The 57,671-nt window shown below is 61.2% G+C and carries 48 protein-coding genes and 1 pseudogene (1 of these 49 running past the window's edge); 29 read left to right on the forward strand and 20 right to left on the reverse strand.

The window, feature by feature from the left end:
- The first annotated feature begins 175 nt into the window (after window positions 1–175).
- Both rhtA and ACA071_RS21550 read left to right on the forward strand, forming a co-directional pair.
- Window positions 176–1,063, forward strand: coding sequence for a threonine/homoserine exporter RhtA (gene rhtA / locus ACA071_RS21545; RefSeq protein ID WP_497641010.1), 888 nt, complete (start codon window positions 176–178; stop codon window positions 1,061–1,063).
- Window positions 1,064–1,234: 171 nt separating this feature from the next.
- Entirely contained in the window at window positions 1,235–1,516 is a 282-nt protein-coding gene (locus ACA071_RS21550) for a hypothetical protein (protein ID WP_497641011.1), read from the forward strand.
- On the opposite strand, the gene ACA071_RS21555 is transcribed toward ACA071_RS21550, so the two are convergent.
- Entirely contained in the window at window positions 1,503–2,081 is a 579-nt protein-coding gene (locus ACA071_RS21555) for a TetR/AcrR family transcriptional regulator (protein WP_497641012.1), read from the reverse strand. The genes ACA071_RS21550 and ACA071_RS21555 overlap by 14 nt on opposite strands.
- Before the next feature lie 92 nt (window positions 2,082–2,173).
- Here ACA071_RS21555 and ACA071_RS21560 point away from each other — a divergent pair, with 92 nt between their 5' ends.
- Together ACA071_RS21560 and ACA071_RS21565 are read left to right on the forward strand one after the other, a co-directional pair.
- Window positions 2,174–2,902: an SDR family oxidoreductase gene (locus tag ACA071_RS21560; RefSeq protein ID WP_497641013.1), complete on the forward strand. Its 729-nt coding sequence runs from the start codon at window positions 2,174–2,176 to the stop codon at window positions 2,900–2,902.
- Between the two features lie 36 nt (window positions 2,903–2,938).
- On the forward strand, window positions 2,939–3,529 hold the full coding sequence (locus ACA071_RS21565) for a 2-hydroxychromene-2-carboxylate isomerase (protein WP_497641014.1): 591 nt from the start codon (window positions 2,939–2,941) through the stop codon (window positions 3,527–3,529).
- Between the two features lie 53 nt (window positions 3,530–3,582).
- Here ACA071_RS21565 and ACA071_RS21570 read toward each other — a convergent pair whose 3' ends face one another.
- From ACA071_RS21570 to ACA071_RS21585, 4 genes are all read right to left on the reverse strand, one after another.
- The gene (locus ACA071_RS21570; RefSeq protein WP_497641015.1) at window positions 3,583–5,391 is read right to left on the reverse strand and encodes an aminopeptidase P family protein; all 1,809 of its coding nucleotides are present in this window, start codon (window positions 5,389–5,391) and stop codon (window positions 3,583–3,585) included.
- Window positions 5,392–5,459: 68 nt separating this feature from the next.
- The gene (locus tag ACA071_RS21575) at window positions 5,460–6,617 is read right to left on the reverse strand and encodes a cysteine desulfurase family protein (protein WP_497641016.1); all 1,158 of its coding nucleotides are present in this window, start codon (window positions 6,615–6,617) and stop codon (window positions 5,460–5,462) included.
- A 163-nt stretch (window positions 6,618–6,780) separates the two neighbouring features.
- Window positions 6,781–7,395 (reverse strand): LysE family translocator, encoded by a 615-nt coding sequence (locus tag ACA071_RS21580; RefSeq protein ID WP_497641017.1) that lies wholly within the window; start codon window positions 7,393–7,395, stop codon window positions 6,781–6,783.
- A gap of 101 nt (window positions 7,396–7,496) precedes the next feature.
- A complete protein-coding gene (locus tag ACA071_RS21585) occupies window positions 7,497–7,766 on the reverse strand; it encodes a hypothetical protein (RefSeq protein WP_497641018.1) in 270 nt (89 codons plus the stop codon).
- A gap of 389 nt (window positions 7,767–8,155) precedes the next feature.
- Here ACA071_RS21585 and msuE point away from each other — a divergent pair, with 389 nt between their 5' ends.
- The 4 genes from msuE (at window position 8,156) to ACA071_RS21605 (ending at window position 12,328) form a co-directional block, all read left to right on the forward strand.
- Entirely contained in the window at window positions 8,156–8,719 is a 564-nt protein-coding gene (msuE, locus tag ACA071_RS21590) for an FMN reductase (protein ID WP_123510419.1), read from the forward strand.
- A 10-nt stretch (window positions 8,720–8,729) separates the two neighbouring features.
- On the forward strand, window positions 8,730–9,875 hold the full coding sequence (gene ssuD, locus ACA071_RS21595) for an FMNH2-dependent alkanesulfonate monooxygenase (protein WP_497641019.1): 1,146 nt from the start codon (window positions 8,730–8,732) through the stop codon (window positions 9,873–9,875).
- A 139-nt stretch (window positions 9,876–10,014) separates the two neighbouring features.
- Window positions 10,015–11,202 carry an acyl-CoA dehydrogenase family protein gene (locus ACA071_RS21600; protein ID WP_497641020.1) on the forward strand — a complete coding sequence of 396 codons (1,188 nt, stop codon included), beginning with the start codon at window positions 10,015–10,017 and terminating at the stop codon, window positions 11,200–11,202.
- 22 nt (window positions 11,203–11,224) lie between these two features.
- Complete coding sequence (locus tag ACA071_RS21605) at window positions 11,225–12,328, forward strand: sigma-54 interaction domain-containing protein (protein ID WP_123409524.1); 1,104 nt, start codon at window positions 11,225–11,227, stop codon at window positions 12,326–12,328.
- Here the strand turns inward: ACA071_RS21605 and ACA071_RS21610 are convergent, their stop codons facing one another.
- On the reverse strand, window positions 12,329–12,694 hold the full coding sequence (locus ACA071_RS21610; RefSeq protein ID WP_497641021.1) for an antibiotic biosynthesis monooxygenase: 366 nt from the start codon (window positions 12,692–12,694) through the stop codon (window positions 12,329–12,331).
- A gap of 95 nt (window positions 12,695–12,789) precedes the next feature.
- Between ACA071_RS21610 and soxR the strand changes: the two genes are divergently transcribed.
- Entirely contained in the window at window positions 12,790–13,239 is a 450-nt protein-coding gene (soxR, locus tag ACA071_RS21615) for a redox-sensitive transcriptional activator SoxR (RefSeq protein WP_497641022.1), read from the forward strand.
- Window positions 13,240–13,273: 34 nt separating this feature from the next.
- Here soxR and ACA071_RS21620 read toward each other — a convergent pair.
- Both ACA071_RS21620 and ACA071_RS21625 read right to left on the reverse strand, forming a co-directional pair.
- Window positions 13,274–13,828: pseudogene (locus ACA071_RS21620) on the reverse strand (MetQ/NlpA family ABC transporter substrate-binding protein); the annotation flags it as partial.
- Between the two features lie 6 nt (window positions 13,829–13,834).
- Window positions 13,835–13,960 carry a hypothetical protein gene (locus ACA071_RS21625; RefSeq protein ID WP_497645418.1) on the reverse strand — a complete coding sequence of 42 codons (126 nt, stop codon included), beginning with the start codon at window positions 13,958–13,960 and terminating at the stop codon, window positions 13,835–13,837.
- Window positions 13,961–14,290: 330 nt separating this feature from the next.
- Here ACA071_RS21625 and ACA071_RS21630 point away from each other — a divergent pair, with 330 nt between their 5' ends.
- The 4 genes from ACA071_RS21630 (at window position 14,291) to ACA071_RS21645 (ending at window position 18,147) form a co-directional block, all read left to right on the forward strand.
- Complete coding sequence (locus tag ACA071_RS21630) at window positions 14,291–14,749, forward strand: VOC family protein (RefSeq protein ID WP_497641023.1); 459 nt, start codon at window positions 14,291–14,293, stop codon at window positions 14,747–14,749.
- A 139-nt stretch (window positions 14,750–14,888) separates the two neighbouring features.
- The gene (locus ACA071_RS21635; protein ID WP_497641024.1) at window positions 14,889–15,764 is read left to right on the forward strand and encodes an alpha/beta fold hydrolase; all 876 of its coding nucleotides are present in this window, start codon (window positions 14,889–14,891) and stop codon (window positions 15,762–15,764) included.
- Window positions 15,765–15,861: 97 nt separating this feature from the next.
- Window positions 15,862–17,175 carry a C4-dicarboxylate transporter DctA gene (gene dctA, locus ACA071_RS21640; protein WP_497641025.1) on the forward strand — a complete coding sequence of 438 codons (1,314 nt, stop codon included), beginning with the start codon at window positions 15,862–15,864 and terminating at the stop codon, window positions 17,173–17,175.
- Window positions 17,176–17,196: 21 nt separating this feature from the next.
- Window positions 17,197–18,147, forward strand: coding sequence for a LysR substrate-binding domain-containing protein (locus tag ACA071_RS21645; RefSeq protein ID WP_497641026.1), 951 nt, complete (start codon window positions 17,197–17,199; stop codon window positions 18,145–18,147).
- 91 nt (window positions 18,148–18,238) lie between these two features.
- Here ACA071_RS21645 and leuD read toward each other — a convergent pair whose 3' ends face one another.
- Window positions 18,239–18,853 (reverse strand): 3-isopropylmalate dehydratase small subunit, encoded by a 615-nt coding sequence (gene leuD, locus ACA071_RS21650; protein ID WP_497641027.1) that lies wholly within the window; start codon window positions 18,851–18,853, stop codon window positions 18,239–18,241.
- Window positions 18,850–20,271, reverse strand: a complete 1,422-nt coding sequence (gene leuC, locus ACA071_RS21655) for a 3-isopropylmalate dehydratase large subunit (RefSeq protein ID WP_497641028.1) — start codon at window positions 20,269–20,271, stop codon at window positions 18,850–18,852. The genes leuD and leuC overlap by 4 nt, the downstream gene beginning before the upstream one ends.
- 323 nt (window positions 20,272–20,594) lie before the next feature.
- Between leuC and ACA071_RS21660 the strand changes: the two genes are divergently transcribed.
- From ACA071_RS21660 to ACA071_RS21695, 8 genes are read left to right on the forward strand one after another with little or no spacing between them, the layout of a single operon-like run.
- Entirely contained in the window at window positions 20,595–21,791 is a 1,197-nt protein-coding gene (locus ACA071_RS21660) for a PepSY-associated TM helix domain-containing protein (protein ID WP_497641029.1), read from the forward strand.
- Window positions 21,788–22,330, forward strand: a complete 543-nt coding sequence (locus tag ACA071_RS21665; RefSeq protein WP_497641030.1) for a PA2404 family protein — start codon at window positions 21,788–21,790, stop codon at window positions 22,328–22,330. The genes ACA071_RS21660 and ACA071_RS21665 overlap by 4 nt, the downstream gene beginning before the upstream one ends.
- Window positions 22,327–22,656, forward strand: a complete 330-nt coding sequence (locus tag ACA071_RS21670; RefSeq protein ID WP_169373794.1) for a hypothetical protein — start codon at window positions 22,327–22,329, stop codon at window positions 22,654–22,656. Before ACA071_RS21665 ends, ACA071_RS21670 begins: the two co-directional genes overlap by 4 nt.
- A 2-nt stretch (window positions 22,657–22,658) precedes the next feature.
- A complete protein-coding gene (locus ACA071_RS21675) occupies window positions 22,659–23,231 on the forward strand; it encodes a DUF6162 family protein (protein ID WP_497641031.1) in 573 nt (190 codons plus the stop codon).
- Window positions 23,232–23,266: 35 nt separating this feature from the next.
- Entirely contained in the window at window positions 23,267–24,193 is a 927-nt protein-coding gene (locus ACA071_RS21680) for a metal ABC transporter substrate-binding protein (RefSeq protein ID WP_497641032.1), read from the forward strand.
- Window positions 24,190–24,933: a metal ABC transporter ATP-binding protein gene (locus tag ACA071_RS21685; protein ID WP_497641033.1), complete on the forward strand. Its 744-nt coding sequence runs from the start codon at window positions 24,190–24,192 to the stop codon at window positions 24,931–24,933. Before ACA071_RS21680 ends, ACA071_RS21685 begins: the two co-directional genes overlap by 4 nt.
- Window positions 24,933–25,832, forward strand: coding sequence for a metal ABC transporter permease (locus tag ACA071_RS21690; RefSeq protein ID WP_133838194.1), 900 nt, complete (start codon window positions 24,933–24,935; stop codon window positions 25,830–25,832). Before ACA071_RS21685 ends, ACA071_RS21690 begins: the two co-directional genes overlap by 1 nt.
- Entirely contained in the window at window positions 25,833–26,813 is a 981-nt protein-coding gene (locus ACA071_RS21695; RefSeq protein ID WP_497641034.1) for a metal ABC transporter substrate-binding protein, read from the forward strand.
- A gap of 160 nt (window positions 26,814–26,973) precedes the next feature.
- Here ACA071_RS21695 and ACA071_RS21700 read toward each other — a convergent pair whose 3' ends face one another.
- The 5 genes from ACA071_RS21700 to ACA071_RS21720 all read right to left on the reverse strand — a co-directional run bounded on the left by ACA071_RS21700 (window position 26,974) and on the right by ACA071_RS21720 (window position 31,526).
- Window positions 26,974–27,201, reverse strand: a complete 228-nt coding sequence (locus tag ACA071_RS21700) for an MbtH family protein (protein ID WP_497641035.1) — start codon at window positions 27,199–27,201, stop codon at window positions 26,974–26,976.
- A gap of 82 nt (window positions 27,202–27,283) precedes the next feature.
- Complete coding sequence (locus ACA071_RS21705; protein WP_497641036.1) at window positions 27,284–28,696, reverse strand: aspartate aminotransferase family protein; 1,413 nt, start codon at window positions 28,694–28,696, stop codon at window positions 27,284–27,286.
- A gap of 143 nt (window positions 28,697–28,839) precedes the next feature.
- The gene (locus ACA071_RS21710) at window positions 28,840–29,325 is read right to left on the reverse strand and encodes a GNAT family N-acetyltransferase (RefSeq protein ID WP_497641037.1); all 486 of its coding nucleotides are present in this window, start codon (window positions 29,323–29,325) and stop codon (window positions 28,840–28,842) included.
- Window positions 29,326–29,523: 198 nt separating this feature from the next.
- Window positions 29,524–30,849 carry an ATP-binding protein gene (locus ACA071_RS21715; RefSeq protein WP_497641038.1) on the reverse strand — a complete coding sequence of 442 codons (1,326 nt, stop codon included), beginning with the start codon at window positions 30,847–30,849 and terminating at the stop codon, window positions 29,524–29,526.
- Complete coding sequence (locus ACA071_RS21720) at window positions 30,846–31,526, reverse strand: response regulator (protein ID WP_497641039.1); 681 nt, start codon at window positions 31,524–31,526, stop codon at window positions 30,846–30,848. The genes ACA071_RS21715 and ACA071_RS21720 overlap by 4 nt, the downstream gene beginning before the upstream one ends.
- A gap of 153 nt (window positions 31,527–31,679) precedes the next feature.
- Between ACA071_RS21720 and dsbD the strand changes: the two genes are divergently transcribed.
- Genes dsbD through dsbG form a run of 3 tightly spaced genes read left to right on the forward strand, consistent with a single transcriptional unit; the run spans window position 31,680 to window position 35,028 of the window.
- Window positions 31,680–33,416 carry a protein-disulfide reductase DsbD gene (gene dsbD / locus ACA071_RS21725; protein ID WP_497641040.1) on the forward strand — a complete coding sequence of 579 codons (1,737 nt, stop codon included), beginning with the start codon at window positions 31,680–31,682 and terminating at the stop codon, window positions 33,414–33,416.
- Window positions 33,416–34,282: a TlpA family protein disulfide reductase gene (locus tag ACA071_RS21730; protein WP_497641041.1), complete on the forward strand. Its 867-nt coding sequence runs from the start codon at window positions 33,416–33,418 to the stop codon at window positions 34,280–34,282. The genes dsbD and ACA071_RS21730 overlap by 1 nt, the downstream gene beginning before the upstream one ends.
- Window positions 34,258–35,028 carry a thiol:disulfide interchange protein DsbG gene (dsbG, locus tag ACA071_RS21735; protein ID WP_497641042.1) on the forward strand — a complete coding sequence of 257 codons (771 nt, stop codon included), beginning with the start codon at window positions 34,258–34,260 and terminating at the stop codon, window positions 35,026–35,028. Before ACA071_RS21730 ends, dsbG begins: the two co-directional genes overlap by 25 nt.
- A gap of 119 nt (window positions 35,029–35,147) precedes the next feature.
- On the opposite strand, the gene ACA071_RS21740 is transcribed toward dsbG, so the two are convergent.
- Window positions 35,148–35,960 carry an alpha/beta fold hydrolase gene (locus ACA071_RS21740; protein WP_497641043.1) on the reverse strand — a complete coding sequence of 271 codons (813 nt, stop codon included), beginning with the start codon at window positions 35,958–35,960 and terminating at the stop codon, window positions 35,148–35,150.
- Between the two features lie 166 nt (window positions 35,961–36,126).
- A complete protein-coding gene (locus ACA071_RS21745; RefSeq protein ID WP_497641044.1) occupies window positions 36,127–49,110 on the reverse strand; it encodes a non-ribosomal peptide synthetase in 12,984 nt (4,327 codons plus the stop codon).
- Window positions 49,111–49,480: 370 nt separating this feature from the next.
- Between ACA071_RS21745 and ACA071_RS21750 the strand changes: the two genes are divergently transcribed.
- Complete coding sequence (locus tag ACA071_RS21750; protein WP_133838209.1) at window positions 49,481–50,029, forward strand: RNA polymerase factor sigma-70; 549 nt, start codon at window positions 49,481–49,483, stop codon at window positions 50,027–50,029.
- Between the two features lie 101 nt (window positions 50,030–50,130).
- Here ACA071_RS21750 and ACA071_RS21755 read toward each other — a convergent pair whose 3' ends face one another.
- From ACA071_RS21755 to ACA071_RS21765, 3 genes are all read right to left on the reverse strand, one after another.
- The gene (locus tag ACA071_RS21755; protein WP_497641045.1) at window positions 50,131–51,144 is read right to left on the reverse strand and encodes a GNAT family N-acetyltransferase; all 1,014 of its coding nucleotides are present in this window, start codon (window positions 51,142–51,144) and stop codon (window positions 50,131–50,133) included.
- A gap of 100 nt (window positions 51,145–51,244) precedes the next feature.
- Complete coding sequence (locus tag ACA071_RS21760; protein WP_497641046.1) at window positions 51,245–52,039, reverse strand: substrate-binding periplasmic protein; 795 nt, start codon at window positions 52,037–52,039, stop codon at window positions 51,245–51,247.
- A gap of 92 nt (window positions 52,040–52,131) precedes the next feature.
- Complete coding sequence (locus ACA071_RS21765; protein WP_497641047.1) at window positions 52,132–52,758, reverse strand: TetR/AcrR family transcriptional regulator; 627 nt, start codon at window positions 52,756–52,758, stop codon at window positions 52,132–52,134.
- A gap of 190 nt (window positions 52,759–52,948) precedes the next feature.
- Here ACA071_RS21765 and ACA071_RS21770 point away from each other — a divergent pair, with 190 nt between their 5' ends.
- The 4 genes from ACA071_RS21770 to atuD all read left to right on the forward strand — a co-directional run.
- The gene (locus ACA071_RS21770; protein ID WP_497641048.1) at window positions 52,949–54,739 is read left to right on the forward strand and encodes an acyclic terpene utilization AtuA family protein; all 1,791 of its coding nucleotides are present in this window, start codon (window positions 52,949–52,951) and stop codon (window positions 54,737–54,739) included.
- Window positions 54,740–54,751: 12 nt separating this feature from the next.
- Window positions 54,752–55,621 (forward strand): SDR family oxidoreductase, encoded by an 870-nt coding sequence (locus ACA071_RS21775; protein ID WP_497641049.1) that lies wholly within the window; start codon window positions 54,752–54,754, stop codon window positions 55,619–55,621.
- A 3-nt stretch (window positions 55,622–55,624) separates the two neighbouring features.
- Window positions 55,625–57,241 carry a geranyl-CoA carboxylase subunit beta gene (atuC, locus tag ACA071_RS21780; RefSeq protein WP_497641050.1) on the forward strand — a complete coding sequence of 539 codons (1,617 nt, stop codon included), beginning with the start codon at window positions 55,625–55,627 and terminating at the stop codon, window positions 57,239–57,241.
- A gap of 153 nt (window positions 57,242–57,394) precedes the next feature.
- On the forward strand, window positions 57,395–57,671 hold the 5' end (the start) of the coding sequence (atuD, locus tag ACA071_RS21785) for a citronellyl-CoA dehydrogenase (protein ID WP_497641051.1). 881 nt of this gene lie beyond the right edge of the window; only the first 277 of its 1,158 coding nucleotides appear in the window; it begins with the start codon at window positions 57,395–57,397; its stop codon lies beyond the right edge, outside the window.

The raw sequence follows: 57,671 nt of genomic DNA on the forward strand, positions 1-57,671 counted from the left end.
GCCGGAAGTGGGGCGAATTATAGACTTCCAGAATCTGCCGTCAAGCCCTGATTTAGCTTTTCTATCAAGAGGCGGAAAATCCCTGCTATATATAGACGCGACCGCGACGAATGCGCAGTATATTGCCCAACACGTAAACAATACTTTTGCTTCCTACCTCGGACGATGCCTCGCAATGAATGACCAACCCCGCAGCCTTGCCTCGACCCTCTTCTCGGTTGGCCTGCTATTGATAGCCATGGCATCGATCCAGTCCGGCGCCTCCTTGGCCAAAAGTATGTTCCCCATTGTTGGCGCCCAAGGGACCACCACTCTGAGACTGATCTTTGCCAGCGTGATCATGTTGCTGATCCTGCGTCCCTGGCGAGCCAGGCTCACCGCAAAATCCCTGCGCACCGTCATCATTTACGGGATGGCGCTGGGCGGCATGAACTTCCTCTTCTATATGTCGTTGCGCACCGTCCCGCTCGGCATTGCCGTAGCCCTGGAATTCACCGGCCCGCTAGCCGTCGCTATCTATGCCTCACGGCGCGCCATCGACTTTCTGTGGATCGCGCTCGCCGCGGTGGGCTTGCTGCTATTGATACCTACGGGAGCTACATCGGCCGGGATCGATCTGGTGGGCGCTGGCTATGCACTCGGCGCTGGCGTCTGCTGGGCGTTGTACATCCTGTTTGGCCAAAAGGCCGGCGCCGACAATGGCGTAACGACCGCCGCCCTGGGCGTCATGATTGCCGCACTCTTCGTCGCACCTATCGGTATCGTTCACGCAGGCGCAGCCCTGCTGACCCCATCACTGATCCCCGTGGCTCTGGGCGTTGCCATTCTTTCCACCGCCCTGCCCTATACCCTGGAAATGGTCGCACTGACCCGAATGCCAGCACGCACCTTCGGCACGCTGATGAGCATCGAACCTGCGATCGGCGCGCTCTCAGGCCTGCTGTTCCTTCACGAGTACCTTTCCTTGTCACAGTGGATGGCCATCCTGTGCATCATTCTGGCTTCCGTCGGCGCAACCATGACCATGGGGAGTGCTGCCAAGCCTGCGGTCGCGGCAGATTGATAGCGGATTTGACGAAGCTCTGGTATTTGCCGCTCAATTAGGCCATGTTTAGGCCCGCAAACTAGTGCCACACATGGACTCTTTCAGATAGGGATATCGGAGCGCGTCAAGCGAAAGTAAAAGCGAACGCAGCCAGACCCGGGCGTAAGATCCGGGCGCTTAAGGACAGTAATGAAACGAATTTTGATACTGATCGCCGTACTTGCAGTTGCGGGCTGCGCGGCGACCACGAAAACCCAAGTCAAACACGGCAAGAAAGGACTGCATATCAACTGTTCGGGGCTCTCGTCCTCCTGGGACAAGTGCTACACCAGCGCCGCCAACTCGTGCGCGCCCAAGGGTTACAAGGTGATCGCCAAATCCGGGGACGCCGTGGAAGAGCCCGGTGACTATCCATTCGGCCTCAACCCCGCCGGCTACACCAGTCGCAGCATGATCGTCATTTGCAAGTAGCTTGATGCCGTCCGGCGATCTGGCGGCCAATCTCATCGTGACTGGACTGCAGCACGGTTCGCTGGATATCCGCAGTGGCCAACATACGCGCCACGACCAGCGCACCGATGCATTGCGACAGAATCGCCCACGCCAGGCTGTCGCTGTCCAGAATCCGCGCCCAACTCTCCTGAAGCCGACAAATCCAGAGTTCTGCCTGCTGGCGTACCACCAGGTCTGAGCGGGCAATCTCCGCCCCCAACGCCGGCAAAGCACACCCCGACTCAGGCTGCTCGACATGGGCCATGCTCAGGTAGTGCTTGAGACAGCGTTCAAGCCTGGCGCGATCCGGCTCGCCATGCCCGCCCAGCCGGGCCAGGCTTTGGCATAGTTCTCGCTCGACGATCGCAGCGAACAGCTCATCCTTCGACGAAAAGTGACTGTAGAACGCCCCGCCGCTCAAGCCGATCGCCTTCATCAAACCATCGACACCGACTGTGGCAAAACCAGACGTCTTGGCCGACACCGCGCTGCTTTCCAGCAGCTTCTCTTTTGTTTCCAGCTTGTGATTGGGCGAGTAACGCATTGTCGTGTCCTCAGGATTGATCGCCTTGACGCTGGCCGGATCGTAGCATAACGTTCGTTCAGTTAACGATCGTTTATCAAAGGGATCTACCCATGAATAACAAGAAAGTCGTACTGGTTGTGGGTGCCGGGGATGCTACCGGAGGCGCCATCGCCAAGCGTTTTGCCCAGGAAGGCTTCATTGCCTGCGTTACCCGTCGCAGCGCCGACAAACTCCAGCCGTTGGTGGATGCGATCAAGGCCAGCGGCGGCGAAGCTCACGGGTTTGCCTGTGACGCGCGCAAGGAAGAGGATGTGATTGCGCTGGTCGAGCAAATCGAAACCGAGATCGGCCCCATCGAAGCATTAATCTTCAACATCGGCGCCAACGTGCCGTGCAGCATTCTCGAAGAAACCGCTCGAAAGTATTTCAAGATTTGGGAAATGGCCTGCTTCTCGGGATTCCTCAATGCCCGGGAAGTGGCCAAACGCATGGCGAAACGCCAACAGGGGACGATCCTGTTTACCGGTGCCACCGCTGGCATGCGCGGCGCCGCAGGGTTTGCAGCGTTTGCCGGCGCCAAGCACGGCATACGCGCCCTGGCCCAAAGCATGGCCCGAGAACTCGGGCCAATGAATATCCATGTCGCCCACGTCGTAGTCGATGGCGCCATCGACACCGATTTCATCCGCGACAATTTCCCGGAAAAGTACGCGACCAAGGATCAAGACGGCATCCTCAACCCTGAGCACATCGCCGAGAACTACTGGTATTTGCACAGCCAGCCTCGGGACGCCTGGACGTTCGAGCTCGACCTGCGCCCCTGGAGCGAACGCTGGTAAGCCCTCCCCCACAACAATAAGCAGAGTGCATCGACCATGAGCAAAACCGTGGAGTTTTATTTCGACCTAGGTAGTCCCGCCACCTACCTGGCCTACACCCAACTGCCGAAGATCTGTGCACGGACCGGCAGCCAGTTGATCTATATTCCCCTGCTGCTGGGTGGCGTTTTCAAAGCCACCGGCAATGCCTCACCGGCGACCATTCCGGCCAAGGGTCGCTATATGTTTCAGGATCTGGACCGCTACGCCAAACGCTACGGCGTGCCGCTGAAGTTCAACCCGCATTTCCCGATCAATACGCTGATGTTGATGCGCGCCGTCATGGGCATGCAACTGCGTCATCCGCAGCGTTTCCAGGCATTTATAGATTGTCTGTTCACTGCGCTGTGGGTCGAAGGTCACAGCCTCAATGACCCGGCGACCGTGGCGGCCGTGCTGACGCAGAATGGTTTTGACCCGAACGAGGTGCTGGCCCTGACCGCCGACGAGGAAGTCAAAGCCGCCCTCAAGGACAACACCGAGAAGGCGGTGCAGCGCGGCGTGTTCGGTGCGCCGAGCATGTTTATCGATAATCAGCTGTTCTTCGGCCAGGACCGGTTGGACTTCGTCGTTGAAGCACTGAGTTAAGTCCTGCCAACGACATGAGCCAGGCGCCCGATAGAGCGCCTGGCTCAATCCGTTCAGATAGACGCAGTCCGAGTGTTCAACCATTCAAGCGCAGCACCGTCGAGCAACGGGCTCAAGCGCTGACGTACTTCAGCGTGATAGCCGTTGAACCACTGTTTCTCGTCCTCAGTCAGCAGCGACGGCTCCAGGCAGCGGGTGTCGATCGGGCACAGGGTCAAGGTTTCAAACTTCAGGAATTCACCGAATTCGCTTTTGCCCGCCTCGCGGTTCAACACCAGGTTTTCGATCCGCACACCCCAGCGACCCGGACGATAAGTCCCTGGCTCGATGGAGGTGATCATCCCCGGCTGCATCGCGGTTTGTGGTGCCGCCGCGGCTTGATAGGCAATTACTTGCGGGCCTTCGTGAACGTTGAGGAAGTAGCCGACGCCGTGACCGGTGCCGTGACCATAATCGACGCTCTCCGCCCAGATCGGCGCGCGGGCGATGGCGTCCAGCAACGGCGACAAGATCCCTTTTGGGAACTGCGCCCGGGACAAAGCGATCACGCCCTTGAGCACCCGCGTGCAATCGCGCTTCTGCTCATCGGTTGGCGTACCGACCGGCACCATCCGGGTAATGTCGGTGGTGCCGCCCAAGTACTGGCCGCCGGAGTCGATCAACAATAGACCGTCACCTTCGATCACCGCGTGTTCTTCTTCAGTGGCGTGGTAATGCGGCATCGCGCCGTTGGCGTTGAATGCGGCAATGGTGTTGAAACTCAGCGACACATAATCCGGACGCCGCATGCGCGCTGCAGTCAGGTGTTCGTCGATGGTCAGTTCGGTGATGCGCTCACGGCCCCACGCCGACTCCAGCCAGGCGAAGAATTCGCACAGCGCCGCGCCGTCCTGTTCCATGGCCTGGCGGATGTGTTCAGCGTCGGCCAGGCTTTTTTGCGATTTGGCCAGGGTGGTCGGATTCAGGCCTTCCAACAGTTTCACGCCGCTGTTCAGGTTTTCCAGCAATCCGGCGGTGACGCGGGCCGGATCGACTTGCAGGCTCGCCCCGCTCGGCACAGCGCGCAAGGCGTCGGCCACTTCGCTGTAATCGCGCAGGGTCACGCCGTCCTGTTCGAGGATGGCGCGCAGTTCGGCGCTGACTTTGCTCAGAGCCACAAACAAAGTCGCCTGTTGCTGGCTGATCAAGGCGAAGGACACAAACACCGGGTTGAACGACACGTCGCCGCCGCGCAGGTTGAACAGCCAGGCGATGTCATCAAGGGTGGCAATGAAATGCCAGTCGGCACCGCGCGCTGCAAGCGTTTCGCGCAACTTGGCGAGTTTTTCGCCGCGGCTCACAGTCGCTTGCGGTGGTAAGTGTTGATAGATCGGCTCGTTCGGCAGGCTTGGGCGATCGCTCCAGACTTCGCTGAGCAGATCGATATCAGTGCGCAGACGAGCGCCGCGCTCTTCGAGTTTGCCGCCCAACGTACGTGCCGACGCCACGGCCATCACCGCACCATCAACTGCAACCACACCACCTTCAGGGGTTTGCTCGGCCAGCCAGTCCAGCGGGCTCGGTTGACCCGGTTGCAGCTTGACCAACTCGATGCCGCTGCCCTTGAGTTCCTTGCTCGCTTGCTCCCAGTAGCGGCTGTCGGCCCAGACCCCGGCGAAATCCGGCGTAACAATCAGGGTGCCCACCGAACCGTGGAAGCCCGACAGCCATTGCCGTCCTTGCCAGTAACCCGGCAGGTATTCCGACAGGTGTGGGTCGGCCGACGGCACCAGCAGGGCGTGAATGCCCTCCCGGCTCATCAGTTCACGGGTTTGCGCCAGGCGCTGGGATACCAATCCATTGGTCAAAGGCTGCGTACTCATCATGTCTCCTGCTAACCACTTCATCATTATTGTTGAGTGCCGATCTGAGTCGGCGCTGCTTTAACGGCTTATTGCCAGAACGCCGGCGCGCTGGCGGAGGCTGCTTTAATCAGTTCGACCGCTTGGTCGATATCCTGCTCGGTGGTGAACCGTCCCAGGCTCAAGCGGATGGTGCGACCCGCCGAACGGGCGTCGTGCCCCAAGGCTAGCAGCACATGGGAGGGAGCATTGCTGGCGGAGTTGCAGGCCGAGGTCGCGGAAAACGCGATCGAATGGCCCAACGCCGTTGCATTGAACTCGCCTTCGCCGAAGGTCAGGCTCAGGGTGTGAGGGATGCGTCGCGTTGCGCTGCCATTGAGGCGCACGCCCGGAATACTCAATAGTTGTTCGAGCAAGCGCTCGCGCAGATGAACGATGGTGGCTTTCTCGTCTTCGAACAAGGTCGCCGCCAACGCAAACGCTTCGCCCATGGCCACGATCTGGTGAGTGGCCAGGGTGCCGGAACGCAACCCGCCCTCGTGACCGCCGCCGTGGATCTGCGCCTGCAAGCGCTGTTGCGCCCGCGGGCCGACGTATAGCGCGCCGATGCCTTTGGGGCCGTAGATCTTGTGCGCGGAAAATGACATCAGGTCCACCGGCCATTCGGCCAGATCGATCACGACTTTACCCGCCCCCTGGGCCGCGTCGACGTGAAACAACGCGTCACGATTACGCACCACCTGGCCGATGGCCGGGATGTCGTTGACCGTGCCCAATTCGTTATTGACCAGCATCAGCGACACCAGAAAGGTGTCGTCGCGCAGGGCTTCGCTGACCGCTTGCGGGGTAATCAGACCTTCGGCATCCGGCACCAGATAAGTGACCGCCACACCGGCGTCCTGCAATTGTTTCGCGGTGTCGAGAATTGCCTTGTGTTCAATCTGGCTGGTGATGATGTGGCCGCCGGACACACCTCGGGCCTGGGCGACGCCCTTCAAGGCCAGGTTGTTGGATTCGGTGGCGCCGGAGGTCCAGACGATCTGATCCGCCTGGGCACCCACCAGTTCGGCGACTTGCTGGCGTGCCTGCTCGACCGATTGCCGGGCCTGTTGGCCAAACGCATGGGAACTGGACGCCGGGTTGCCGAAATTGCCGTTGAAACCCAGACACTCGACCATGACCTTGATGACCCGCTCATCCACCGGCGTGGTGGCGGCGTAATCGAAATACAACGGACGTTTATTCATAAAAAGGCTCGCAGAGCGTGTTCCGGGATCAGGTATGCGGGATGAGGACACCAGCAATACCTGATCGGATGCTGTTAAAGAAATACGACTTCATTTCAAAGTGCGTAGGAACGCTCCTGAAGTCGAGCTTAACAGGCATCGGGCAACCGGTTGAAGCAATGCGTCAGCTAAAGCTTTCGATCAACAACGGATACAGCGAAGCCACCAGCAGCAAGGCCATGCCCCAGTTGAAGATCCGCAACCAGCGGCGATCTTTCAACACATTGCGCAACAAAGTACCGCAACCCGCCCAGACGCCGACGCTCGGCAGATTGATCAAGGCAAAAACCGCAGCAATCACAATCACATTGGTGAAATAGCCCTGCATCGGCGTGTAGGTGCTGATGGCGCCAATGGCCATGATCCAGGCCTTGGGATTGACCCACTGAAACGCCGCAGCACTGAGGTAACTGATCGGTTTGCTCTCACCCTTTTCGCTCTCGGAGACAGGCCCGGAGTGGGCAATTTTCCATGCCAGATACAGCAAATAGGCCGCTCCGACATAACGCAAAACGGTGTAGAGCAACGGATAGGTTTTAAACACCGCGCCCAGGCCAAAACCCACCGCGACCACCAATACGAAGAAGCCGCAGGTGATGCCGAGCATATGGGGGATGGTGCGGTTAAAGCCGAAATTCACACCCGATGCCAGCAACATGGTGTTGTTCGGGCCGGGGGTGATGGAGGTCACGAGGGCAAACAGGGCAAAGCCCAGCAGCAGATCGAGCGAGAGCGTCATCGGTGGCAGTCCGTCAGGGTCAGTCAGGTATTGACCCTATCGCACACCTGCCGGGAAACCCACGGACAGTTGCGTAAAAGTTCGAGCAGTACAGTCGCTGTTTAGCTTGGACGACCGTGAAGGTGTACGGCACGTTCGGCGTTCATTTCGCCCTGGCTATCGAAGCCAAAAGACTTTTGCGGCTGGCCGAGCAGTGCAGCTTTTTTCGAGTGGTACTCATCGAAGGACAACCCTTGGCGGTTCAACGCTTCCAGCGCCAGTTCCTTGCTTTCTTCAGCGGTGTAGGGCCGCAGTTCCGGGGAAACATGGCTGGCACATCCGGCGAGAACGGAAACGGCGAGCAGCAGGGAAACAGTGAGTAAGCGGTTCATGGGGAGCGTCCTGACAAGGTTGTGTTTGGCGATAGGTGAAGGCTACGCCCGACCCGGGTCTGGCAGAAATCAACGCTCTCGATAGTGGCTATCAGGATCAAAACATCGCCAGCCGCATATTCGTTAAAGATCTATAAATATCTTTTAATGATCTTTTACGGAATAACAGCGAGGCTTTATAACAACAACATCGCTCAACCCGCTGTTGCCCACGCAACTGTTTGCCTGGCAACAGTCATTCAACAAACAGCCCTGCCAATCGCACAGTTCGCCCCGACCACGGCGCTGCAAGCCCCGGAAATCGGGCCTCCGAAGGATTGGTACAGGTCTTGCTCAAGCCCAGTGACTCTTCACTGCTCCCTGAGCAACTGTTTAAAAAGGAACTGATCATGTCGCGTCCACTGAAAGTCGTTGCCCTCTCCGGCGGTACCTGGCGTCCGTCCCGTACCTTGGTGCTGACCCAAGCGCTGTTGGCCGAACTCGGTGAACAGTTGCCGATCGAGAGCAAGCTGATCGAACTGGGCGACATCGCCCGACCATTGGGCGCTGCCCTCGCCCGTCAGGAATTGAGTGCCGAGATCGAGGCCGAGCTGCAAGCCATCGAAAGCGCCGACCTGCTGATCGTCGCCGCGCCGGTTTATCGCGGTTCCTACCCTGGCCTGCTCAAGCACCTGTTCGACCTGATCGACCTCAATGCGCTGATCAACACCCCGGTGCTGCTGGCCGCCACCGGTGGCAGCGAGCGTCATGCGCTGGTGCTCGATCATCAGCTGCGACCGCTGTTCAGTTTCTTCCAGGCCCTGACCCTGCCGATTGGTGTCTACGCCACCGAAGCCGATTTCTCGAATTATCAAATAACCAGTGAGCCCTTGAAGGCCCGCATTCGTCTTGCTGCAGAACGCGCCGCGCCGTTGTTTGGCGTGCACCCCAAAAATCTGCTGAAAATCGCTTAAGGATCTCTTCATGGATGTTTTCTGGTTTCTGCCCACCCATGGCGATGGCCATTACCTGGGCACCACCCAGGGCGCCCGCCCGGTGACGCTTAACTATTTGAAACAAGTGGCTCAGGCCGCCGACAGTCTTGGCTACCACGGTGTGTTGATTCCTACCGGGCGCTCCTGCGAAGACTCGTGGGTGATTGCCTCGGCATTGGTGCCGCTGACCGAGCGCCTGAAATATCTGGTGGCGATTCGTCCGGGGATCATCTCGCCAACCGTTTCGGCGCGCATGGCCGCCACGCTGGATCGACTGTCTAACGGCCGCTTGTTGATCAACGTAGTAACCGGCGGCGACCCGGATGAAAACCGGGGCGACGGGATCTTCCTCGATCACAGCGAACGCTACGAAGTCACCGACGAATTCCTGCAAATCTGGCGTCGGGTGCTGCAAGGTGAATCGGTAGATTTCGAAGGTAAACACCTACAGGTGCAGAACGCCAAGGCGTTGTATCCGCCGGTGCAGAAACCGTATCCGCCGTTGTACTTCGGTGGCTCATCGGAAGCGGCCCATGAACTCGCCGCCGAGCAAGTGGACGTGTACCTGACCTGGGGCGAGCCACCGGATGCCGTGGCGGAAAAACTCGCCGATGTGCGTGAACGTGCCGCGCGTAACGGGCGCACGGTGAAGTTCGGGATTCGCCTGCATGTGATCGTTCGCGAGACGGCCGAAGAAGCGTGGAAAGCGGCGGACAAATTGATCGAGCACATCAGCGACGAAACCATCGCCGCCGCGCAGAAGTCGTTTTCGCGGTTTGATTCCGAAGGTCAGCGGCGCATGGCCGCGCTGCATGACGGGCGTCGCGACAACCTGGAAATCGCCCCTAACCTCTGGGCCGGTGTCGGCTTGGTGCGCGGCGGTGCCGGGACTGCGCTGGTGGGTGATCCGCAGCAAGTCGCGGCGCGGATCAAGGAGTATGCGGACCTGGGGATCGAGAGCTTTATCTTCTCCGGCTATCCGCACCTTGAAGAGGCATATCGCTTTGCCGAGCTGGTGTTCCCGTTGTTGCCAGAGCCTTACGCGAGTCTGGCCGGACGTGGCGTGACCAACCTCACCGGGCCGTTTGGCGAAATGATCGCCAATGATGTGCTGCCCACCAAAGCCACGGCCTGACCGCCACGCCTGATCGTTCCCACGCTCTGCGTGGGAATGCAGCCCGTGACGCTCCGCGTCACTGGACGCGGAGCGTCCCCAGAGGCATTCCCACGCAGAGCGTGGGAACGATCGGTCACCAGAAAAAAGGAACCCCCGCGTGCCGGCCAAACCACAAAGCGCCCTGCTATCCCCCTTGCACACCGCTCGCCAACTGGCGGCCGAGTTCGCCCTGACTGCCGTCGAGCGCGACGAACGCGGCGGTACGCCCAAGGCCGAACGTGACGCTTTGCGTCACAGCGGTCTGCTCGCCTTAAGCATTCCCACCCAGTACGGCGGCCTCGGCGCCAGCTGGAGTGAAACCCTGACTATCGTGCGCGAGTTCGCCAAGGTCGACAGTTCGATTGCCCATGTTTTCGGCTTCCACCACTTGATGCTCGCCACCGTGCGCCTGTTCGCCAAACCTGAACAATGGCAGCCGTGGTTCGAACAAACCGCGCGCAAGAACTGGTTCTGGGGCAATGCCCTGAATCCGCTGGACACCCGCTCCGTGGTGAAGAACCTCGGCGGCTGGCGCGAGTTTTCCGGCAAGAAAAGCTTCTGCTCCGGCGCCAGCGATTCACAAATGCTGATCGCCTCGGCGGTCGACGAAAGCGCCGGTGGCAAGCTGTTGATCGCCGCGATTCCCAGCGGTCGCAGCGGCATCACCCTGCACAACGACTGGAACAACATGGGCCAGCGCCAGACCGACAGCGGCAGCGCCACGTTTGAACGGGTGCGCGTCGAAGAGTCGGAATTGCTGCTCGATCCCGGTCCGTTGAGCACACCGTTCGCCTGCCTGCGGCCATTGATCGCTCAGTTGACCTTCACTCACATGTTCCTCGGCATTGCCGAAGGTGCGTTTGAAGAAGCGCGGCAATACACCCTCACCGAAACCCGGCCCTGGCATAAATCCAGTGCCCAGGATGTGCGCGAAGACCCGTATGTACTCAGCCACTACGGCGAGTTCTGGGTCGCCCTCGAAGGTGTCCGATTGTTGGTGGAACGCGCCGCCGACCTGCTCGACAAGGCCTGGGCCAAGGGCCCGAATCTCAGCGCCGAAGAGCGCGGACATCTGGCGACGGCGATTGCCACGGCCAAGGTCGCCGCCACACGCAATGGCCTGGAACTCTGTAGCCGCTTGTTCGAAGTCACCGGCGCGCGCTCGACCCACGCCTCGCTGCGACTGGACCGCCACTGGCGCAACCTGCGCACGCAAACCCTGCACGACCCGGTGGATTACAAACTCCATGAACTGGGTGATTGGGCGTTGAACCAGTCCCTGCCGATTCCGACTTTCTATTCCTGACCTTCTCTTCATGGAGCCTGCCATGCAACTGCTGACCCTACCGCCTTCACCCGCCCTGGCCACGTCGATCCGTGCCACCGCGCAAGTGTTCGAAGACCCGAAATCCCAGGCCTTGCTCGCGCATTTGCAACAGGTCGCGCCGAGTGAAGCCAGCGTGCTGATCATCGGTGAAACCGGCACCGGCAAAGAGCTGGTGGCGCGGCATATCCACAACCTCAGCGCCCGGCGCAACCGGCCGTTCGTGGCGGTGAACTGCGGCGCGTTTTCCGAATCCCTGGTGGAAGCCGAGTTGTTCGGCCATGAGAAAGGCGCTTTTACCGGGGCGTTGAGCGCCAAGGCCGGATGGTTCGAAGAGGCGGATGGCGGCACCTTGTTCCTCGACGAAATCGGCGATTTGCCGATGGCGATCCAGGTCAAGTTGCTGCGGGTGTTGCAGGAGCGTGAAGTGGTGCGCCTCGGCTCGCGCAAGAGCATTCCCATCGACGTGCGGGTACTGGCAGCGACCAATGTGCAACTGGAGAAAGCCATCAACGCCGGGCATTTCCGTGAGGATCTGTATTACCGCCTCGACGTGGTCAGCCTGGAATTGAGCCCGCTGCGCGATCGTCCCGGCGACATCCTGCCGCTGACTCGACACTTCGTCGAAGCCTACAGCCAGCGCCTCGGTTACGGCACCATTACCATCAGCAAAGAAGCCGAGCTGAAACTGCGCAGCTACAGCTGGCCGGGCAATATCCGCGAGCTGGAAAACGTCATTCACCACACCCTGCTGATCTGCCGTAACGGCGTGATCGAACGGGATGACCTGCGTCTGTCGAACATGCGCATCGAGCGTCAGGACGATCACCACGGCACGGTCGACGATTCGCCGGAAGCCTTGCTCGACCGCGCCTTTCAAAAGCTCTTTGAGGAACAGGCCGGGGCGCTGCACGAAAAAGTCGAAGATGCCTTACTGCGCGCGGCGTATCGCTTCAGTCATTACAACCAGGTGCACACCGCTGCTTTGCTGGGGTTGAGCCGCAACGTGACCCGCACGCGGCTGATCAAGATCGGCGAACTGGCGGTGAACAAGCGCCGGCCCACGGAAAACGTCCAGGGCGAGCGCTTGATGCAGTTGTCGATCTAACTAGCTCACTAGGTTGCAATGCAGCGCATCGTCGTGACTGCGCTCCAGGCTGTGCAGCACCTGAAATGAACCGAAGGTCACGGTTTTCGCCTGATGGGCGCGGATCAGATGCCAGAAATCCTGTTCGCCACTTTCAAAGCGCTGGAACGCGGCTTCCCCGGCCTCGCGGGATTGCCATTGCAGGTAATTGAGCACCCGTCGGCCATCGTCGCTGGCCTGGATGCTGGCACTCAGGAACCCGCTGAAATCCTGGGCCAGGCGCTCGGTCTGTGCGGACAGCGCCGACACCAGTGCCGGTTGTTGATGAGGTTCGATCTCGAATTCGATCAATTGGGTGAAACTGCGGTTTTTCTCTGACGTTTGCATGAATAGTCCCCACTCACCTGAAAACCGGACCTTGCGATCCGAAGGCCTGCAGGGTAAAACCTCTAGTTAACTAGAGGTCAAGGGGCATTTTGCAAATGGTCACCTCGGAAAATCTGCACAAGGAACTCACTGTCGGCCAAGTGGCTGCCCGCAGCGGCGTGGCCGTGACCGCCCTGCACTTCTATGAAACCAAGGGTTTGATCAAAAGCCATCGCAATCAGGGCAACCAGCGGCGTTATCCGCGTGAAGTATTGCGGCGAGTGGCGTTGATCAAGGTCGCGCAGCGGCTGGGAGTTCCGTTGGCGGAGATCGCCGCGGCGCTGCAATCCTTGCCGGACAACCGCGCGCCGACGGCGGCGGACTGGCAGGTGTTGTCGGCGCAGTGGAGTCGGTATCTGGATCAGCGGATTCATCAGCTGACCTTGCTGCGGGACCGGCTCAATGGCTGCATCGGCTGTGGGTGTTTGTCGATGGAGGCGTGTCCGTTGCGTAACTTTGGCGATGTGCTGGGGGAGCAAGGGACGGGAGCGCAGCTCCTCGAGTAATGATCGTTCCCACGCTCCGCGAGGGAACGATCATTTAGAAACCGGGCGCTATCTGCCCTTTATAGCGGGTCAAGATGAACTGCCTAACTTCATCGGAATTCAACGCCTTGGCCAGTTTCTGAATCCGCGGGTCATTGATGTTGTCCGGGCGGGCGACGAGGAATTCGATGTACAGGCTCTTGCCCTTCTCGACGATCAACGCGCTGTTGGTGTCGATCCCCGCTTCCAGCGCATAGTTGGCAAACACAAACGCCAAATCCACCTGGCTTACCGACCGCGCCAGTAATGCCCCTTCCAGCTCACGAATCTTCAGGTGTTTCGGGTTGTCGATAATGTCCCGTTGCGTGGCCAAGGTGTTGCTCGGGTCCTTGAGTTTGATCAGCCCTGCCTCATGCAGCAGCAGCAACGCACGGCCGGTGTTCACCGGGTCATTGGGGATCGACACGCTGGCGCCATCCTTCAATTCGCTGATGTTTTTGATCCTGGTCGAATACGCGCCGAACGGCTCGATGTGCACGCCGACCACCGGCACCAAATCGGTCTGGCGGGTCTTGTTGAAATCATCGAGGAACGGTCGGTACTGGTAATAGTAGTTTTAGCGTCGGCTGTAACGCGCCACCAGGCGGTCGCCGGTCATTTGCAGGGCTTGCACCAGGATCAGCGTGTCGAGACAGGCCTGGGCGATGTCGGCCCAATAGGTGTTTTTAAACCACTCGGCCATGGTCAGGACCAGTCGTGGCGTGGCGGTTTAACGCCGTTGAGCAGCCAGTTGCCGGATAAATGGCAGATCCAGGCATACAAGACTCTCGACAACACGGTTTTGAGAGGGTCATTACAGCTTCTGTGCCGACCGCATCGGCCAATGCTTACGGGGGTTTCGCGGGTTTCGTGGTGATAAACCCGAGCAATCTGCTGCTTCGCTGTTGATGGCTGAACAGTGGCGCTGCTGCTCGTCGGGCACCCGGTTGCCGAAATGGCGCTGACCTATAGTTATTCGACCGGAAATCGGCGAAGGAACACCTTCAACTCACAACAAAAAGGGAGAACCGTCATGAGCGTCAAACCCATTCCAGAGGGTTATCACAGCATCACCCCCTACCTCGGCATCCAGAAAGCCGCCGAAGCCATCGAGTTCTACAAAAAAGCCTTTGGCGCCATCGAAGTGATGCGCCTGAGCATGCCCGACGGCGGCATCGGCCACGCCGAACTGCGTATCGGCGACTGCCCGATCATGCTCGGCACGCCGTGCGATCAAGGGCCGTTGAGCAATCCGGACACATCACCGTCCGTGGGGTTGCACTTGTATGTGACCGATGTCGACAAGTCCTATAAACAGGCGATTGACGCCGGTGGCACGGTGGTGTCCGAGGTCAAGGATCAGTTTTATGGCGACCGCTCGGGGACCTTGAAGGATCCCTATGGGCATTTGTGGTTTTTGGCGACGCGCAAGGAGGATTTGACTCAGGAACAGATTGAGCAGCGGGCGAAGGAGATGTTTAGCCAGGCTTGAACACCCCGATCGTTCCCACGCTCCGCGTGGGAACGATCGTGGCTCAACACACTTCATGAACAACCGCCCCACGCTTTGCGCCTTGCCGTAACCGCCGAACAATTTCAGGATGCAGGCAACTACAACAAGGAGTCATCCCATGTTCGCCGGATTCCTGAAAGACCAGCGCCACGTCAACGGCGTGGACATTGCCTACCGCATCGGCGGCAACGGGCCGGGCCTGCTGCTGTTGCACGGTCACCCGCAGACCCACGTCATATGGCACAAGATCGCCGAGCAACTGACCGAGCATTTCACCGTGGTCGCCGCCGACCTGCGCGGCTATGGCGACAGCGGCAAACCGCCGGCCAACGATCACCACACCAATTACTCCAAACGGGAAATGGCCAAGGACGGCGTCGAGCTGATGAAGTCCCTGGGCTTCGAGCAGTTCTCGGTGCTGGCCCACGACCGTGGCGCCCGGGTCGCCCATCGCCTGGCGCTGGATCATCCCGATGCCGTGCAACGCATGGTGCTGCTCGACATCGCCCCGACCTTGTCGATGTACGCGCAAACCAACGAAGCGTTCGCCCGTGCTTATTGGCACTGGTTCTTCCTGATCCGCCCGGCGCCGCTGCCGGAAACCCTGATCGAGGCCGATCCAGAGTCGTACCTGCGTAGTGTGATGGGCAGCCGCAGCGCCGGGCTCAAGCCGTTCACACCTGAAGCGTTCGGCGAATACCTGCGTTGCCTGAAACTACCCGGCACCGCCCGGGGCATCTGCGAGGACTACCGCGCCAGCGCCAGCATCGACCTGGACCACGACCGCGCCGATCTCGACGCCGGCCGCCATCTGAATTTGCCCCTGCTGGTGTTATGGGGCGCCGAAGGCACGGTCGGCCGTTGCTTCGAGCCACTCAAGGAATGGCAACTCGTGGCCACCGACGTGCGCGGTAAAGCGCTACCCGCCGGCCATTACATCGCCGAAGAAGCCCCCGAGCTGTTGCTCGCCGAAGTTCTGGGTTTCCTGCGCTGACACCCGCGCTCTACTGACCTGAATCCACCTCCCACCGCGGGCCGTCGCTGGCCCGCGCGGGATCGTCATGCCCAAAAACCGTCTCGAGATAATAAAAATGACAATCAGAAAACTGCTGGGAACCCTCTATGTGCAGGTGCTTATCGCCATCGCGATGGGCATTGCGATCGGGCATTACTGGCCGCAAGTCGGAATCGATCTCAAGCCGTTGGGCGACGGTTTCATCAAGCTGATCAAGATGATCATCGGCCCGATCATCTTCTGCACCGTGGTCTCCGGGATCACCAGCATGCACGACGTGAAACAGGTGGGCCGGGTCGGCGGCAAGGCGCTGCTGTATTTCGAAGTGGTGTCCAGCATCGCGCTGTTGATCGGCTTGCTCGCTGCCCATGCGTTGCATCCGGGCGCCGGTTTCAACATTGACGTGAAGACTCTGGATTCGTCAGCCATCGCCGGTTTCGTCGGCCAGGCCCAACACGGCGAAGGCGTGACCGGGTTTCTGTTGCATGTGATTCCGACGACGTTTTTTGAAGCGTTTTCCCAAGGCGAAATCCTGCCGGTGCTGTTTGTGTCGGTGCTGTTCGGGATTGCGCTGGTGATGGTCGGAGAGAAAGGTCGGCCGCTGGTGGGCATCATCAACCAGGCCAGCGAGGTGTTTTTCCGCATCGTCGGGATCATCAGCCGCGTCGCGCCGATCGGTGCCTTTGGTGCGATCGCGTTCACCATCGGCAAGTACGGCCTCGGCTCGTTGTTGCCGCTGCTGAAACTGATCGGCACCTTCTATCTGACCGCGTTTATCTTCGTTGCCTGTGTGCTGGGCAGCATCGCCCGCTACGCCGGATTCAGCATTTTCAAACTGCTGGCGTACATCAAGGCTGAGCTGTTGATCGTGCTCGGCACCAGTTCTTCGGAATCGGCGCTGCCGCAGTTGATCCAGAAACTGGAAAGCCTTGGCGCGTCGAAAGGCGTGGTCGGCATCGTGGTACCGACCGGTTACACGTTTAACCTTGACGGTACCAACATCTATATGACCCTGGCGGTGTTGTTCCTGGCCCAGGCGACCAACATCGACCTGACGCTGGAGCAACAACTGACCTTGCTGGCGGTGGCGATGCTCACCTCAAAAGGTGCCGGCGCCGTGGTCGGCGCCGGTTTCGTTGCATTGGCGGCGAGCCTGGCGGTGGTGCCGACTGTGCCGGTGGCGGCGATGGTGTTGATCCTCGGTGTCGACCGGTTCATGGCGGAATGCCGGTCCCTGACCAACATCATCGGCAACGCCGTGGCAGCCTTGGTGGTGGCCGCGTGGGAAGGCGAACTGGACCGCAGCAAAATGGCGCCGATTGCCCTCAAGCGCGGGCGACATGCCCGGGCGGCTGCGGCCAAGATTGCCGCTGAACTCTCCACCAAATAAGTCCCTGCAAACAGCGATGCTATGCTGGCGGCTCATGCCGCCACTGCTCGTTCTGTCATGACCCTCAAGAAAGACACCGTGCCCCTACCCGAAGATTTGCGTGTATTGCTCACCGTCATCCGCAAAAGCGGTTTCGCCGCAGCGGCCGATGAGTTGGGCCTGTCCCCTGCTTATGTCAGCAAGCGTATCCAGATTCTCGAAACCACCCTCGGCACGCGCCTGCTGCATCGCACCAGCCGCCGCATCGCGTTGACCGAGGACGGTGAACGGGTGCAACGCTGGGCCCTGCGCATTCTCGATGACTTCCAGCAACTGCACGACGAACTCTCCGACGCCCACGACAGCCCTCGCGGGCGTTTGCACTTGTGCAGCAGCTTCGGCTTCGGTCGTAATCATGTGGCGCCGGCCGTGTCGCTGTTGGCCGAGCGTTACCCGGAACTGGAAATTCGCCTGGACCTGTTTGATCGGGTAGTGGACATCGTCAGCGAAGGCTTCGACCTGGAGATCCGCGTCGGCGATGACATTCCCGGCCAGCACATCGGTCGGCGCCTGGTGAGTAATCGGCGGGTGTTATGCGCGGCCCCCACTTATCTGCAACGCCACGGCACGCCGCAGACGCTGGCGGATCTGGAGCAGCATCATTGCCTGGTGATCAAGGAGCGCGACAACGCGTTCGGCATCTGGAACCTGGAACGCGACGGGGTTCAGGAGAGTGTGCGGGTCAGCGGGCCGTTGTCGTCCAACAACGGCGAGATTGTCTTGCAGTGGGCACTGGACGGGCGCGGGGTGTTGCTGCGTTCATTGTGGGATGTGAAACCGTTGCTGGAGCAAGGGCGGTTGGTGCAGGTGCTGGCGGATTACACCCAGAGTGCGAATGTGTGGGCGGTGTATCCGACGCGGTTGGCGTATTCCGGGAAGTTGCGCGCGTGTGTGGAGTTTTTGCAGGAGCATTTCAAGGGCTTGTCGGTTTAGCAGATCAAGGTCAAAAGATCGCAGGCTTCGCCAGCTCCTGCGGGTGTACACAAAACCCGGTAGGAGCTGGCGAAGCCGGCGATCTTTTCCCTCAGGACAACCAGGGATTCGCAGCCAGATGCTCACGCTCAAAGGCTTTGATCTGTTCACTGCGCTGCAAGGTGCTGCCAATGGCATCAAGCCCCAGCAATAACGCGGTCTTGCGCAGGGTGTCGATCTCGAACGGAATAATCTGCCCGTCCTGCAACCGAATCTGCTGAGCCTCCAGATCGACGCTGATTTCTGCACTGTCCGGTTGGCTGACAACTTGCCCCAGCCGCTGCAACACTGCTTCTTCCAGCGTAATCAGCAACACCCCATTGCGTTGGCAGTTGTCATAAAAGATCCCGGCAAAGCTTGAGCCGATCAACGCCCGAATCCCCATCTGCTTCAAACCCCACACCGCATGTTCCCGGCTCGATCCGCAACCGAAATTCGGCCCGACCACCATAAAACTCGCGCCCTGCCAGGCTGGTTGATTGAGCACGAACTCAGGATTGAGCGAACCGTCCGGCAAAAACCGCACATCAAAAAACAACCCACGATCCAGCCCCGCGCGGTCGATGCCCTTGAGGAATTGCTTGGGCATGATCACGTCGGTGTCGATATTGGCCGCCAGCATCGGCGCAGCCTTGCCGCTGACTTGGGTAAAAGGTTGCTGGCTCATGCTCGGTCTCCAAAGTGGCGGATGTCGGTCAGGCGACCGGTGATCGCTGCCGCGGCGACCATCGCAGGGCTCATCAGGTGGGTGCGGGCACCGGCGCCCTGGCGGCCTTCGAAATTGCGGTTGGTGCTGGAGGCGCAGCGGTCGCCCGGGGCCAGCACGTCATCGTTCATCGCCAGGCACATCGAGCAGCCGGACTGGCGCCATTCGAACCCCGCCTCGATAAAGATCGCCGCCAGGCCTTCGGCTTCGGCCTGATCGCGTACTTCGGTGGACCCCGGCACGATCATCGCGCGCACATGGCTGGCGACGCGTTTGCCGCGCACCACGCTGGCGGCATCGCGCAAGTCTTCGATTCGCGCGTTGGTGCAGGAACCGATAAAGGCATGGCTGATGACGATCTCGCTCAACGGCATGCCCGCCTCCAGGCCCATGTAGTTCAGGGCGCGGCGCATGTCCTGGCGCAGGATCAGGTCGCTGACGTCCTGCGGATCCGGGACCCGCGCGCCAATCGGTGAAGCCTGGTCCGGGCTGGTGCCCCAGGTGACCATCGGTTCCAAAGCACCGGCGTCCAAATAAACTTCACGGTCGAACTGAGCGTCTGCATCGCTGTGCAAGCTGCGCCACTTCTCTACCGCGCGGTCCCACAATTCGCCTTTCGGTGCGCGAGGTTTGTCCTTGAGGTAAGCGAAGACTTTCTCGTCCGGCGCCATAAATGCGCCTCGGGCGCCCGCCTCCACCGCCATGTTGCAAATGGTCATGCGCGCTTCGACGCTCAAGGCATCGATGGTCGAGCCACGAAATTCGATGGCGTAGCCAGTGGCGCCCGATGCGCCGATCTGGCCGATCAGCGCCATGATCACGTCCTTGGACGTCAGCCCTGGCGTCAGCTCCCCGTCCACGATCACACGCATACTTTTCAGGCGTTTGTAGACCAGGGTCTGGGACGCCAGCAGGTGTTCGATCTCTGAGGTGCCAATGCCGAAACCGAAGGCCCCGAGGGCGCCATAGGTGGTGGTATGGCTGTCGCCGGCAGCAATGACCATGCCCGGCAGGATGAAGCCTTGCTCCGGGGCGATCACGTGTTCGATGCCCTGGCGTTTGTCGAGGATGTCCAGTAATTCGATGCCGAAGTCCCGGCAGTTTTCCGCCAGGTACGACACCTGCCGCGCCCCGCCGGCATCCGGCATGGCGGCAATGCGCACCGGGGCGGTGGGGTTGACGTGATCGACCACGGCCAACGCGGTTTCGGGGCGCCAGACGTCGCGTTGAGCTTCGCGAAGACCGCTGAAGGCCTGGGGGCTGGTGTATTCGTTGATGACCTGGCGATCGATGTACAACAGGACATGGCCCTGGTCATCGAGGCGACACACCGTGTGGGAATCGATGTGTTTGTCGTAAAGGGTTCTTGCTGGGGTCATGGAAGTGCTCGCTCGGGGGACGGTACGCCGCAGGCGTCTGGGTTCCATCTTAAGGAGCGGCGGTTGGGCATCAATGGGCTGACAGTGATGGCTTGGAACATGGATCGTGTTGGATCGGGGCGCAAAATCAAAAGATCGCTCCATTCGCAGACAGCAATACGAAACATTTACTTTCATATCCTCTTTCGGGATTTTCGCTGCTCATCCGTCTTATCTAGATGCAGTCAGGCCGCGTAGGCAAAAGCCACGGCCCGGCCCTTCAGGGGTCACCGTGCTACGAAGCCCGTGGCAGAGGCCCTCTCATCGAAACAAGACCTTTAATCATGTCGAAGAAATCCCGTTCCAAACTCTGGTTTCTGGTCCATAGCTGGCTGGCGCTGCCGATCTGGTTTTTCGTGCTGATCGTCTGCGTGACCGGCACTCTGGCCGTCGTCAGTCAGGAAATCGTCTGGCTGGCCAACCCGCAAATGCGCGCCAGCCAACCCTCGGACGACGCGCCGTTGCTCAGCTACGACCAGATCCTCGCGGCCATCAAGAAAGCCGAACCCCAGACCCTGGTCCAGAGCATCAACCGCCCCGACGAATCGCACTTCGCTCTCGACGTAGACGTCGCCTATCCCGACGGGCGTTCGGTGACGGTCTACGTCAACCCGTATACCGGGGTAATCCAGGGCGTGGCGCCGGACTTCAATTTCAAGGCTTTCACCCGCGCCTTGCATGGCTGGTGGCTGGTGCCGTTCACCAATGGCTTCAGCTGGGGCTGGTATCTGGTGTCGTTCCTCGGCTTGCCGCTGTTGGTTTCCCTGATTACCGGGCTGGTGGTCTACAAGAAATTCTGGAAAGGCTTCCTCAAGCCGACCCTGCGCATTCGCCATGGCGCGCGGATTTTCTGGGGCGACTTTCACCGTCTCAGCGGGATCTGGTCGATCTGGTTCATCGCGGTCATTTCCATCACCGGCGTCTGGTTCCTGATTGAAGCCCTGCTCTCCGACAACCAGATTTCCATCTCCAGCGCCCCGATCATTCCGGCCATGGCCCGTGAAGCCGTGCCGTTGTCGCCGGACGGTACGCCGCCGCCACGGATCGACCTGGATCGCGCGATTGAAATCGCCATGCAAAAGATTCCGGGGCTGGAAGCGAGTTTTGTCAGCCTGCCGGGCAATGGCTACAGCCACCTGGACATCGGTGGGCGCGGTTGGTATCCGCTGATGTACCAGACGGCGACCATCAACCCGTACAACGGTGAAATCGCCGCCTCGCGACTGCTGTCGGACCGTAACGCCCTGGAGTTCGTCACCGAATCCATGCGTCCGCTGCACACCGGGGATTTCGGCGGTTTGTGGATCAAGTTGATCTGGTTCTTCTTCGGCCTGGTGCTGAGCATGATGGTGCTCAGCGGTCTGCTGATCTGGACCAAGCGCACCGCCCTCGCCACCGCCAATGCGCTCAAGCGCAGCAACAAGAAGCAGCGCAGCACCACGGTGCAACTGAACCGTGAAACATCGGAGGCCAGCCAGTGAACAAGATAACCATCGCCCCGCCACCCTCGCGCCTGAGCGTGCTGTGGCACAAATGGCGCTTCCACTTGAACATCCTGTTGCTGCTGATCCCGTTGGGTTTCATGCCCAAATACTTCAGTGATGCGGCATTGTTTCGCGGTGACGTCGGCCTCGGCGAACGGGATATCGGCGAAATCCAGGTCGGCCCCTGGAGCCTGCGCCTGGCCGAGTTGCGCAATGAAGCACCGCGCCCGGATGGCCCGGCCGGCTACCTCAAAGGCTTCAATGCCGCCCTGTGCAACACCTGTGTCGAGCAGGTCAAGGCCACCTACCTGCGCATCGGCAAACCCCGCAGCCTGCGGGCCGCCGGGGTGATTTTCTTCGGCACGCCATACCGCATGGGCGCTTCGCTGCCGGTGCCGGAAAAAACCAAAGCCGACGCCGAGCTGTGGATCACCATGGAAGGCTGGGACGGCAGCATGCATCAGGCATCCATTCCCCTGAGCCAGGCCTCCCCCGCCACGCTCGCCTGGCTGAACAAACAAGGAGGCAAACCATGATCAACGCATTTCGCCCGCTCAGCGCCGCGTTACTGGTGCTCTGCGCCGGTTTCAGCGCCAGTGCCCTGGCCCACAACCCGATGTGCGAGTGCAAGGCCATCGATGCCGAGCAAATCAAATGCACCGGCGGTTTCTCTGACGGCAGCGGCGCGCCGGGGGTGACCCTGGACGTGATCGGCTACGACGAAACGATTCTGGTACCGGGCAAGCTCGGCACCGACTCGACCCTGACCTTCAAGAAACCCGGCGCGGAGTTCTACGTACTGTTCGACGCCGGTCCCGGCCACGTGGTCGAGATCGACCAAGCCGACATCGAGGCACCGTGAACATGAGCACGCCCACCACGCAAATCGTCCGTCCGGCCGGTGCCGGTCATGAAACTCTCTATGTGTTGCTGTTGTGCCTGATGATCCTCGCGGTCGCCGGCTCGGTGGTCGCCTGGCGCCATGAGTCCCAGGAAGTGAGCAACATCAGCAGCCATCAACTGGATGCCCGCCGTGACCTGAGCGCTTCTGAACAGGGCATCTACGCCGATCTTCGGGTGACCCTGGACGAGATTCACTTGCTGCGCCAGGAGCAAACAGCGCTGCCTACCCCTGAAGTATTGGCCAACGAAGGCTTTGCGCCGTTTGCCCAGGACGCCAGTTCGGTCAGTCGCGGTAGCCATGCCTGGCAGTTGCTCGAAGCCAAGGCTTACTTCGGCCAGAGCCAGACACCCACGGTCGCGGGCTCGTTTCTGCTGCGCTTGACCGCTGACGACGATGCGCCGGACGTCTGGCTCAACCGCGGGCAAGCGCTCGCCGCCCCGACCGATCTCGCCGACGCCGCGCTCGAAAGCACCGGCTGGCAGCAGATCGTCGCGCAATTCGATGCCGGCGTGACCCGCCAGCACCGGCACTGAACCCTCGCCTTCACCCGAGAGAAGACCGCTTTCCCATGCCTATTTCATCTCAACGTTCAATTTTGCGCCTGCTGCTGGTCGGTCTGTGCGCCTTGCTGCTGACGCCACTGGCCAGCGCCGATCAGGCCAAGCGCCTGCGCATCGGCATCACCCTGCACCCTTATTACAGCTACGTGGCCAATATCGTCGGCGACAAGGCCGAAGTGGTGCCGCTGATTCCGGCCGGTTTCAACCCCCACGCCTACGAACCCCGCGCCGAAGACATCAAGCGCATCAGCGGGCTCGACGTGATCGTGCTCAACGGCGTCGGCCATGACGACTTCGCCGATCGCATGATCGCCGCCAGCGAAACCCCGAACATCCCGGTGATCGAAGCCAACGAAAATGTGCCGCTGCTGGCCGCTACCGGTACCGCCGCGCGTGGTGCCGGCAAGGTCGTCAACCCACATACCTTCCTGTCGATCAGCGCCTCGATTGCCCAGGTCAACAACATCGCCCGGGAACTGGGCAAGCTCGACCCGGACAACGCCAAAACGTATACCCAGAACGCCCGCGCCTATGGCAAACGTCTGCGGCAGATGCGCGCGGACGCCCTGGCCAAATTGACCCAGGCGCCGAACGCTGAACTGCGGGTGGCCACGGTCCACGCGGCCTACGACTACCTACTGCGTGAGTTTGGCCTGGAAGTGACGGCGGTGGTCGAACCGGCCCACGGCATCGAGCCGAGTCCGAGCCAGTTGAAAAAGACCATCGATCAACTGCGCGAACTCGACGTGAAGGTGATCTTCTCCGAGATGGATTTCCCCTCCACTTACGTCGACACCATCCAGCGTGAATCCGGGGTGAAGCTGTATCCCCTGTCGCACATTTCCTATGGCGAATACACCGCCGACAAATACGAAAAAGAAATGACCGGCAACCTCAACACGGTGGTGCGGGCGATTCAGGAGTCCGGCGCATGACCGCCCAAGAAAACCTGGCGGTACAAAGCGCCGGCCCGACCCTGGATTTCACCGATGTCAGCCTGACCCTCGGCCGCACGACGATCCTCGACAACGTGACCTTCCAGGTCCAGCCCGGCAGCGTGCATGCGCTGGTCGGCCCCAACGGTGGCGGCAAGAGTTCTCTGATCAAGACGTTGCTCGGGCAGATGCCGCATCAGGGTCGCCTGAGCCTCAAATGGCCCGGCGAGCCCGGCACCATCGGCTACGTGCCGCAGGCGCTGGAGTTCGACCGGGGCTTGCCGATGACCGTCGACGATTTCATGGCCGCCATGTGTCAGCGGCGCCCGGCGTTTCTCGGCTTGAGCAAACATTACGCGGCGGCGATTGGTGAAGCGCTGGAAAGGGTCGGCATGCAGGACAAACGCAAGCGTCGCATGGGCGCGTTGTCCGGCGGGGAACGCCAGCGGGTGTTGCTGGCTCAGGGGCTGATCCCGGCACCGCAATTGCTGGTGCTCGACGAACCAATGTCGGCCCTCGATGAAGCCGGCATTCAGGTGTTCGAACGCCTGCTGGGCGACTGGCGCCAAAGCGGCATTACCGTGCTGTGGATCGAGCATGACCTGGAAGCGGTCAAGCGTTTGGCGGATCGGGTCACCGGGCTCAATCGTCGGGTGCTATTCGACGCCACGCCGCAGCAGGCATTGACGCCGGAGCGCTTGCTGACCCTGTTTTCTACCCATCCACGGAGCGCTGCCTGATGAGTTATGAAGCCTTTCGTTTGATGGTCCAGGGCTGGGCCTCTGCGGGTTATTTGCCGGAAGCGCTGGCCTATGGATTTGTCGTCAATGCGCTGCTCGCCGGGTTGTTGATCGGCCCGGTACTGGGCGGTTTGGGCACGCTGGTGGTGGTCAAACGCTTCGCGTTTTTCTCCGAAGCGGTAGGTCACGCGGCGTTGACCGGCGTGGCCATCGGCATCCTGCTTGGCGAACCCTACACCGGGCCGTATGGCAGCCTGTTTGGCTACTGCTTGTTGTTCGGCATCTTGCTCAATTACCTGCGCAACCGCACCGGCCTGGCGCCGGATACGCTGATCGGGGTGTTCCTCTCCGTGTCGTTGGCGCTGGGTGCCAGCCTGCTGTTGATTCTGGCGGGCAAGATCAACGTACATATTCTGGAAAACGTGCTGTTCGGTTCGGTGCTGACGGTTAACGGCAACGACTTGCTGGTGTTGGCCATCGTCGGTTCACTGGTGATGGCCCTGGCCTTGCCGCTGTACAACCGCATCATGCTCGCCAGTTTCAACCCGCAACTGGCAGCGGTGCGCGGGGTGGCGGTGAAGACCCTGGATTACCTGTTCGTGATTCTGGTGACCCTGATTACCGTCGCGGCGGTGAAGGTTATCGGCGCGATCCTGGTCGGCGCCTTGCTGGTGATTCCGGCGGCGGCGGCGCGGTTGCTCAGTCAATCACTGAAGGGGTTCTTCTGGTGCTCGGTGGCGATCGCGACGGTCAGCACCCTGTGCGGCATCCTTGCGCCGATTGTCTTCGACCTGCCGATCCCGTCCGGTGCCGCGATCATTCTGGTGGCCGGTATCGCCTTCGCCCTGTCCGCCATCGCGCGCGGTGTCGTTCCAAGTCTGAAAGGGAATCTCGGATAAATGTCTTTTACCCTGCGTCAATTGACCCTGGCCATGGCCCTGTGCGGGGCGGCCTCCTGCAACGCGTTTGCTGGCGATAGCTTCGAACCGATGCGCCTGGTGGCCAATCACGGTGTCGGTAATACGGCCCTCTTTTCCTCGTCGTCCGCGCATAAAACCCTGGTCCTGGCGTCGCTGCCGGTGACCTACGGCCTCGGTACCCTGCTGCTGGACGGCACCGATGTCGTCATTGAGCGTGCGGCGCCAGCCAACCTGCCCGGCACTCGGCAAGCCGCCTACTTCACCGGCCGTGGCGCGGCGGAACTGAGTAAGCTGGCGACCGACGCCGACGCGGTCATTGGCTTGCGCTCACTGTGGCCGGACGATCCGCTGTACCCGAATGCTCGTCGTAGCAATATCCGCATCATCGAAATCGACGCCGCTCGCCCGGTGGACGGCGCCCTGCCCGGCATCGCCGTGCAGCCAGGCAACAAGGTCGATGGCTTGAACAGTCAGCCGTGGTTTTCCAGCAACAACATGGGGCGTATGGCGGACGTGATGGCAGCGGATCTGGTGCGCCTGGCGCCTGAGGCCAAGCCGAAAATCGACGCGAACCTGGCAGCGCTCAAACAGCGTTTACTCAAGTTCAGCGCCGACAGTGAAGCGCGCCTGGCCAGTGCCGACAACCTCACCGTGATGAGCCTGAGCGATCACTTCGGCTACCTGATCGGCGGGCTCAACCTGGAACTGGTCGGGCTCGATGCCCGACCGGATGCCGAGTGGACGCCTGAAGCGCTCAAGCAACTGGGCGCGACGCTCAAGGACAATGATGTGGCGGTGGTGTTGCATCATCGCCCGCCGTCGGAGGCGTTGAAAGCGGTGATCAGCGAGGCCGGGAGTCGGTTGGTTGTATTAAGCACGGACGCGGCGGACCCGGTGGCGGAGTTGGAGGGGAATGTGGATTTGGTGATCAAGGGGTTGAGCGACGGGCCTTCGGCCTAAGATCGTTCCCACGCTCTGCGTGGGAGCTCCGCGTCCCAAAGCGGACGCAGAGCGTCCATTGAGGCATTCCCACGCAGAGCGTGGGAACGATCAAAACAACACAAACTCCAGATATGAAAAAGCCCGCTGACCTTCTCGGTTCAGCGGGCTTCTCGGCGACTCAGCGAGCCACTGCCGCCTGCTCTTCCATCTTCTGGCGCAAGCTCAGCGGACGCATGTCAGTCCAGGTTTCTTCGATGTAAGCCAGGCACTCTTTCTTCAGGCCGCTCTTGCCCACGGTACGCCAGCCTTGTGGCACGGCTTTGTAGTCGGGCCAGATCGAGTATTGCTCTTCGTGGTTGACCACGACCTGAAAGAGGATGTCCTCGCGGTCGAATACTGACGTCATGGTGTGTCTCCATCGCTGTAGGGGTGGGCTGCACGGCGTGTGCAGCCGGTATGTAGAAGGAACGTTCGAGTCGCTGGAAAATTTAGAGCGCGGCGGTGGCCGCCGCCAACGCCCGGCCGAAAATCTCCGCGACCCGGTCGATTTCCGTGGCGGTGATCACCAGCGGCGGCAGGAAGCGCACCACCGCACCATGACGACCGCCCAGTTCGAGGATCAAGCCGCGCTTGAGGCATTCACGCTGCACCAGCGGTGCCAGGCGACCGAACGCCGGTGGATGGCCTTGCACGTCCGGGGTGCCGCTCGGGTCAACCAGTTCGACGCCGAGCATCAAGCCGCGACCGCGAATATCGCCCAACTGCGGGAAGTCCCGTTGCAGGATGCGCAGGTGTTCGCTCAGGCGTTCGCCCATGGCGGCGGCGTGGGCACAAACATTGTTTTCTTTCAGGTAACGCATCACCGCAGAGCCAGCGGCCATGGCCATCTGATTGCCACGGAAGGTCCCGGCATGGGCGCCTGGCAGCCAGGTGTCGAGCCAGTCGCGATAGACCACCACCGCCAACGGCAGACTGCCGCCGATGGCCTTGGACAGTACAACCACGTCCGGAATGATGCCGGCGTGTTCAAAGGCGAACATCTTGCCGGTGCGGGCAAAACCGCTCTGGATTTCATCGACGATCAGCGCCACGCCGGCCTGCTCGGTGATGCGCCGCAAGCCGCGTAACCAGTCAAGATCCGCCGGAATCACGCCGCCCTCGCCCTGCACCACTTCGACGATCACCGCCGCCGGCAATTGCACGCCGGCCTCCGGGTCGTTGAGCAGATTTTCCAGGTAATTAAGGTTGACCTGCACCCCTTGCGTGCCGCCGAGCCCGAACGGGCAGCGGTAATCGTAGGGGTACGGCATGAACTGCACGCCGCTGCTGAGCAACGCGCCCAAGGGTTTTTTCGGCCCCAGGCTACCCATCAGGCTCAACGCGCCCTGGCTCATACCGTGGTAACCGCCCTGGAACGACAACACGGTGCTGCGCCCGGTGGCGGTGCGCACCAGTTTCAGTGCGGCTTCCACCGCATCAGTGCCGGTGGGGCCACAGAACTGAATTTTCGCTTCTGCGACCAGGGCCGGTGGCAGCAGGCCGAACAAGTCCTGGACAAACTGATCCTTGACCGGGGTAGTCAGGTCGAGGGTGTGCAGCGGCAGCTCATCGGTCAGCACTTGCTGGATCGCTTCGATCACCACCGGATGGTTATGCCCCAGCGCCAGCGTGCCTGCCCCGGCCAGGCAATCGATAAAACTGCGACCCTCGACGTCTTCGACGTAAATGCCCTTGGCACGCTTGAGCGCCAGGGGAATGCGTCGCGGGTAGCTGCGGGCATTCGATTCCTGCTGGCTCTGACGGGCCAGCAATGGCGATTCATTGAACTGGTAAAGCGTCTCGGCAGACGTCGGAGCGACCCGGGCCGGCTGATCTTCGATAAGGCTGGTAGCGACTGACATCTCTCGACCCCTCAATACGCTGTTGATAGTGACCAAAACTGCACACCGGGCAGGTGCGCGTTCCGGTCACGGGGCGCACTTGCAGGTTTTCCTGTTCTGGAAACGCATCAGGGGCTTGGGGATTTAGACCCGCGAGCAGCTTTCTATGAAGGTGGCGTCAGTGCCTTGTGCATCGGAATGGCTTGAAGGCCCGCCACGTTGAAGGTTTCAGCGCAGGTGCGATAACCCAGATGTCGATAAAAGGCTTCGCTGGTGCGGGTGCTATTGAGTCGAACCTGGTGCAAGTCCTGATCGCGCAACCAGGCTTCCAGGTCACGGACTAAGGCTTGCCCGGCACCGCGGCGAAACCATTCCGGTTGCACGTAGCAGAAGGTGATTTTGCCACTGCTCGCGGCCATGGCGACGCCGATCGGTTTGTCCTGAAGCAGGGCAATAGTCAGGTACAACCGTTGGTCGGTCAGCCATGCGTGGATATGTTCGGCGGTTTTGTTGTGGGTCCAGGCGGCGACGATTTTCGCGTTGTTGCGGTGGTCGAGTGCGCAACCGACCCGGATCGAACGCTCGATGATCCGGCTGATAATGCCGGCGTCGGAGGGGGTTGCCTTGCAGGTGATAAGCGGTGCATCCATAGCGCTGTTACCTCAATCCATTGAGTCAAAGCTGCGGAGGACGATAGCGCCAGCGCGGGCAGGAATGCCAATGGAGAGACGTTACATTTGGTGTACGACGCAAATCCAATGTAGGAGCTGCCGAAGGCTGCGAGCTTTTGATCTTCATGCTTAGAAGCAAGATCAAAAGCTCGCAGCCTTCGGCAGCTCCTACAGGGATTAGGCCGGTTGCAGCGGCATCGTCAACTCAACCCGCAACCCGTCCGGTCGACTGTCGAAATGCAACGTACAGGCACAACGCTGAACGATCGCCTGAACAATCGCCAACCCCAGCCCGCAACCGGTGCTCTGGCCGTTACGCCAGAAACGTTGGGTCAGGTGTTGCAGGTCATCTTCGGCAATCCCCGGCCCGTGGTCGCGAACCACGAAGCGCACGCGGTTGCCGGTGGTTTCCAGGCTCAACTCCACGGCCCCGTCGCTCGGGGTGTGGCGCAAGGCGTTGTCCAGCAGGTTACGCAGCGCAGCAATCGACAACACCGCGGGCATTTGCACCGGAGCGGCGGAACACTTGATCGGCGGCTGAAACTTGATGCGTTGGCGATCACCGCTGGCGGCATCCTGAATCGCCAGTTTCGCCACTTGCTCGGCGCTGCACTGCACGCCGTCATCGAACGACAGGCTGCCCTCGACCCGCGCCAGCAGCAGCAATTGTTCAAGGGTACGGTGCAGGCGATCGGCGCCCTCTTCGGCCCGGGCCAGGGATTGATCCCGGGCCGCGCCTTCGGTCATGCGCGCCACTTGCAGATGGGTCTTGATCGCGGTCAGCGGGCTGCGCAATTCATGGGCAGCATCGCCGGTCAGGCGGCGCTCGCGCTCGATGGTCCGGCCAATGCGCTGGAACAGTTGATTCTGGGTGTCCAGCAACGGTTGCAACTCGCTGGGCAGCGGCTGGATCTGCAACGGTTCAAGGGAATCGGCACTGCGCCGCATCAAGGCATCGCGCATGCGATTGAGCGGCGCCAGCCCCTGGCCGATCCCGAGCCAGAGCAGGCACAGGCAACCGAGCAGCGCCACACCCACCGGCACCGAGGCGGCCAACAGGATCGACATGTTCAGAGCTTCGCGCTCGATCTGCCGATCCGCCGTGGTGATCCGCAGATCACCACGCGCCAGGGTGAAACTGCGCCACGGCGCGCCGTCGATCATCTGGTCGTGAAAGCCCATTTTCTCGGCTTCCAGGGTTTGTTGCGGGTCGGTGTGACTGCGCGCAAGGATTTCGCCGCGCAACGAACTGACCTGACACGCCATGCCACCGGGAACATTCAATTGTTCCGCGCTGAAATGGGTGCCCTCACCCTTGGTCGGCAACGCCGGCAATTGCTCCATCAGGCCGGCAACCATTCGTGCCGATGCCACCAGCCGCTGATCGAGGGAAAACATCATCTGGTTACGCAGGTCGCTGAGCATCCAGGCTGCCGCCAGCGCCCAGATCAGCGCAAACGCGGCGCCGAGGGTCAGGCTCAGGCGCAAACGCAGGCTCATCACTTCGATTGATCTCCGCCGTCCGCCGGCCCGAGGCGATAGCCCAGGCCGCGCACCGTTTCGACGATGCCATTGCCGAGTTTGCGCCGCAGGTGATGGATATGAACGTTGAGCGCGTTGCTTTCCAGCTCATCGTTGAAACCGTAGACGCTGTCCTTCAACTGCTCGGTGGACAGCACCCGGCCACGGTTGTGCAGCAAAGCCTGCAACAGCGATTGCTCACGGCGCGACAGATCCACCGGCTGGCCGGCGAGCATGGTTTCGCGACTGCTCGGGTCATACGTCAAGGCGCCATGTTCGATCAAGTTGACGCTGCGCCCGGCCACGCGCCGCAACAAGGTGTGCAGGCGTGCGGCGAGTTCACGCAGGTCGAAGGGTTTGAGCAGGTAATCGTCAGCGCCGGCCTGCAGGCCATCGACCCGGTCGGTAACCGAATCCCGTGCGGTGAGGATCAGCACCGGAATTTCCAGACCATTATTGCGCAGCTGTTGAAGCAGCTTGAGGCCATCTTCGTCCGGCAGGCCGAGGTCGAGCACCATGACGTCGAACTCGGCGACCTTGAGCATCGCCCGGGCGGATGATGCCGTGGCGACGTGCTCCACGGTCAGCCCTTGGGCGGTGAGGCCAGCGACGATGCCGCTGGCGATCAACTCGTCGTCTTCACAAACCAGTACGTGCATGAAAAGCCCCGTAGAAAAAAGCTGATTAGGCCGATGGCCGATTAAGCGGACATTATGCCCCGATCGCCGGCGCCACAAGGCCATGACGGTTAATCATCGGTTAATCGCCGCCGACCATTGTGCACTTCACTTGCACAGGGATAAGGCTTACCCATGCGTCGACTGTTTTTATTCTTTGTTCTCTTGATTTCGGGTATGGCCCAGGCAGGAACGAATCCGTTCGAAAGCAAACCCGACTTTCTCCCGGTAGAAAAAGCCTTCATCTTCACGTCCGAACGCCTCGAATCCGGCGAAACCCAGCTCTATTGGCAAATTGCCGACGGTTATTACCTGTATCAGAAGCGTCTTAAATTCGACGGTCTGACCCCGGAGCAGCACCCCGCGCTGCCTGAGGGCGAGTCGCACAGCGATGAGTTCTTCGGTGAACAGCAGGTCTATCGCCAAGGCCTGGAACTGAAGATCCCGGCCGGTGCCACGGGTCAGATCAAGGTGGGTTTCCAGGGCTGTGCCGATGCTGGCTTGTGTTATCCACCGAAAACCCAGGTCGTAGACCTGGGGAACGCTACGACGGCGTCGGCTGCAAATGAAGCACCGGACCAGGCCCTGGCCAGCAACCTGCAACAGCGGGCGCTGGGCTGGAGTTTGCTGGTGTTCTTCGGTCTTGGGCTATTGCTGGCGTTCACCCCTTGTACGTTGCCGATGTTGCCTATTCTCGCCGGTTTGATCGTCGGTAGCGGCGCCACACCCAAGCGCGGTTTTGCCCTGGCCACCAGCTATGTGATCTGCATGGCGCTGGTGTATGCAGCGATGGGCGTTCTGGCGTCGCTGCTGGGCGCCAACCTGCAAGCGCTGCTGCAAAATCCCTGGTTGCTGGGCAGTTTCGCGGCGGTGTTCGTGTTGCTGGCATTGCCGATGTTCGGCTTCTTCGAGCTGCAATTGCCGGTGGCGGTGCGTGATCGGCTGGAAAACGTCTCGCGCAATCAACGCGGCGGCAGCCTGATCGGTGCCGGTGTGCTGGGGGCCTTGTCCGGTCTGTTGGTCGGCCCGTGCATGACTGCGCCGCTGGCCGGCGCCCTGCTCTACATCGCCCAGAGCGGCAATGCGCTGCACGGTGGGCTGATTCTTTTCGCCATGGGCATCGGCATCGGTGTGCCGCTGCTGTTGCTGGTGACCGTCGGCAACCGTTTCCTGCCCAAGCCCGGCGACTGGATGAACCTGCTCAAAGGCGTGTTCGGTTTCCTGTTCCTGGCCACCGCGTTGCTGATGCTGCGCCCGGTGCTGGATCAGTCCTTGTGGGTCGGCCTCTGTGGCGCCCTGCTGTTGATCGCCGCCTACAGCGCCTGGAAACAGTCGGAAGGTTTTGGTCGCATTGCCCACGTGTTCGGCGCCAGTTCGCTGCTGCTCGGCATCTGGGGCAGCCTGTTGCTGATCGGTGCGGCGGGCGGCGGCGATGATCTGTTCAAGCCGTTGCAGGTTTACGCCGCTTCAAATTCCAGCAGTGCTGCCACCCCTGTCGGCCATGAAGCGTTCACCACAATCAAAGACCCCGCCGCCCTGCAACGGGAACTCGATGCGGCGCAGGCCCAGGGCCAGTGGGTGTTGCTGGACTACTACGCCGACTGGTGCGTGTCGTGCAAAGTCATGGAAAAACAGGTCTTCGCCAAACCCCAGGTATTGGACGCCTTAAAAGACGTACGCTTGCTCCGGCTCGACGTCACCGCCGACAATGCCGCCAGTCGCGAACTGCTCGGCCGCTACAAAGTGCCGGGGCCGCCAAGTTTGCTGTGGATCGGTGCCGACGGCAGCGAGCGCCGCAGCCAGCGCATCACCGGTGAGGTCGATGCCGAGACTTTCCTGCAACGCTGGACCACCACCCGAGATGCCCGTTAATGCTGACCTTTACCCTCGGCACCTTTGCCATCGCGCTTAACCACCTGCTGCTGATCAGTGCCCTGGCGCTGGCTACCCTCGTCGGTTGGCGGGTGGCCAAGCGCGGCGGCGAGAACCCCGAGTCGGTGTTGTTCAGCCTGTTCCTGCTGGGCATGCTGGCGGCGCGGATCAGTTTTGTGATCGCCTACTGGGCGCAGTATCGCAACGATCCGTGGCAGATCATCGACCTGCGCGATGGCGGTTTTCTCGCCTGGCCGGGGGTGATCGTGCTGGTGCTCGCGGCGTTGTATCGCGGCTGGCGCCGACCGGGTTTGCGTCGGCCACTGGGCTTCGGGGTCGGCACTGGGCTGCTGTTCTGGCTGCTGGCGACCTTCTCCTTGAGTATTTACGAACAAGGCACGCGGTTGCCGGAAATCACCTTGCGCAATGCCGCCGGTGAAACCGTGCAACTGGCCGATTATCAGGGTGGCCCGTTGGTCATCAACCTCTGGGCCACTTGGTGCCCACCGTGCCGCCGGGAGATGCCGGTGCTGGAAAACGCCCAGCAACAGCGCCCGGACCTGACCTTCCTGTTCGTCAACCAGGCCGAAAGCATGCAGAGCGTCAGCACCTTCCTGGAAACCCAGGGCCTGAGCCTGTCCAACGTGTTGTTCGACGGCAGTGGGCGCCTGGGCCAGGCCGTCGGGTCCATGGCATTGCCGACTACGCTGTTCTATAGCAACGACGGTCGCCTGCTGGGCAGCCATCTGGGCGAACTGTCAGAAGCCAGCCTGGCCCGCGCCCTGGAAAACTTCGAGACTCCTAATCCTGCCGCACCGGCCACCTCTGCAAGGAAACTGCCATGCCCCGCCTCCGCCACCTGCTGACCCTGACCCTGGGCGCAGCCTTGCTGCACCTGCCGTCGGCGCAGGCTGTTGAAGAACTGCCCGAGGCGATCAAGAAGATCGAAGCCAAAGGCGCGAAAATCGTCGGCCAGTTCGACGCCCCGGACGGTTTGCGCGGTTATGCGGCGCAATACCAGAATCGCGGCATAGCGCTGTACCTGACCCCGGACGGCAAACACGTGCTGCTCGGCAATCTGTACGACGCCGACGGCAATGACCTGAGCAGCGCGCCGTTGCAGAAACTGGTCTACGCGCCGATGTCCAAGGAAGTCTGGGGCAAGATGGAAGCAAGCAATTGGATCGCCGACGGCAACAAGGACGCGCCACGCGTGGTGTACCTGTTCAGCGACCCGAACTGCCCTTACTGCAATATGTTCTGGGAACAGGCGCGGCCATGGGTCAAGTCGGGCAAGGTGCAGTTGCGGCACATCATGGTCGGCATCATCCGCGAAGACAGCCCGGGCAAATCCGCCGCGCTGCTGGCCGCCAAGGACCCGAGCAAAGCCCTGGCAGAACACGAAAAGGCCGGTAAGGAAAGCGCGCTCAAGGCCTTGAAAGACGTGCCACCGGCAATCCAGGCGAAACTGGCGGCGAACATGCAATTGATGGAAGACCTGGAGTTGCAGGCGACCCCGGCGATTTTCTACATGGACGACAAAGGCGAGTTGCAGCAACAGCAAGGCGCGCCGTCGCCGGACAAGCTGTTGAAGATTCTGGGACCTAAGTAGTACGAGTGATCGTTCCCATGCTCTGCGTGGGAATGCCGCCCCGGACGCTCCGCGTCCGCTTCAGATCGTGGCGCAGAGCGCCACAGGATGCATTCCCACGCAGAGCGTGGGAACGATCTTTACCTGCACTCAGCCAAAAACTTCAACAATGCCTGCGTCACAAACCCCGGATTCTCTAGATTGGAGATATGCCCCGCCTCCGGTACCAACACACACGGACAACCGATCAACTCGGCCATCTCTCGGGCCTCGGTTGGCGGTCGCGGCTTGTCCTGATCGCCACACATCACCAACGTGGTTTCAGGATTCAACTCCGCCAGACGCGATAACAAATCATCACGGCCAAAGGTAATCCGCCCCATCGGCACGATGCTCTCGCGCAGACGCTGCGCAGGCAGCGCCGCCAATGACGCGCGGAAGTCCTGATACAGCGCCGACTGCGGATCGATGCCCGGACGGAAGAAAATCGGCACCACGATGTCCAGCAGCTGCGGCGAGATCACGCCGCTGTCTTCGATCTGCTTGAACAGCGAGAAATAGTATTGGCGAGTCGGCTCGGGCTCGACGCCGAGGTAGGTGTCCATCAGCACCAGGCCGTTGAGCCGTTGCGGTGCCGACAGCGCCAGACGCACGCCCCACATGCCACCGACCGACAACCCCACCAGGGTGACGCGATCGATGTCCAGGTGATCGAGCAGCGCCAATGCCTGGTGAGCAATGTCATCCAACGACGTCGTGCCTTCGGGCACTGGCCCGGATTGACCGTGGCCCCAGAGGTCCAGGGCAATCACCCGATACTGCTGCGACAGCGCGGCAATCTGTGGCGCCCACATGGCCTGGTCCCACAGGTAACTGCCGGCCAGCAGCACGGCCGGGCCGGAGCCTTGGTCGATGTAGTGAAGGGGTTGTCCGTCTATTGTTGCGAAGGGCATCGAGTGTCTCCTTTGTGAAGGGGTCTACCGAAAAAGCCTTGGCAGGCTGAACCGCATGGGTTTCACAGTCAACCTTGTTGAAGATCAAAGATCGCAGCCTTCGGTAGCGCCTACAGAGGTTCGGCGTATACCTGTAGGAGCTGGCGCAGCCTGCGATCTTTTGACTTTAAAGCCCCTCCAACTCCGCCATCAGGTCATTCAAGCGATCGACCTTCTCCTCGGTGATATCACTCGCCGCCAAGCCCTCGATGTACTCCGCCAACTCCTCCACTGAACTGCACTCGAACATTGCCCGCAGCGGCACGTTGCGTTGCAGGGCCTTTTGCACCCGCGAAGCAATCTGTGTCGCCAGCAGCGAATGGCCGCCCAGTTCGAAGAAGTTATCGCGTACACCGACCTTCTCGACCTTCAGCACTTCAGCCCAAATGTCGGCCAGGGTCTGCTCCAGTTCATTACGCGGCGCCAGATAGTCCTGACTCTGCAACTGGCCGATCTCCAGCGCCGGCAGCGCCTTGCGATCCAGCTTGCCATTGGTGTTCAGCGGCAGCGTGTCCAGCCACAACCAGTGCAGCGGCACCATGTATTCCGGCAGTTCGGCGCGCAGGCGTTGCTTGATGCGCTCCAGTCGTTCGCTCGGATTGAGCGGCGAATCGGAAGCCACCAAATACCCGACCAGATGCTTGCCGTTGACGCCTTCCTGAACGCCGACCGCCGCATCGCGGACTTCCGGTTGTTCATGCAGACGCGCCTCGATTTCCCCCAACTCAATGCGGTAACCGCGAATCTTCACTTGATGGTCAATCCGGCCAACGTATTCCAACACACCGTCACTGCGCCGACGGGCCAGGTCGCCGGTGCGATATAAACGATCTCCCGGCTCGCCAAACGGATTCGGCACAAACACTTGGACAGTGCGCAGCGGATCGCTGACATAACCGCGACCAACACCAGTGCCGGCCACACACAACTCACCCACCGCACCCAACGGCACCAGTTCCAGCGCGCCATCGAGCAGGTACAAACGGTTGTTGTCGGTGGGCGTACCGATCGGCAAGTAACTGCCGCGAGTCGACGCCATGTCGACACGGAAGAACGCCACGTCGTCCGAGCATTCCGCTGGGCCATAGGCGTTGACCAACCCGATCTCCGGGTAGCGCAGCAGCCATTGGTGCGCCAGTTCCGGCGGCATCGCTTCACCGGTCGGCAGCATCCAGCGCAGGCCGTCGAGGCTCATGCGTTCCTGGGCGAGCATGCCCTGGATCAGCGACGGCACGCTTTCCAGCACGGTGATGCCCTGGCTCTGAACGTGGGCCAGCAAACCTTGGGGATCGTGGGCGATGGTGTTCGGCACGATGTCCACCCGCGCGCCGAACAGCGGCGCGGCGAGGAACTGCCAGACCGAAATATCGAAGCTTTGCGAAGCGGTTTGCGCGATCACGTCCGTAGCGCTCAAGTTCAGGTACGGCACTTTGCTCAACTGGTTATTGAGCATGCCGCGCTGTTCGACCATCACGCCTTTCGGCAAACCGGTGGAACCCGAGGTGTAGATCACGTAGGCCAGGTTATCCGGGCCGCTGTAGATGCCCGGGTTTTGCACCGACGCATCGCTCGCCTGCACGTCTTCCCAGACCAGCAACTTCGGCCGATTGGCACACCCAAACTCGTCCAGCAATGCGACCGCTTGCTCACGGCAAGCCTGAGTGCAGACCAGCAACGGCGTGCGGCTCAGGTCGATGATCCGGCTCAGACGCTGACTCGGCAGCCCCGGATCCAGCGGCAGATAACCCGCGCCAGCCTTGAAGCTGCCGATGATCATGCCGAGCAGGTCGAGATTCCGTTCCGCCAGCAATGCCACCGGTTGATCGAGCCCGACGCCCGCTGCGATCAATGCATGGCCGAGACGGTTGCTGCGCTGATTCAGCTCGACGTAACTGTGCAGCCGATCAAGGCAACTGGCGGCGATGCGCCGCGGATGCTGCGCGACCTGGGCTTCGAACAATTCGACGTAGCTCTGCTCCAGCGGGTAATCGTGTTCGCTTTGGTTGCAGCCATGGACCAGGAAGTCCTGTTCCTCGGCACCCAGCAGCGGCAAGTCGGCCATATCGCCATGGAAACCTTCGACCAACGCCAGCAGCAAACGCTTGAACTCACCGAGCATGCGCTCGACCGTGGATTCGTCGAAATAACGCTGGTCGTAGGACAGGTGCAAACCGAGGTCATCGCCCGGATAGCACACCGCCGTCAGCGGGAAGTTGGTGTGGGTGCGGCCCGAATCCGAGGTGGCGTTGAGGCTTTGCGCACGGTCCAGCACCGAGACTTCCACCGGGGCGTTTTCAAACACGAACAGGCTGTCGAACAACGGCTGGCCTTTCGGCAGTTCGCTGTTTTCCTGAATGGTCACCAGTGGCAGGTATTCGTACTCGCGCAGTTGCATGTTGCTGTCGAGCAAGCCGCTGAGCCACTGACGAACGCTGATACGTTGATCGTCCTCGGGCATTTTCACCCGCAGCGCGATGCTGTTGATAAACAGCCCGACGGTGCGTTGCATCTCCGGCATTTCCACCGGACGCCCGGCAACGGTGACGCCGAACAGCACGTCGCGATCACCGCTCAAGCGCCGCAGCACCAAGGCCCACGCCGCCTGGGCGAAGGTGTTGATGGTCAGTTGATGGGCCTGGGCCAGTTCACGCAGTTGCGCGCCGTCACGAGCATCGAGCCGAGTGTAGCGGTCGCCGACGATCATGCCGCCGCTGTCGCCGGCGTGTTCACGCAGGAATGGACGGTCGCTTGGAATCGGCGTGGTCCGCTCGAAGCCTTGCAGGTTGGTGTTCCACCACTGCCGCGCCTCGGCCAGGCTCTGGCGTTGCAGCCAGCCGATGTAGTCGCGATAACGCGGCGGTACGGCCAGTTGCGCGTCCCGACCTTCGCCGAGGGCCATGTAGATTTCAAAGAAATCGTTCATCAGCAGCGAGCGGCACCAGGCATCGATCAGGATGTGGTGGTTGCTCATCATGAACCAGTAGCGCGCTGCGCCGACCTTGATCAGGCGCAGGTGGAACGGCGCCTGGTTGAGCAGATCGAATCCCGCCTCACGCTCGCTTTTCAGCAGCGTTTGCAGCTTCGGCTCTTGCTCGGTTTCAACCACAGCGGTCCAGTCGAGGTACTCGATCGGCGTACTGCCTGGCTTGTGGATAACCTGCAACATGTCTTCGCCGACGTTCCAGCAGAACGACGCGCGCAACGCTTCATGACGGGCGATCACCGCTTGCCAGGCCTGGGCAAAACGCTCGGGGTCGAGTTCGCTGTTGATGCGGTAGCGATCCTGCATGAAGTACAGGCCGGTGCCCGGTTCCAGCAAGGTGTGCAACAGCATGCCTTCCTGCATCGGCGTCAGCGGGTAGACGTCTTCAATGACGGCGGCCGGAATCGGCAGCGCATCGAGTTGCGGTTGGGTCAGTCGGGCCAGCGGGAAGTCTGACGGGGTCAGGCCACCGGTTTCATCGAGCAGGCAATGTTCGATCAGGCTTTGCAGCTCGCCCAGGTAAGCATCGGCCAGATCACTGATGGTTTGCGGGTCATGGCGTTCGGCGCTGAAGGTCCAGCGCAGCACCAGTTCGCCGCCGTAGACCTGACTGTCGATACTCAGCTCGTTAGGCAGCGGCGCGTGCGGATCATGGGCGGCGCCGACCGGCTCATCAAGGGGACGGAACAACGCATCCGCGCCGAAGCTCTGGTCGAACTGGCCAAGGTAGTTGAAGGTGATCGGCGCCACCGGCAACGCGGCCATGGTCTGGCGGCACAGGTCATCGGCGAGGTAACGCAGCACGCCATAACCCAGGCCTTTATGCGGCACGGCGCGCAGTTGTTCCTTGATCGCTTTGATCGAGTCGCCCTGCTCTTCCAATGGCATCAGACGCAGCGGATAAGCGCTGGTAAACCAACCCACGGTGCGGGTCAGGTCGATCTCGTCGAACAGCGTTTCGCGGCCGTGGCCTTCGAGTTGAATCAGCGCCGATTCGTGACCGCTCCAGCGGCACATCACGCGGGCCAATGCGGTCAGCAGCAGGTCGTTGACCTGAGTGCGATACGCGCTCGGCGCCTGTTGCAGCAATTGGCGGGTGCGCTCGGCATCCAGGCGTACGCTGACGGTTTGCGCATGCCGATTCTGCTGCCCGCCCTGGGGACGATCACATGGCAGCTCGGCGCTTGGTCCGGCCAGTTGCGTCTGCCACCAGCTCAGTTCTTCACGCAGGGATTCGCTGCCGGCGTAAGCCTGCAGGCGTGCCGCCCAGTCCTTGAAGGCGCTGGTTTTGGCCGGCAGTTTGACGCCTTGCTGAGCGTCCAGTTGACGGTAGACCGTTTGCAGATCGTCCAGCAATACCCGCCAGGAAACACCGTCTACCACCAAGTGATGAATGGCAATCAACAGGCGTTGTTGTCCTTCAGGACCATCGACCAACAGCACCCGCAGCAGCGGCCCTTGTTCAAGGTCGAGGCTGCGTTGGGCATCGGCGAACAACGCGGTGCATTTGTCCATGGACGAGACGCGCACCTGCCACAGGATCGGGGTGTCATTAACGGATTGATGCTCGGCGTGCCATTGAGTCGCGGTTTCAGTGAAGCGCAGGCGCAAGGCATCGTGTTGCTCGATCACCGCCAGCAGCGCTTGCTCCAGGCGATGGGGTTCGAGGGCCTCGGTCGGTTCCAGCAGCAACGCCTGGTTCCAGTGCTGACGCTCGGGAATGTCGGTGTCGAAGAACCAGTGCTGGATCGGCGTCAAACCCGACGCACCGCTGAGCAAACCTTGCTCGGCGCGGACCTGCTCGGTGCGGGTCGCCACGGCGGCGAGGGTCTGCACGGTCTGGTGCTGGAACAGATCACGCGGGCTGAAGTGAATACCCTGCTGCCGCGCCCGGCTGACCACTTGAATGGACAGGATCGAATCGCCGCCCAGTTCGAAGAAGTTGTCGTTGAGGCCGACTTGCGCGACGTTCAGCACTTCGCACCAGATCCCGGCCAGGGTCAGCTCAAGTTCGTTGCTTGGCGCCACGTAGTGCTGACGGTTCAACTCCGGGTCTGGCGCCGACAGTGCGCGGCGGTCGAGTTTGCCATTGGCGGTCAGCGGCATGCTGGCCAGCAGGATCAGGTGCGTCGGCACCATGTAGTCCGGCAGTTGGGATTTGAGGTGGGCCTTCAGCGCTTCCCGCAGCACGGATTGTTGGGCTTCGTCTTGCTCCGCGACTTCGGTGACCAGATAGCCGACCAGTTGTTTGCCGCTCGGCGCATCCAGCGCCAGCACCACGGCTTCGCGGATGGATTCGTGTTCCAACAGACGGGTTTCGATCTCGCCCAATTCGATGCGGAAACCACGGATTTTCACTTGATGGTCGATACGGCCGAGGTATTCCACCAAGCCATCGGCACGCTGACGCACCAGGTCGCCCGTGCGGTAGATACGCCCGCCATTGTCGGCGAACGGATCCGCGACAAAGCGCTCGGCGGTCATGCCCGCACGTTGGTGATACCCCTGAGCCAGACCGGCACCGCCGACGTACAACTCGCCAGTCGAGCCTTGTGGCACCAAGGCCAAATCGGCGTCGAGGATGTAAGCCACCCGCGCGCCGATCACACTACCGATCGGCACACTGCCCAGACCTTCTTCCAACACTTGCGGGGCAAGACTCGCCAGCGGCATGACCACGGTTTCGGTCGGACCATAAGCGTTAAAGAACACGCTCGGTTTGAACGCCGCGCGAATCCGCGCCAGGTGTTCGCCAGTCAGGGCTTCACCGCCGGTGATGCACATGCGCACCGGCAGGGTTTCGCCCCGGGTTGCCAGCCATTGCGCCAACTGGCTGCCATAGCTCGGGGTGAAGCCGAGGATGTTGATCTGGTGCTGACGAATCAGGCCGCAGATTTCTTCCGCATCCCACTGCCCCTGAGCACGCAACACCACCTGCGCACCGCTCAACAACGGCACCAACAAACGCTCGGTGGCGGCGTCGAAGTTGATCGAATAGAAGTGCAACTCGCAGTCGTCGGGACGCATGCCGAAGCGCTCGATCACCGCTTGGCAATGCATGGCGATTTCACCGTGGGACACCACCACGCCTTTCGGTTTACCGGTGGAGCCGGAGGTGTAAATCAGGTACGCCTGATGCTGCGGCAGGCTGATAAACGGCAACTCGCCAGCCGGGTAGTTGGCCAGTTCGGCGGCGTCCTCTTCCAGGCACCAACGGGCCACGGTCGATGGCAATTCACCGAGGGCGTTGAACATGGCTTTGTCACTGAGCAGCAGGCCAATGCCGCTGTCTTCGATCATGTAGCGCAAACGATCGAGCGGGTATTCCGGGTCCAGCGGCACGTAGGCGCCGCCAGCCTTGAGGATCGCCAACAGGCCGATGACCATTTCCAGCGAACGCTCCAGCGCCAGGCCCACCCGCACTTGCGGGCCGACACCGCGCTCGCGAAGCATCCAGGCCAGGCGATTGGCGCGGCTGTCGAGTTCGGCGTAGCTCAGGGTTTTCCCGGCGAAGGTCAGAGCTGGCGCGTCTTTGCGGGCCAACGCTTGCTCGCTGAACAGGTGATGGATGCACTGGTCCAGACGATGCTCGCCCGGCTCGATGCCGAGGCTGTCGAGCAGGTTTTTTTGTTCGGTGGTTTCGAGCAACGACAATTCGCTGAGGCGTTGTTGAGGATCAGCCAGCAGCGCTTCCAGCAGATTGCGCCAGTGCCCGGCCATGCGCGCAATGCGCGGTTCATCGAACAAATCAGTGCTGTAGGTCAGGCAGCAACCCAGGCGATGGTCGAGGTCGGTGACTTCCAGGTTGAGGTCGAACTTGGTCGCCCGGGCATCGTTGGCCAGGTACTCGACGGTCATGCCGGCCAGGGTGCGGCTCTGCTGGAATTCCCAGCGCTGGACGTTGCACATCACCTGGAACAGCGGGTTGTAAGCGGCACTGCGCGGCGGCTGCAAAGCTTCCACCAGATGGTCGAACGGCAGGTCTTGATGGGACTGACCTTCGATTACGGTGTGGCGAACCTGCTCGAACAATTCGCCGACCGACATTTGCCCATCGAGTTGGCAACGCAGCACTTGAGTGTTGAGGAACGCCCCGATCAGCCCTTCGCTTTCCGGACGAATGCGGTTGGCCACCGGTGCGCCGATGCGCAAATCGGTCTGGCCGCTGTAGCGGTAAAGCAGCACGGCCAGGGCGGCGGTCATGGTCATGAACAGGGTCAGACCGTTTTGCGCATTGAACGCACGAACCCGAGCGGCGAGGTCATCGCTCAGGTCAAAACGAAACAGTTCGCCCTGATGGCTTTGCACCGGCGGACGCGGACGGTCGGCGGGCAATTCCAGCAGTGGATGTTCGCGGCCCAGTTGCGCGGTCCAGTAGTCGAGTTGGCGTTGACGCTCACCGGATTCCAGCCACTGACGCTGCCAGACGCTGTAATCCAGGTACTGCACCGGCAGCGGTTGCAGCGGCGATTCGCGGTCATCGACGAAGGCTTCGTAGAGCGCACTCAGTTCCCGGGCGAAGATGTCCATCGCCCAGCCTTCGGTGACGATGTGGTGCAAAGTCAGCACCAGGTAGTGTTCTTGCTCGGCGGTCTTGACCAGACAGGCGCGCAGCAGCGGGCCGGTTTCCAGGTCGAACGGCTTGTGCGCCTCATCGTCCGCCAGTTGCTGGACTTGCCATTCACGGCCATCGGCATCCAGTGCAGTGAAGTCCTTCCAGTCCATGCGCAGGCCGGTGTCGGCATGCACCTGTTGCCGGGCCACGCCATCGACGCTCGGGAACGTGGTGCGCAGGGTTTCGTGGCGAATGATCAGCGCTTGCAGCGCCGCTTCGAACCGCCCGACATCCAGCACCCCGCGCAACCGCGCCATGCCGCCGACGTTGTAGGCCGGGCTGTCCGGCTCCATCTGCCAGAGGAACCACATGCGCTGCTGGGAATAGGACAACGGCACCGCTTGGCTGCGGTCGACTTTTTCGATTGGAGGCTGTTGGTTGGTTTTGCCACTGGCCTGGATCAATCGGACCTGTTCGGCGAAGGCGCCCAGCTCACTGTTTTCGAACAATGCGCGCAGCGGTAATTCGACGTCGCAGGCCTGGCGGGTGCGGGAGATGATTTGCGTGGCCAACAGCGAATGGCCGCCGAGGGCGAAGAAATCGTCGCGTAGACCGATTTGGCTTTGGCCCAGCACTTCGCGCCAGATGCCGGCGATTTGTTGCTCCAGTGCGGTGACCGGTTCGACGTGTTCGCGGACTTGCCATTGCGGCTCCGGCAAGGCGCGACGATCGAGTTTGCCGCTCGGGCTCAGGGGCATTTCATCCAGACGCATCAGCTGCGCCGGGACCATGTATTCCGGCAGCTCGGCGGCCAGCGCGGTTTTCAGACGTCCCGTTTGAGCATCGATGTCCTCAGACGAATCCGTTGAGGTGTAGTAACCAATCAACTGCCCACCGGCCGCCGTCTCGCGCACCAGCACCACGGCTTGAGCAACGCCGTCCTGGGCCAGCAAACGGGCTTCGATTTCTTCCGGTTCGACGCGGAAGCCACGCAGCTTGACCTGCTGATCGAGGCGGCCGAGGTATTCGATCACGCCATCAGCGGTCCAGCGCGCCCGGTCTCCGGTGCGGTACAGGCGTGCGCCCTGCTCGCCCAGCGGATCGACGACAAAACGTTCTGCAGTCAGAGACGGACGACCGAGGTAGCCCCGGGCCAAGCCAATGCCGCTGATGCACAACTCGCCTGGCACACCGGCCGGTACCGGGTTGAGATCGCAGTCGAGCACTCGGCAGATGACATTGCCCAACGGGCGGCCAATCGGCGAGCGTTCGCCATCGGCCGTGGTGCAATGCCAATGGGTGACGTTGATCGCGGTTTCGGTCGGGCCGTAGCGGTTGTGCAGTTGAACGGCTGGCAGTTGCTCCAGCACGCGGTTGCGCAATTCGGCGGGCAAGGCTTCACCGCCGGAGAACACCCGGCGCAGGCTGGTGCATTCGGCGGTCAGCGGTTCTTCGATAAACAGCGCCAGCAATGGCGGCACGAAGTGCAGCGTGGTCACGCCGTACTGCTGGACAAGCTGCGCAATGCGATGCGGATCGCGGTGTTCGCCGGGGCCGGCAATCAGCAAACGCGCGCCAGTGATCAACGGCCAGAAGCATTCCCACACCGACACGTCGAAACTGATCGGCGCTTTTTGCATCAGCACGTCGGTTTCGTCGAGGTGATAAGTGTTCTGCATCCATTGCAGCCGCTCGGCGAGGGCGGCGTGGGTGTTACCGACGCCTTTCGGCTGGCCGGTAGAGCCCGAGGTGTAAATCACGTAGGCCAGGTTATCGCCGTGCAAGTGCAGGCCCGGTGCCTGGCTCGGCCAGTTTTCCAGTTGCAGGGCGTCCATCGCGATGACGCTGACGCCGTCGGTGGCCGGCAAGCGCTCGAGCAAATTGGTCTGGGTCAGGAGCAATTCGACGCCGCTGTCGCTGAGCATGTAGGCCAGGCGTTCGGCCGGGTAATCCGGGTCCAGCGGCACGTAGGCGCCGCCAGCCTTGATGATCGCCAGCAACCCGATCAGCAGTTGCGGCGAACGCTCGGCGGCGATGGCCACGCAGACGTCCGGGCCGACACCTTTGTCGCGCAGGTAATGGGCCAGGCGGTTGGCTTGGGCGTGCAGCTCGGCGAAGTCCAGTTGACCGCCGTCCCAGATCAGCGCGGTGCGTTCAGGGGTTTGGCGCAGTTGTTCATTGAGCAGTTCCGGCAGCCATTGGCTGGCCGCTGTGCAGGGGGCTTCGCTCCACGAGGCGTGTTGATCGTGCTCGCCCGATGTCAGCAGTTTCAGGTCGCCGATGGCTTGTTGTGGACGCTCGCAGACGTCACGCAGCAGGTGGGTGAAGTGCTCGGCGAGGCGCTCGATGGTCGCGGCATCGAACAGTTCGCTGGCGTAGTCGAAGGACAGGCTCAAGCGCCCGTTGCGATCTTCTTCGCTGTGCAATTGCAGGTCGAACTTGGCTTCGCGGCTGTGCCACGGCAGCTCTTCGGCCAGCAGCCCCGGCAAGCGGCGCAGTGCACTCAAGTCCCGTTGCTGGTGGTTGAACATGACCTGGAACAAGCCCGATTCGCGAGCCTGCGGGAAGGCTTCGAGCAGTTGCTCGAACGGCAAGTCCTGGTGGGCTTGCGCGCCCAGCGCGGCTTGGCGGGTTTGCGCCAGCAGCTCAACGAACGGCAGGCGGGAATCGACATCAGCGCGCAGCACTTGGGTGTTGATGAAGAAGCCGATCAACCCCTGGGTTTCCAGACGCGGACGGTTGGCGTTGGGCACGCCGATGCGGATGTCGCGTTGACCGCTGTAGCGGTGCAGCAGGCTCTGGAACGCCGCGAGCAAGAGCATGAACGAAGTGGCTTCGTGGGCCTGGGCGGTTTGGCGGATGGCTTCGCTCAGGCTCACGCCCAAACGCACAGTGTGGCGCGCTGCGCTGTGATTTTGTTGTGCTGTACGCGGGTGGTCAGTGGCCAGGCTCAGGACTGGATGTTCGTCGCCCAGCTGGTTTTTCCAATAGGCCAGTTGCCGCTCGCCCTCGCCTTGCGCCAGCCATTGACGCTGCCAGCTGCCGTAATCGGCGTACTGGGTGGGCAATGCCGCAAGCGTGGCTTGTTGGCCTTGGGACGCCGCCGCGTACAGGCGTGAGAACTCGTCGATCAGCACGTTCAGCGACCAGCCATCGGCGATGATGTGGTGCATCGTCACCAGCAGTTGATGGTCCTCGTCGTCGAGGCGCACCAGCGTCACCCACAGCAGCGGGCCTTTTTCCAGATCGAACTGGGTGCGGGCTTCGTCTTCACGGATTTGTTGCGCGCGGACTTCCCGTTTGTCGACCGGCAAGTCGCTGATGTCGATCAGTTGCAGGTTGAATTCGCCGGCAGCATCGACCTGTTGCAGGGCTACGCCGTCGCGTTCGAAGAACCTTGTACGCAAAGATTCGTGGCGCTCGATCAACTGCTGGAAACTGGCGCGCAACGCGTCTTCGTCCAGCTCGCCGCGCAAACGCAAGGCGCCGGGAATGTTGTAGGCGCTGCTCTGCGGATCGAGTTGCCAGGTAATCCACAAACGGTTTTGTGCCAGGGATTGCGGCATCGCTTCGTTGCGCGACAGTCTCGTGATCGCGCCTTGCGCCAGGCCGCCGTCCTGTTGCAGCCGAGCGACAGCATCGGCGAAGGCGCCGAGGGTCGGGGCTTCGAACAGCAGGCGCAAGTTCAGCTCCAGGCCGAGTTCTTCACGCAGGCGGGCGACCACCTGAGTAGCGGCGATGGAGTTGCCGCCGAGCAGGAAGAAGTGATCGTCGGCGTTGATCTGTTTGACGTTGAGTTGCTCGCGCCAGATCGTGGCAATCAGGGATTGCAGCTCAGAGGTTGATTCGGTGGTGTCTGCGCTCTCGCTGGTCGCCGACGGGAATACCGCATAACTGTCGAGGCTGCCATCCGCCAGGCGACTGCGGCACGCCGAGCGTTGCAGTTTGCCGCTGGAGGTCTTCGGCAATGCCCCCGGGTTGAGCAACACCACCACGCTCGGCGCTTCCTGATACGCCTCGGCCACCGCTTGGCGAATGGCTTTGATCAGGGCGTCGGGCGGGAGGATTTTCTGCACGCTGCGGCTGATTTCCGCGGCGATGCCGATGCCCTCCTGGCCATCGATATTGACCGCGAACGCGGCGACGCGACCTTTGCGTACCACTTCCACTTCGCGCTCGACAGTCTGCTCGATGTCCTGCGGATAGAGGTTGTGACCGCGCACGATCAGCATGTCTTTCAGGCGCCCGGTGACGAACAGTTCAGCGTCGCGCATAAAGCCCAGGTCGCCAGTGCGTAGCCAAGTGCGGCCAGCGTGCTGGACGAAGGTCTTGGCGCTGGCCTCGGGGTTGCGCCAGTAGCCATGGGCGATGCTCGGCCCGGTGGCCCAGACTTCGCCGACGACGTTGTCGGCCAGTTCGGTTAGCGCAACAGGATCGACAATCAACACCGCGTGATCCGGCTGGCTGATGCCGCAGCTCATGATCGCCGCGCCCTCGCCCGCTTCGGCACGGTTCTGTGCCAAGGCTTGATCGTCCACCCGCAGGTTGCCGATCCCCTGGCGGCGAGGGGTGCCGGCCACGAACAATGTGGCTTCCGCCAGGCCATAAGACGCCATGAAACTGTCCGGGGTAAAACCGCACGCGGCAAACTTCTCAGCGAAACGCTCCAAGGTGTCGAGGCGAATCGGCTCCGAGCCGGAATAGGCCACACGCCAGCCGCTCAGGTCGAGCCGTTCCAGCGCCGATTCGCTGACCCGTTCGCTGCACAGTCGATAAGCAAAGTCCGGCCCGCCGCTGATGGTGCCGCCGTATTCGCTGATCGCTTCGAGCCAGCGCAACGGTCGACCGAGGAAGTAGGCCGGCGACATCAACACGCACGGCACGCCGCTGAAAATCGGCTGCAACAGGCCACCGATCAGGCCCATGTCGTGGTACAGCGGCAGCCAGCTGACGATCACGTCGTCCGGGTTCAGGTCAATGCCGAAGCCATGGCGGATCAGCAGTTCATTGGCCACCAGGTTGCCGTGGCTGACTTGCACGCCTTTAGGCAACGCGGTGGAGCCGGAGGTGTATTGCAGGAAGGCGATGTGATCGTCTTCAAGGTCCGGCAAAACCCAGCGCTCGGCATTGGAACTGTCGAGGGTATCGACGCAGAGCAACGGCGGCGCCCCGTCGATTTGCAGCAAAGCCTCTTGCAGGCCGGCGCTGGTCAGCAGCAGACGCGGCTCGGCGTCGCTGATGATCGACAGCAGCCGTTCCTGGTGGTGACGCTTGGTCGATTCCGGCGGGTAAGCCGGCACCGCGATCACCCCGGCATACAGGCAACCGAAAAACGCCGCGACGTAATCCGGGCCGCTGGGAAACAACAGCACCGCGCGATCGCCCAATGCGGCTTGAGCCTGCAACGCACCGGCAATGGTCCGTGCGCGCTGATCCAGCTCGCGATAACTGAGTACCACCGCCTGATCCGCGGTTTCGGCGAGAAAACGCAAAGCCACTCGGTCCGGCGTCAGGGCCGCGCGGCGCTGGAGGGCTTGGACCAGTGTGCTGGGGAGTTCGAACGCGTCGGTCATGAGGTTTCCTGCCTGAATTCGGCTTACAAGTTGGAATCGGTTTTCCTACGTCACGCTCATACAAATGGCGTGCAGGGCGCGGTCTTCGCCGACCGCGCAAGGCTTGGGAATGCGGTTATGGCCGGATCGTGTCCGGAACCATTCACCAATGAGAACGATTGACGTCTTGAAATAATTAGTCGCCAGGCTTGAACCTCAACAGGGCCGGGCGCGACAGCGTGTCGCAGTTCGCACTCTGCACTTTTGTGGCGCATTAATTCTCTTTCTCAATTGACAATCATTATCATTCAACATAATTTGTCGCTCGATGTGTAGGACGGCTCCGATGCGCTCGTCGTCCCACGACCCTATTTGCAGCAAGGTGATTTCCATGACGGAACAAGTATCCACAAGCAGGTGCGATTCACCGCTACTTCAGGCCTTTGTCGACAACCGACTGATTCTGGTCAAAATTGCAGCCCGTATTACCGGCTGCCGGTCGCGGGCTGAGGACGTGGTGCAAGATGCGTTTTTCCGGCTGCAATCGGCGCCGCAGATCACGTCTTCGTTCAAGGCTCAGCTCAGCTACCTGTTCCAGATCGTGCGCAACCTGGCGATCGACCACTATCGCAAACAGGCATTGGAGCTGAAGTATTCCGGCCCTGAAGAGGAAGGCCTGAACGTGGTGATCCAGGGCGCTTCGCCGGAAACCTCGCACATCAATTTCTCGACCCTGGAACACATCGCCGACGCGCTGACCGAGCTGCCGAGCCGCACGCGCTACGCGTTCGAGATGTACCGCTTGCACGGCGTGCCGCAAAAGGACATCGCCAAGGAGCTCGGCGTCTCGCCGACCCTGGTGAACTTCATGATTCGCGATGCGCTGGTGCATTGCCGCAAAGTGTCGGGCAGTCGCGCGGATACTTTCGCTCGTCGCTGAGCCGGCGCCGGCTCCATAAAAAAGATCGCAGCCTTCGGCAGCTCCTGCACCGATCAACGTAGGAACCGCCGAAGGCTGCGATCTTTTGCTTTAGCGCTGAATCACGCCAACTCGCACCGATCAAAAAACCGCTCACGCCCCAACACCATCAACGCCGCGCGCTTGTGCGGGAAGTCGAATTCTTTCTCGCAGTGGAAACACTGGTTGTGCATATGCCCGATCATCTTCGCGTTGTCGGCGCGGGGTTCGGCGACCACGCGCTGGGTGCGCGGATCGTCGAGAAACAGGTAATGCACCAGCGCCGATAACCAACTCGCCACTTTGTGTGGACCGCGATGCGCCTCTTCACCCACCAACATGTGAATGCCGCGGTCGTAATCGCCTGCGTCATAGAACGGCGCGATGCGATCTTCCTTGGCCCAGTAGGCTTCAAAATAGGCGAACGGCTGATCATCGAAACAACCGATCAGCGTCAGGGTGTGCGGGTCGGCGTCGAGCTTGCTCAGGTACTCGCGATGCTTTTCGAGGCTGCCCTCCTCCTGCCAGAAACTGGCGACCCGCGGGCTGTTTTGCCAGCGATTGAAGCGCGGCAGATCCTGTTCGATTTCCACTGTACGCAAGGACACCCAGGCACCGAGCCGTGCATCGAAACGGCGATAGACTTCACCGCGAGGTTTGACCGGACGCAAGGGATGACGCTTGCCGCTACTGATGACCATCTGTTGCGGGTAGCTGCCGCTCAGTGATTCGCCCAGCCACGGTTGCGGCAACTGCCAGAACAGCGTGCGCTCGCAGCGGTACTCGCCCACCGTTTCGGTCGGGATCAGCAAACCGCTGAACAAGGCTTCGGTGGGCACTTCGTCCAGACGCCAGGTCAGGCGCTGGCAAGCCGGATCCCGGGCAAACAGCCAATAACAAGCCGCCCAGAAGGCCTGGCCGGCAGGCAGGCCGAAGCGCTCGTCGACTTCAATATGCAACTCGGGCTCACGACTCAGGCGCAAGCGAATCAGCGGCTGCCCTTCCAGGCTGAGGCTCAGGCGGCTTTCGGTTTCATCGGCTACAAGACTGCGCCCTGACGGCAAGGCCAGGGCAGTCAGGTCATTCAGATTGGACATGGGTCAGGCTCACAGTAATCGTCGACAGTTCAACGATGTGACGTGAGCCGGGGCAGGAAATTTAAGCGAAGTCGTTAAATCCGCGACCTGCGGCAGGTTTTCAGGGCTTGGGCACCGGCACCACAGCGATCTTGTACGGCTGGAAAATCTTCAACATCTGGCCGTTGTCGCGCAGGCCTTGCAGCAACTTGCTGAACGCCGGGCCACTGATCGGTGCGGCCGGGCTGAGCAGCGCGTAGTGGTGGTAGACCTGATCGATGCGCTGGGACACCAGCAACTCATCGGCGACTTTCTCGTTGCGCAGCAGGTAATCGCTCAGATAAGAGCGCGTGACCAGGGCAATGTCGGCTCGATCGCGCAAGACCATCAGCAGGTTGCTGTCATGGGAATAGGTCAGCGTGGCGTTGAAATTCTGCGCGAGGAATTTCGGGTCGGCGTTGAAGTTGGCGAATTCGTAGTGATAACCGCTGAACAAGGCCAGGCGCTTGCCAGCGAGGTCGGCAAAATAACTCTCGCGGCGATCAGGCTTGCGTTGCGCGACAAAAATCTCGGCGTCTTCCAGGCCCATGTCGACGGTGGTGTGAGGAATGTCCTTCCAGCCCCAGTCCGGGTTCTCGAAGATCGCCATGTCCACCCGACCTTGCTTGAAATCACCGAAACGCCGGGGAATGGAGGTGGGCACCAGCACGAATTCGTAATCGGTTTGCAATTGATTCAGCGCTTCCACCAATTGCGGCAACAGACCGGTGTCGGCACCAGACTCCGGGCGCACCGTGTAAGGCGGAAAATGCGCGGCACCCACCCGCACCTGTTGCGCCGCCTGGGACGGCAACACCCATAGCACCGCAAGTGCCGCCAGCAAAAGCCGCGACACCGTCCAAATTGGCGAAGACATCAAAACAACCCACTCCCCGAAAAAATACGCATCAATGCATTCAAGCTAGGCGGTTTCGCCTACTTAGCCAGTTTATCGTCGAGATAGACGTTTCACTGTTTCTCTTCCAGCACCAGAATCAATGCCTCATCAGCCAATTGATCGAGGCTCATGCTGCCGCCGGCGCGGAACCAGGTGGTGGTCCAGGACAAGGCGCCCGTCAGGAACCGCCGAGTGATGAACACATCCCCGCGGATAAAACCGGCGTCTTTGGCCTCCCCCAGCACCTGCAGCCAGATCGCTTCATAAATGTCCCGCAGGGCCAGCACCTGGACTTGCCCGTCTTCGGACAGCGAACGCCATTCGTAGACCAGCACCGCCATGGCTTCGCCGCTACCGCCCATGATCGACTGCAATTCGCAGCGAATCAGCGCCAGCACCCGTTCGCGCACGTTGCCGGCCTCGGCCAGGGCAGCCTGCATCAACGCGGTGTTATAGCGAATGGTTTCCTCCATCACCGCCCGCAGGATCTCGTCCTTGCTTTTGAAGTGATGAAAAATACTGCCCGACTGAATGCCCACCGCACTGGCCAGATCTCGCACGGTGGTGCGTTCATAGCCTTTATTGCGGAACAGGTGAGCCGCCACTTGCAGCAGTTTGCCGCGGGCGCTGTCCGGGTCGGTCAATTGGCCGTTGTCGACCAATTCGCGCATCACCCTCAGGGCTTTTTGCTCGTCCACCCGTTCTCTCCTACAGTCGATCAGTCAAATGCGCCGTTCGCCGCTAAAACAGCGGGGTTGCGCGGGCAATTTAAGCTGGCGAGGGCGACCAAGCAAGCGCTTGGGGTGAAGATATTTCAGGCGTTTACAAACCAAGCGCTTGCTTGGTAGTCTCGAGCCACTTCTGTCGGAGCTGAGCATGGAGTTGACTGTGCCAAAAACAATCCGCATCGGTTGCGCCAGCGCCTTCTGGGGCGACACCTCCACCGCCGCCGCGCAACTGGTGCAAGGCGGGCGCCTGGACTATCTGGTGTTCGATTACCTGGCCGAAATCACCCTGTCGATCATGGCCGGCGCCCGGATGAAAGATCCCCAGGCCGGCTATGCCAGCGACTTCATCGAAGTCCTCAGCCCTTTGTTGTCGCAACTCGCCGAACAGAAGATCCGCGTGATCAGCAACGCCGGCGGCGTCAACCCACAAGCCTGCGCCGCCGCCCTGCAAGCGGCGTGCGACAAGGCCGGGGTGGCCCTGAAGATCGCCGTGCTGCTGGGCGATGACCTGCAACCGCAGTTCAAACAGTTGAGCAGCCAAGGTATCCGCGAAATGTTCAGCGGCGCGCCCTTGCCGCCAATGTGCGTGTCCACCAATGCTTATCTCGGCGCACCGGGCATCGTCGAAGCCCTGCGCCTGGGGGCTGACATCGTGATTACCGGCCGGGTGGTCGACAGCGCCGTGGTCAGCGCCGCACTGGTGCATGAATTCGGCTGGTCGTGGCACGACTACGACAAACTGGCCCAGGCCGCGCTGGCCGGGCACATCATTGAATGCGGCGCCCAGTGCACCGGCGGCAACTTCACCGACTGGCGCGAGGTGCCCGACTACGAGCACATCGGTTTTCCCATTGTCGAAGTCAGCGCCGACAGCCAGTTCATCGTCAGCAAACCAGAAGGCTGTGGCGGACTGGTCACGCCGCTGACCGTCGGCGAGCAAATGCTCTATGAAATCGGCGACCCGAGGGCCTATCTGCTGCCGGACGTGGTCTGCGATTTCAGTCAGGTCAAACTTCAGCAACAAAGCAAGAATGCGGTGCAGGTGCATGGCGCGAAAGGCTTGCCGCCGACCGATCAGTACAAGGTCAGCGCCACTTACCCCGACGGTTTTCGCTGCACCGCCAGCTGCCTGATCGCCGGCATCGATGCGGTGGACAAGGCGCGGCGGGTCAGCGAAGCGATCATCAACAAGACTTCAGAGATTTTCAGCCAGCGCGGCTGGGCGCCCTACAGCGAAGTGAACATCGAACTGCTCGGCAGCGAGGCCACCTACGGCCCCCACGGCCAGCGCCAGGACAGCCGCGAAGTGGTGATCAAACTCGCCGTGCGCCACCCCAGCAAGCAGGCGTTGATTGTGTTCTCCCGGGAAATCGCCCAGGCCGCCACCGGCATGGCCCCGGGATTGACCGGGATCGTCGGCGGTCGGCCGACGGTGTATCCGCTGATCCGGCTGTTCTCGTTCCTGATCGACAAAAGTGCCTGCACGCTGGACATTGATCTTAATGGCCAGCGCCATTCCTGCGGCATGCCGAGCCTGGATCCGCTGGACACCGACGCCCTGCCCGCCCCGCATGAACTGCCCAAACCCCAGGGCCGGGCCGACGCCAGCGTGGCGCTGGTCAAACTCGCCGTGGCGCGTTCCGGCGACAAGGGCAATCACAGCAACATCGGGGTCATGGCGCGGCAGTCGCAGTTCCTGCCGTGGATCGCCGAAGCGCTGACGCCGGAGGTGATCGTCGACTGGATGAGCCACGTGCTCGACCCGGTCCACGGCCGTGTCGAGCGCTGGTATTTGCCCGGCACCCACAGCTTGAATTTTCTCCTGGAAAACGCCCTTGGCGGTGGCGGCGTGGCCAGTCTGCGGATTGATCCGCAAGGCAAGGCCTTTGCCCAACAACTGCTGGAGATCCAGATTCCGGTGCCCCAGAGCATCGCCGACCAGGTCAACTAGAGGACCGCTGCCATGGCTTACGACTCGATTTTCAAACCCGACCTGTTCGCCGGCCAAACCATCATTGTCACCGGCGGCGGCAGCGGCATTGGCCGGTGCACCGCCCACGAACTGGCGGCCCTCGGCGCCCATGTGCTGCTGGTGGGGCGCAACGCCGACAAACTGCGCAACGTCGCCACCGAGATTGCCGAGGACGGCGGCAAGGCGGACTGGAAGACCTGTGATATTCGTGAGGAAGAAGCGGTCAAGCATCTGGTCAGCGAGTTGATCCGTCTATTCGGGCCGATTCACGGCCTGGTCAACAATGCCGGCGGCCAGTTCCCATCGCCCCTGGCCTCGATCAACCAGAAGGGTTTCGAAACCGTGATGCGCACCAATCTGGTGGGCGGTTTCCTGATGGCCCGGGAAGTGTTCAATCAGTCCATGAGCAAGCACGGCGGGGCCATCGTCAACATGCTGGCCGACATGTGGGGCGGCATGCCTGGCATGGGCCATTCGGGGGCCTCGCGCTCGGGCATGGACAACCTGACCAAGACCGCCGCGTTCGAATGGGGTTATGCCGGGGTGCGGGTCAATGCCGTGGCGCCGGGCTGGATTGCCTCCAGCGGCATGGACACCTACGAAGGCGCGTTCAAGGCGGTGATCCCGACCCTGCGCGAGCATGTGCCGCTCAAGCGTATCGGCACCGAATCGGAAGTGAGCGCGGCGATTGTGTTCCTGCTCAGCCCGGCGGCGGCGTTTGTCAGTGGCAGCACGTTACGCATCGATGGGGCCGCGAGCCTGGGCGGTCGGGCGTGGCCGATTCACAAAGCGCAAAACAGTGAGTCGTTCAACGGTTTCCACCGCGCCTATTTGCCGGACGTACTCAAGGACAAGGAATAAGCCATGCCGGTGATCCAGTCGCAAATCGACCCTTTCAGCGAACAGTTCGCGCAAAACCGCGCGGCGATGCTGGTGGGCATTGAGCATGTTCGTGAGCTTGAACAGAACCTGCTGAACAAGGCTTTTGAGGCCAAGGCCAAGTTCGACAAACGCGGCCAACTGCTGCCCCGCGAACGGCTTAATCTGCTGCTCGACCCCGGTGCACCGTTCCTCGAACTGGCGAGCCTGGCCGGCTACAAGCTGCACGACGACAAGGACGGCAGTTCGGCAGGCGGCGGTTTGATTGCCGGCATCGGTTATGTGTCCGGCGTGCGGGTGCTGGTGGTGGCGAACAACAGCGCAATCAAGGGCGGGACCATTTCCCCCAGCGGTTTGAAAAAATCCCTGCGCCTGCAACAGATCGCCATGGAAAACAAACTGCCGGTGATTACCCTCGCTGAAAGCGGTGGTGCCAACCTCAATTACGCCGCCGAGATTTTCATCGAAGGGGCGCGCAGCTTTGCCAATCAGGCGCGCATGTCGGCCATGGGCTTGCCGCAAATCACCGTGGTCCATGGCTCGGCCACTGCGGGCGGCGCGTATCAGCCGGGTTTGTCGGATTACCTGGTGGTGGTGCGCGGCAAGGCCAAGCTGTTTCTTGCCGGCCCGCCGCTGTTAAAAGCCGCCACGGGGGAAGTCGCCACCGATGAAGAACTGGGCGGTGCCGAGATGCATGCACAAACTGCCGGCACTGCCGAATACCTGGCTGAAAACGATGCTGACGGCGTGCGCCTGGTGCGCGAGATTGTCAGCCTGTTGCCGTGGAACGAGCAGTTGCCATGGTTACCGGAACCGCAGTGGAAAGAACCGCTCTACCCCATCGACGAACTGCTGGGGTTGATCCCGGACGACCCGAAGAAACCCTACGACGTGCGCGAAATCATCGCCCGGATTGCCGACGGCTCGAACTTCCTTGAGTTCAAGGGTGAGTTCGATCAACAGACGATCTGCGGCCAGCTGAAAATCCAGGGCCGCGCCTGTGGCTTTATCGGCAACAACGGCCCGATCACGCCCAAGGGCGCGAGCAAGGCAGCGCAGTTTATTCAGCTGTGCGACCAGAGCCAGACGCCGCTGCTGTTTTTCCACAACACCACCGGATTTATGGTCGGCACCGAGTCGGAGCAGCAAGGGGTGATCAAGCACGGCGCGAAGATGATCCAGGCGGTGGCCAATGCCCGGGTGGCGAAACTGACCATCGTCGTCGGCGGTTCCTATGGTGCCGGCAATTACGCGATGTGCGGCCGCGGCCTGGACCCACGCTTCATCTTCGCCTGGCCCAACAGTCGCACCGCCGTGATGGGCGGCGCCCAGGCCGGCAAAGTGCTGCGGATCGTCACCGAGGCCAAACAGCTCAAGGACGGCTTGGTGCCGGACCCGAAAATGCTCGACATGCTGGAGCAGGTCACCGCGCAGAAACTCGATAGCCAGTCCACCGCACTCTACGGCAGCGCCAGTTTGTGGGACGACGGGTTGATCGATCCGCGGGATACCCGGACGTTGCTCGGGTATCTGCTGGATATCTGCCACGAGGCCGAGGTTCGGCCGCTGCAAGCCAACAGTTTTGGTGTCGCACGTTTTTGAACACGATCGTTCCCACGCTCTGCGTGGGAATGCCTCAATGGACGCTCTGCGTCCACTCTTGGGACGCAGAGCGTCCCGGCTGCATTCCCACGCGGAGCGTGGGAACGATCAAAACGAAACGGCTACGATCCGTACTTCAGGAGAACAATAAAAATGATCTTCACCCAGGAACACGAAGCACTGCGCCGTACCGTTCGCCAATTCGTCGATCACGAGATCAATCCGCACGTCGAAGAATGGGAAAAGGCCGGACGCTTTCCGATCCATGAGATTTTCCGCAAGGCCGGCGATCTCGGTTTGCTGGGGATTTCCAAGCCGGAGAAGTTCGGCGGCATGGGCCTCGACTACAGCTATTCGATCGTCGCCGCCGAAGAATTCGGCACGATTCATTGCGGTGGGATTCCGATGTCCATCGGCGTGCAGACCGACA

This window comes from Pseudomonas sp. LBUM1646 (assembly GCF_059716165.1).

What these genes read in the sequence shown, in the direction of transcription:
- rhtA (WP_497641010.1), top strand. Translation starts at nt 176, where the DNA reads ATGAATGACCAACCCCGCAGCCTTGCCTCGACCCTCTTCTCGGTTGGC.
- ACA071_RS21550 (WP_497641011.1), top strand. Translation starts at nt 1,235, where the DNA reads ATGAAACGAATTTTGATACTGATCGCCGTACTTGCAGTTGCGGGCTGC.
- ACA071_RS21555 (WP_497641012.1), bottom strand. Translation starts at nt 2,081, where the DNA reads ATGCGTTACTCGCCCAATCACAAGCTGGAAACAAAAGAGAAGCTGCTG.
- ACA071_RS21560 (WP_497641013.1), top strand. Translation starts at nt 2,174, where the DNA reads ATGAATAACAAGAAAGTCGTACTGGTTGTGGGTGCCGGGGATGCTACC.
- ACA071_RS21565 (WP_497641014.1), top strand. Translation starts at nt 2,939, where the DNA reads ATGAGCAAAACCGTGGAGTTTTATTTCGACCTAGGTAGTCCCGCCACC.
- ACA071_RS21570 (WP_497641015.1), bottom strand. Translation starts at nt 5,391, where the DNA reads ATGAGTACGCAGCCTTTGACCAATGGATTGGTATCCCAGCGCCTGGCG.
- ACA071_RS21575 (WP_497641016.1), bottom strand. Translation starts at nt 6,617, where the DNA reads ATGAATAAACGTCCGTTGTATTTCGATTACGCCGCCACCACGCCGGTG.
- ACA071_RS21580 (WP_497641017.1), bottom strand. Translation starts at nt 7,395, where the DNA reads ATGACGCTCTCGCTCGATCTGCTGCTGGGCTTTGCCCTGTTTGCCCTC.
- ACA071_RS21585 (WP_497641018.1), bottom strand. Translation starts at nt 7,766, where the DNA reads ATGAACCGCTTACTCACTGTTTCCCTGCTGCTCGCCGTTTCCGTTCTC.
- msuE (WP_123510419.1), top strand. Translation starts at nt 8,156, where the DNA reads ATGTCGCGTCCACTGAAAGTCGTTGCCCTCTCCGGCGGTACCTGGCGT.
- ssuD (WP_497641019.1), top strand. Translation starts at nt 8,730, where the DNA reads ATGGATGTTTTCTGGTTTCTGCCCACCCATGGCGATGGCCATTACCTG.
- ACA071_RS21605 (WP_123409524.1), top strand. Translation starts at nt 11,225, where the DNA reads ATGCAACTGCTGACCCTACCGCCTTCACCCGCCCTGGCCACGTCGATC.
- ACA071_RS21610 (WP_497641021.1), bottom strand. Translation starts at nt 12,694, where the DNA reads ATGCAAACGTCAGAGAAAAACCGCAGTTTCACCCAATTGATCGAATTC.
- soxR (WP_497641022.1), top strand. Translation starts at nt 12,790, where the DNA reads ATGGTCACCTCGGAAAATCTGCACAAGGAACTCACTGTCGGCCAAGTG.
- ACA071_RS21625 (WP_497645418.1), bottom strand. Translation starts at nt 13,960, where the DNA reads ATGGCCGAGTGGTTTAAAAACACCTATTGGGCCGACATCGCCCAGGCC.
- ACA071_RS21630 (WP_497641023.1), top strand. Translation starts at nt 14,291, where the DNA reads ATGAGCGTCAAACCCATTCCAGAGGGTTATCACAGCATCACCCCCTAC.
- ACA071_RS21635 (WP_497641024.1), top strand. Translation starts at nt 14,889, where the DNA reads ATGTTCGCCGGATTCCTGAAAGACCAGCGCCACGTCAACGGCGTGGAC.
- dctA (WP_497641025.1), top strand. Translation starts at nt 15,862, where the DNA reads ATGACAATCAGAAAACTGCTGGGAACCCTCTATGTGCAGGTGCTTATC.
- ACA071_RS21645 (WP_497641026.1), top strand. Translation starts at nt 17,197, where the DNA reads ATGCTGGCGGCTCATGCCGCCACTGCTCGTTCTGTCATGACCCTCAAG.
- leuD (WP_497641027.1), bottom strand. Translation starts at nt 18,853, where the DNA reads ATGAGCCAGCAACCTTTTACCCAAGTCAGCGGCAAGGCTGCGCCGATG.
- leuC (WP_497641028.1), bottom strand. Translation starts at nt 20,271, where the DNA reads ATGACCCCAGCAAGAACCCTTTACGACAAACACATCGATTCCCACACG.
- ACA071_RS21660 (WP_497641029.1), top strand. Translation starts at nt 20,595, where the DNA reads ATGTCGAAGAAATCCCGTTCCAAACTCTGGTTTCTGGTCCATAGCTGG.
- ACA071_RS21670 (WP_169373794.1), top strand. Translation starts at nt 22,327, where the DNA reads ATGATCAACGCATTTCGCCCGCTCAGCGCCGCGTTACTGGTGCTCTGC.
- ACA071_RS21675 (WP_497641031.1), top strand. Translation starts at nt 22,659, where the DNA reads ATGAGCACGCCCACCACGCAAATCGTCCGTCCGGCCGGTGCCGGTCAT.
- ACA071_RS21680 (WP_497641032.1), top strand. Translation starts at nt 23,267, where the DNA reads ATGCCTATTTCATCTCAACGTTCAATTTTGCGCCTGCTGCTGGTCGGT.
- ACA071_RS21685 (WP_497641033.1), top strand. Translation starts at nt 24,190, where the DNA reads ATGACCGCCCAAGAAAACCTGGCGGTACAAAGCGCCGGCCCGACCCTG.
- ACA071_RS21690 (WP_133838194.1), top strand. Translation starts at nt 24,933, where the DNA reads ATGAGTTATGAAGCCTTTCGTTTGATGGTCCAGGGCTGGGCCTCTGCG.
- ACA071_RS21695 (WP_497641034.1), top strand. Translation starts at nt 25,833, where the DNA reads ATGTCTTTTACCCTGCGTCAATTGACCCTGGCCATGGCCCTGTGCGGG.
- ACA071_RS21700 (WP_497641035.1), bottom strand. Translation starts at nt 27,201, where the DNA reads ATGACGTCAGTATTCGACCGCGAGGACATCCTCTTTCAGGTCGTGGTC.
- ACA071_RS21705 (WP_497641036.1), bottom strand. Translation starts at nt 28,696, where the DNA reads ATGTCAGTCGCTACCAGCCTTATCGAAGATCAGCCGGCCCGGGTCGCT.
- ACA071_RS21710 (WP_497641037.1), bottom strand. Translation starts at nt 29,325, where the DNA reads ATGGATGCACCGCTTATCACCTGCAAGGCAACCCCCTCCGACGCCGGC.
- ACA071_RS21720 (WP_497641039.1), bottom strand. Translation starts at nt 31,526, where the DNA reads ATGCACGTACTGGTTTGTGAAGACGACGAGTTGATCGCCAGCGGCATC.
- dsbD (WP_497641040.1), top strand. Translation starts at nt 31,680, where the DNA reads ATGCGTCGACTGTTTTTATTCTTTGTTCTCTTGATTTCGGGTATGGCC.
- ACA071_RS21730 (WP_497641041.1), top strand. Translation starts at nt 33,416, where the DNA reads ATGCTGACCTTTACCCTCGGCACCTTTGCCATCGCGCTTAACCACCTG.
- dsbG (WP_497641042.1), top strand. Translation starts at nt 34,258, where the DNA reads ATGCCCCGCCTCCGCCACCTGCTGACCCTGACCCTGGGCGCAGCCTTG.
- ACA071_RS21740 (WP_497641043.1), bottom strand. Translation starts at nt 35,960, where the DNA reads ATGCCCTTCGCAACAATAGACGGACAACCCCTTCACTACATCGACCAA.
- ACA071_RS21745 (WP_497641044.1), bottom strand. Translation starts at nt 49,110, where the DNA reads ATGACCGACGCGTTCGAACTCCCCAGCACACTGGTCCAAGCCCTCCAG.
- ACA071_RS21750 (WP_133838209.1), top strand. Translation starts at nt 49,481, where the DNA reads ATGACGGAACAAGTATCCACAAGCAGGTGCGATTCACCGCTACTTCAG.
- ACA071_RS21755 (WP_497641045.1), bottom strand. Translation starts at nt 51,144, where the DNA reads ATGTCCAATCTGAATGACCTGACTGCCCTGGCCTTGCCGTCAGGGCGC.
- ACA071_RS21760 (WP_497641046.1), bottom strand. Translation starts at nt 52,039, where the DNA reads ATGTCTTCGCCAATTTGGACGGTGTCGCGGCTTTTGCTGGCGGCACTT.
- ACA071_RS21775 (WP_497641049.1), top strand. Translation starts at nt 54,752, where the DNA reads ATGGCTTACGACTCGATTTTCAAACCCGACCTGTTCGCCGGCCAAACC.
- atuC (WP_497641050.1), top strand. Translation starts at nt 55,625, where the DNA reads ATGCCGGTGATCCAGTCGCAAATCGACCCTTTCAGCGAACAGTTCGCG.